Origin of the sequence: Amycolatopsis sp. 505 (assembly GCF_031625235.1) — a bacterium.
Classification (GTDB): domain Bacteria; phylum Actinomycetota; class Actinomycetes; order Mycobacteriales; family Pseudonocardiaceae; genus Amycolatopsis.
This window is the reverse complement of sequence record NZ_JACKQP010000020.1, coordinates 1-54,494: the sequence shown is the minus strand read 5'-3', so window position 1 is coordinate 54,494 and position 54,494 is coordinate 1. Positions and strand designations below refer to the sequence as shown.

General features: G+C 72.4%; 61 protein-coding genes and 1 pseudogene (1 of these 62 running past the window's edge). 25 read left to right on the top strand and 37 right to left on the bottom strand.

The window, feature by feature from the left end:
• Positions 1–528, bottom strand: the 5' portion of a protein-coding gene (locus tag H5965_RS44630) for a helix-turn-helix domain-containing protein (protein ID WP_310977375.1). Its footprint begins 138 nt before the window's first position; only the first 528 of its 666 coding nucleotides appear in the window; the start codon lies at positions 526–528; its stop codon lies beyond the left edge, outside the window.
• Positions 529–615: 87 nt separating this feature from the next.
• Positions 616–1,644 (bottom strand): L-glyceraldehyde 3-phosphate reductase, encoded by a 1,029-nt coding sequence (mgrA, locus tag H5965_RS44625; protein ID WP_310977374.1) that lies wholly within the window; start codon positions 1,642–1,644, stop codon positions 616–618.
• A 63-nt stretch (positions 1,645–1,707) separates the two neighbouring features.
• Here mgrA and H5965_RS44620 point away from each other — a divergent pair, with 63 nt between their 5' ends.
• Positions 1,708–2,589 carry a MoxR family ATPase gene (locus H5965_RS44620; RefSeq protein WP_310977373.1) on the top strand — a complete coding sequence of 294 codons (882 nt, stop codon included), beginning with the start codon at positions 1,708–1,710 and terminating at the stop codon, positions 2,587–2,589.
• Positions 2,586–3,953 carry a VWA domain-containing protein gene (locus tag H5965_RS44615; RefSeq protein WP_310977371.1) on the top strand — a complete coding sequence of 456 codons (1,368 nt, stop codon included), beginning with the start codon at positions 2,586–2,588 and terminating at the stop codon, positions 3,951–3,953. Before H5965_RS44620 ends, H5965_RS44615 begins: the two co-directional genes overlap by 4 nt.
• On the opposite strand, the gene add is transcribed toward H5965_RS44615, so the two are convergent.
• Positions 3,931–4,905 (bottom strand): adenosine deaminase, encoded by a 975-nt coding sequence (gene add, locus H5965_RS44610; RefSeq protein WP_310977370.1) that lies wholly within the window; start codon positions 4,903–4,905, stop codon positions 3,931–3,933. The genes H5965_RS44615 and add overlap by 23 nt on opposite strands.
• A 153-nt stretch (positions 4,906–5,058) precedes the next feature.
• On the opposite strand from add, the gene H5965_RS44605 reads away from it, so the two are divergent.
• Entirely contained in the window at positions 5,059–5,283 is a 225-nt protein-coding gene (locus H5965_RS44605) for an antitoxin (protein WP_310977369.1), read from the top strand.
• A 1-nt stretch (position 5,284) separates the two neighbouring features.
• On the opposite strand, the gene recQ is transcribed toward H5965_RS44605, so the two are convergent.
• Entirely contained in the window at positions 5,285–7,120 is a 1,836-nt protein-coding gene (gene recQ / locus H5965_RS44600) for a DNA helicase RecQ (protein ID WP_310977368.1), read from the bottom strand.
• Positions 7,121–7,188: 68 nt separating this feature from the next.
• Here recQ and H5965_RS44595 point away from each other — a divergent pair, with 68 nt between their 5' ends.
• Entirely contained in the window at positions 7,189–7,617 is a 429-nt protein-coding gene (locus H5965_RS44595; RefSeq protein ID WP_310977367.1) for a DUF6314 family protein, read from the top strand.
• Here H5965_RS44595 and H5965_RS44590 read toward each other — a convergent pair.
• Positions 7,614–8,357 carry an SDR family oxidoreductase gene (locus H5965_RS44590; protein WP_310977366.1) on the bottom strand — a complete coding sequence of 248 codons (744 nt, stop codon included), beginning with the start codon at positions 8,355–8,357 and terminating at the stop codon, positions 7,614–7,616. The genes H5965_RS44595 and H5965_RS44590 overlap by 4 nt on opposite strands.
• 243 nt (positions 8,358–8,600) lie before the next feature.
• On the opposite strand from H5965_RS44590, the gene H5965_RS44585 reads away from it, so the two are divergent.
• The 3 genes from H5965_RS44585 to H5965_RS44575 all read left to right on the top strand — a co-directional run bounded on the left by H5965_RS44585 (position 8,601) and on the right by H5965_RS44575 (position 10,473).
• Positions 8,601–9,305: a hypothetical protein gene (locus H5965_RS44585; protein ID WP_310977365.1), complete on the top strand. Its 705-nt coding sequence runs from the start codon at positions 8,601–8,603 to the stop codon at positions 9,303–9,305.
• 2 nt (positions 9,306–9,307) lie between these two features.
• Entirely contained in the window at positions 9,308–9,889 is a 582-nt protein-coding gene (locus tag H5965_RS44580) for a hypothetical protein (RefSeq protein ID WP_310977364.1), read from the top strand.
• Positions 9,890–9,963: 74 nt separating this feature from the next.
• Complete coding sequence (locus tag H5965_RS44575; protein ID WP_310977363.1) at positions 9,964–10,473, top strand: mycothiol transferase; 510 nt, start codon at positions 9,964–9,966, stop codon at positions 10,471–10,473.
• Between the two features lies 1 nt (position 10,474).
• On the opposite strand, the gene soxR is transcribed toward H5965_RS44575, so the two are convergent.
• Positions 10,475–10,957, bottom strand: coding sequence for a redox-sensitive transcriptional activator SoxR (gene soxR / locus H5965_RS44570; protein ID WP_310977362.1), 483 nt, complete (start codon positions 10,955–10,957; stop codon positions 10,475–10,477).
• 98 nt (positions 10,958–11,055) lie between these two features.
• On the opposite strand from soxR, the gene H5965_RS44565 reads away from it, so the two are divergent.
• Positions 11,056–11,646 carry an NAD(P)H-dependent oxidoreductase gene (locus tag H5965_RS44565; protein ID WP_310977361.1) on the top strand — a complete coding sequence of 197 codons (591 nt, stop codon included), beginning with the start codon at positions 11,056–11,058 and terminating at the stop codon, positions 11,644–11,646.
• Between the two features lie 30 nt (positions 11,647–11,676).
• On the opposite strand, the gene H5965_RS44560 is transcribed toward H5965_RS44565, so the two are convergent.
• The 3 genes from H5965_RS44560 to H5965_RS44550 are packed head-to-tail and all read right to left on the bottom strand — an operon-like array spanning position 11,677 to position 14,245.
• Positions 11,677–12,153 carry a hypothetical protein gene (locus tag H5965_RS44560; RefSeq protein ID WP_310977360.1) on the bottom strand — a complete coding sequence of 159 codons (477 nt, stop codon included), beginning with the start codon at positions 12,151–12,153 and terminating at the stop codon, positions 11,677–11,679.
• Entirely contained in the window at positions 12,150–13,559 is a 1,410-nt protein-coding gene (locus H5965_RS44555; RefSeq protein ID WP_310977359.1) for a HAMP domain-containing sensor histidine kinase, read from the bottom strand. Before H5965_RS44555 ends, H5965_RS44560 begins: the two co-directional genes overlap by 4 nt.
• Positions 13,556–14,245, bottom strand: a complete 690-nt coding sequence (locus H5965_RS44550; protein ID WP_310977358.1) for a response regulator transcription factor — start codon at positions 14,243–14,245, stop codon at positions 13,556–13,558. The genes H5965_RS44555 and H5965_RS44550 overlap by 4 nt, the downstream gene beginning before the upstream one ends.
• Positions 14,246–14,355: 110 nt before the next feature.
• On the opposite strand from H5965_RS44550, the gene H5965_RS44545 reads away from it, so the two are divergent.
• The 3 genes from H5965_RS44545 (at position 14,356) to H5965_RS44535 (ending at position 17,713) form a co-directional block, all read left to right on the top strand.
• Complete coding sequence (locus H5965_RS44545; RefSeq protein ID WP_310977357.1) at positions 14,356–15,258, top strand: phosphatase PAP2 family protein; 903 nt, start codon at positions 14,356–14,358, stop codon at positions 15,256–15,258.
• Between the two features lie 181 nt (positions 15,259–15,439).
• Positions 15,440–16,828, top strand: a complete 1,389-nt coding sequence (locus H5965_RS44540) for a pyridoxal-dependent decarboxylase (RefSeq protein WP_310977356.1) — start codon at positions 15,440–15,442, stop codon at positions 16,826–16,828.
• Positions 16,829–16,867: 39 nt separating this feature from the next.
• On the top strand, positions 16,868–17,713 hold the full coding sequence (locus tag H5965_RS44535; protein WP_310977355.1) for an alpha/beta hydrolase: 846 nt from the start codon (positions 16,868–16,870) through the stop codon (positions 17,711–17,713).
• Here the strand turns inward: H5965_RS44535 and H5965_RS44530 are convergent.
• Entirely contained in the window at positions 17,687–18,691 is a 1,005-nt protein-coding gene (locus H5965_RS44530) for a pirin family protein (protein WP_310977354.1), read from the bottom strand. The genes H5965_RS44535 and H5965_RS44530 overlap by 27 nt on opposite strands.
• Before the next feature lie 66 nt (positions 18,692–18,757).
• A complete protein-coding gene (locus tag H5965_RS44525; protein ID WP_310977353.1) occupies positions 18,758–19,369 on the bottom strand; it encodes a PhoU domain-containing protein in 612 nt (203 codons plus the stop codon).
• Positions 19,370–19,481: 112 nt separating this feature from the next.
• Here H5965_RS44525 and H5965_RS44520 point away from each other — a divergent pair, with 112 nt between their 5' ends.
• The 3 genes from H5965_RS44520 (at position 19,482) to H5965_RS44510 (ending at position 20,810) form a co-directional block, all read left to right on the top strand.
• Positions 19,482–19,916 (top strand): single-stranded DNA-binding protein, encoded by a 435-nt coding sequence (locus H5965_RS44520; RefSeq protein WP_310977352.1) that lies wholly within the window; start codon positions 19,482–19,484, stop codon positions 19,914–19,916.
• A 168-nt stretch (positions 19,917–20,084) separates the two neighbouring features.
• The gene (locus tag H5965_RS44515; RefSeq protein WP_310977351.1) at positions 20,085–20,375 is read left to right on the top strand and encodes a hypothetical protein; all 291 of its coding nucleotides are present in this window, start codon (positions 20,085–20,087) and stop codon (positions 20,373–20,375) included.
• 153 nt (positions 20,376–20,528) lie between these two features.
• Positions 20,529–20,810, top strand: a complete 282-nt coding sequence (locus H5965_RS44510) for a hypothetical protein (RefSeq protein WP_310977350.1) — start codon at positions 20,529–20,531, stop codon at positions 20,808–20,810.
• On the opposite strand, the gene H5965_RS44505 is transcribed toward H5965_RS44510, so the two are convergent.
• Positions 20,786–21,187: a zinc-ribbon domain-containing protein gene (locus H5965_RS44505; protein ID WP_310977349.1), complete on the bottom strand. Its 402-nt coding sequence runs from the start codon at positions 21,185–21,187 to the stop codon at positions 20,786–20,788. The genes H5965_RS44510 and H5965_RS44505 overlap by 25 nt on opposite strands.
• 157 nt (positions 21,188–21,344) lie before the next feature.
• Between H5965_RS44505 and H5965_RS44500 the strand changes: the two genes are divergently transcribed.
• Positions 21,345–21,770, top strand: coding sequence for a nitroreductase/quinone reductase family protein (locus tag H5965_RS44500; protein ID WP_310977348.1), 426 nt, complete (start codon positions 21,345–21,347; stop codon positions 21,768–21,770).
• A gap of 1 nt (position 21,771) precedes the next feature.
• Here the strand turns inward: H5965_RS44500 and H5965_RS44495 are convergent, their stop codons facing one another.
• Genes H5965_RS44495 through H5965_RS44480 form a run of 4 tightly spaced genes read right to left on the bottom strand, consistent with a single transcriptional unit; the run spans position 21,772 to position 25,947 of the window.
• Positions 21,772–23,886 (bottom strand): transglycosylase domain-containing protein, encoded by a 2,115-nt coding sequence (locus tag H5965_RS44495; protein WP_310977347.1) that lies wholly within the window; start codon positions 23,884–23,886, stop codon positions 21,772–21,774.
• A 36-nt stretch (positions 23,887–23,922) separates the two neighbouring features.
• The gene (locus H5965_RS44490; protein ID WP_310977346.1) at positions 23,923–24,744 is read right to left on the bottom strand and encodes an ABC transporter permease; all 822 of its coding nucleotides are present in this window, start codon (positions 24,742–24,744) and stop codon (positions 23,923–23,925) included.
• Complete coding sequence (locus H5965_RS44485) at positions 24,704–25,510, bottom strand: ATP-binding cassette domain-containing protein (RefSeq protein WP_310977345.1); 807 nt, start codon at positions 25,508–25,510, stop codon at positions 24,704–24,706. The genes H5965_RS44490 and H5965_RS44485 overlap by 41 nt, the downstream gene beginning before the upstream one ends.
• Positions 25,507–25,947 (bottom strand): MarR family transcriptional regulator, encoded by a 441-nt coding sequence (locus H5965_RS44480; protein WP_310977344.1) that lies wholly within the window; start codon positions 25,945–25,947, stop codon positions 25,507–25,509. The genes H5965_RS44485 and H5965_RS44480 overlap by 4 nt, the downstream gene beginning before the upstream one ends.
• A gap of 354 nt (positions 25,948–26,301) precedes the next feature.
• Here H5965_RS44480 and H5965_RS44475 point away from each other — a divergent pair, with 354 nt between their 5' ends.
• The 4 genes from H5965_RS44475 (at position 26,302) to H5965_RS44460 (ending at position 28,830) form a co-directional block, all read left to right on the top strand.
• On the top strand, positions 26,302–26,856 hold the full coding sequence (locus tag H5965_RS44475; RefSeq protein WP_310977343.1) for a PspA-associated protein PspAB: 555 nt from the start codon (positions 26,302–26,304) through the stop codon (positions 26,854–26,856).
• Between the two features lie 97 nt (positions 26,857–26,953).
• Positions 26,954–27,361 (top strand): VOC family protein, encoded by a 408-nt coding sequence (locus tag H5965_RS44470; protein WP_310977342.1) that lies wholly within the window; start codon positions 26,954–26,956, stop codon positions 27,359–27,361.
• Between the two features lie 81 nt (positions 27,362–27,442).
• Positions 27,443–28,066, top strand: coding sequence for a hypothetical protein (locus H5965_RS44465; protein ID WP_310977341.1), 624 nt, complete (start codon positions 27,443–27,445; stop codon positions 28,064–28,066).
• 74 nt (positions 28,067–28,140) lie between these two features.
• Complete coding sequence (locus H5965_RS44460; RefSeq protein ID WP_310977340.1) at positions 28,141–28,830, top strand: GNAT family N-acetyltransferase; 690 nt, start codon at positions 28,141–28,143, stop codon at positions 28,828–28,830.
• On the opposite strand, the gene H5965_RS44455 is transcribed toward H5965_RS44460, so the two are convergent.
• Entirely contained in the window at positions 28,827–29,252 is a 426-nt protein-coding gene (locus H5965_RS44455; RefSeq protein ID WP_310977339.1) for a hypothetical protein, read from the bottom strand. The genes H5965_RS44460 and H5965_RS44455 overlap by 4 nt on opposite strands.
• A 147-nt stretch (positions 29,253–29,399) precedes the next feature.
• Here H5965_RS44455 and H5965_RS44450 point away from each other — a divergent pair, with 147 nt between their 5' ends.
• On the top strand, positions 29,400–29,747 hold the full coding sequence (locus H5965_RS44450; RefSeq protein WP_310977338.1) for a hypothetical protein: 348 nt from the start codon (positions 29,400–29,402) through the stop codon (positions 29,745–29,747).
• Positions 29,748–29,755: 8 nt separating this feature from the next.
• On the opposite strand, the gene H5965_RS44445 is transcribed toward H5965_RS44450, so the two are convergent.
• The 5 genes from H5965_RS44445 to H5965_RS44425 all read right to left on the bottom strand — a co-directional run bounded on the left by H5965_RS44445 (position 29,756) and on the right by H5965_RS44425 (position 36,410).
• Positions 29,756–31,033: an ATP-binding protein gene (locus tag H5965_RS44445; RefSeq protein ID WP_310977337.1), complete on the bottom strand. Its 1,278-nt coding sequence runs from the start codon at positions 31,031–31,033 to the stop codon at positions 29,756–29,758.
• 174 nt (positions 31,034–31,207) lie between these two features.
• Positions 31,208–32,638 (bottom strand): carboxylesterase family protein, encoded by a 1,431-nt coding sequence (locus H5965_RS44440; protein ID WP_310977336.1) that lies wholly within the window; start codon positions 32,636–32,638, stop codon positions 31,208–31,210.
• A 199-nt stretch (positions 32,639–32,837) separates the two neighbouring features.
• Positions 32,838–35,012 carry a xanthine dehydrogenase family protein molybdopterin-binding subunit gene (locus H5965_RS44435; protein ID WP_310977335.1) on the bottom strand — a complete coding sequence of 725 codons (2,175 nt, stop codon included), beginning with the start codon at positions 35,010–35,012 and terminating at the stop codon, positions 32,838–32,840.
• A complete protein-coding gene (locus H5965_RS44430) occupies positions 35,009–35,971 on the bottom strand; it encodes a xanthine dehydrogenase family protein subunit M (RefSeq protein ID WP_310977334.1) in 963 nt (320 codons plus the stop codon). Before H5965_RS44430 ends, H5965_RS44435 begins: the two co-directional genes overlap by 4 nt.
• A complete protein-coding gene (locus H5965_RS44425) occupies positions 35,958–36,410 on the bottom strand; it encodes a 2Fe-2S iron-sulfur cluster-binding protein (protein WP_310977333.1) in 453 nt (150 codons plus the stop codon). Before H5965_RS44425 ends, H5965_RS44430 begins: the two co-directional genes overlap by 14 nt.
• Before the next feature lie 192 nt (positions 36,411–36,602).
• On the opposite strand from H5965_RS44425, the gene H5965_RS44420 reads away from it, so the two are divergent.
• Positions 36,603–37,178 carry a TetR/AcrR family transcriptional regulator gene (locus H5965_RS44420; protein ID WP_310977332.1) on the top strand — a complete coding sequence of 192 codons (576 nt, stop codon included), beginning with the start codon at positions 36,603–36,605 and terminating at the stop codon, positions 37,176–37,178.
• On the opposite strand, the gene H5965_RS44415 is transcribed toward H5965_RS44420, so the two are convergent.
• The 3 genes from H5965_RS44415 to H5965_RS44405 form a co-directional block, all read right to left on the bottom strand.
• Positions 37,175–37,534 carry a hypothetical protein gene (locus H5965_RS44415; protein ID WP_310977331.1) on the bottom strand — a complete coding sequence of 120 codons (360 nt, stop codon included), beginning with the start codon at positions 37,532–37,534 and terminating at the stop codon, positions 37,175–37,177. The genes H5965_RS44420 and H5965_RS44415 overlap by 4 nt on opposite strands.
• 393 nt (positions 37,535–37,927) lie before the next feature.
• Positions 37,928–39,412 (bottom strand): CoA-acylating methylmalonate-semialdehyde dehydrogenase, encoded by a 1,485-nt coding sequence (locus tag H5965_RS44410; RefSeq protein ID WP_310977330.1) that lies wholly within the window; start codon positions 39,410–39,412, stop codon positions 37,928–37,930.
• 32 nt (positions 39,413–39,444) lie between these two features.
• Complete coding sequence (locus H5965_RS44405) at positions 39,445–40,314, bottom strand: aldolase (protein WP_310977329.1); 870 nt, start codon at positions 40,312–40,314, stop codon at positions 39,445–39,447.
• A 137-nt stretch (positions 40,315–40,451) separates the two neighbouring features.
• On the opposite strand from H5965_RS44405, the gene H5965_RS44400 reads away from it, so the two are divergent.
• On the top strand, positions 40,452–41,228 hold the full coding sequence (locus tag H5965_RS44400) for a GntR family transcriptional regulator (protein ID WP_310977328.1): 777 nt from the start codon (positions 40,452–40,454) through the stop codon (positions 41,226–41,228).
• 36 nt (positions 41,229–41,264) lie between these two features.
• On the opposite strand, the gene H5965_RS44395 is transcribed toward H5965_RS44400, so the two are convergent.
• The 6 genes from H5965_RS44395 to H5965_RS44370 all read right to left on the bottom strand — a co-directional run bounded on the left by H5965_RS44395 (position 41,265) and on the right by H5965_RS44370 (position 45,605).
• Complete coding sequence (locus H5965_RS44395; RefSeq protein WP_310977327.1) at positions 41,265–42,461, bottom strand: PP2C family protein-serine/threonine phosphatase; 1,197 nt, start codon at positions 42,459–42,461, stop codon at positions 41,265–41,267.
• Positions 42,461–43,453, bottom strand: a complete 993-nt coding sequence (locus H5965_RS44390) for an ATP-binding protein (RefSeq protein WP_310977326.1) — start codon at positions 43,451–43,453, stop codon at positions 42,461–42,463. The genes H5965_RS44395 and H5965_RS44390 overlap by 1 nt, the downstream gene beginning before the upstream one ends.
• Positions 43,450–43,872, bottom strand: coding sequence for an ATP-binding protein (locus tag H5965_RS44385; protein WP_310977325.1), 423 nt, complete (start codon positions 43,870–43,872; stop codon positions 43,450–43,452). Before H5965_RS44385 ends, H5965_RS44390 begins: the two co-directional genes overlap by 4 nt.
• On the bottom strand, positions 43,862–44,245 hold the full coding sequence (locus H5965_RS44380; protein WP_310977324.1) for an STAS domain-containing protein: 384 nt from the start codon (positions 44,243–44,245) through the stop codon (positions 43,862–43,864). Before H5965_RS44380 ends, H5965_RS44385 begins: the two co-directional genes overlap by 11 nt.
• On the bottom strand, positions 44,242–45,105 hold the full coding sequence (locus H5965_RS44375; protein ID WP_310977323.1) for an STAS domain-containing protein: 864 nt from the start codon (positions 45,103–45,105) through the stop codon (positions 44,242–44,244). The genes H5965_RS44380 and H5965_RS44375 overlap by 4 nt, the downstream gene beginning before the upstream one ends.
• Positions 45,106–45,179: 74 nt before the next feature.
• Complete coding sequence (locus H5965_RS44370) at positions 45,180–45,605, bottom strand: MarR family transcriptional regulator (RefSeq protein ID WP_310977428.1); 426 nt, start codon at positions 45,603–45,605, stop codon at positions 45,180–45,182.
• Positions 45,606–45,780: 175 nt separating this feature from the next.
• Here H5965_RS44370 and H5965_RS44365 point away from each other — a divergent pair, with 175 nt between their 5' ends.
• Positions 45,781–46,995 (top strand): PP2C family protein-serine/threonine phosphatase, encoded by a 1,215-nt coding sequence (locus H5965_RS44365; RefSeq protein ID WP_310977322.1) that lies wholly within the window; start codon positions 45,781–45,783, stop codon positions 46,993–46,995.
• A 550-nt stretch (positions 46,996–47,545) separates the two neighbouring features.
• Here the strand turns inward: H5965_RS44365 and H5965_RS44360 are convergent.
• Both H5965_RS44360 and H5965_RS44355 read right to left on the bottom strand, forming a co-directional pair.
• On the bottom strand, positions 47,546–47,836 hold the full coding sequence (locus tag H5965_RS44360) for a hypothetical protein (RefSeq protein WP_310977321.1): 291 nt from the start codon (positions 47,834–47,836) through the stop codon (positions 47,546–47,548).
• Complete coding sequence (locus tag H5965_RS44355) at positions 47,836–48,273, bottom strand: Hsp20/alpha crystallin family protein (RefSeq protein WP_310977320.1); 438 nt, start codon at positions 48,271–48,273, stop codon at positions 47,836–47,838. Before H5965_RS44355 ends, H5965_RS44360 begins: the two co-directional genes overlap by 1 nt.
• 166 nt (positions 48,274–48,439) lie before the next feature.
• Between H5965_RS44355 and H5965_RS44350 the strand changes: the two genes are divergently transcribed.
• Positions 48,440–49,282, top strand: a complete 843-nt coding sequence (locus H5965_RS44350) for an SDR family oxidoreductase (RefSeq protein WP_310977319.1) — start codon at positions 48,440–48,442, stop codon at positions 49,280–49,282.
• A 7-nt stretch (positions 49,283–49,289) separates the two neighbouring features.
• Here H5965_RS44350 and H5965_RS44345 read toward each other — a convergent pair whose 3' ends face one another.
• The gene (locus H5965_RS44345; RefSeq protein ID WP_310977318.1) at positions 49,290–49,526 is read right to left on the bottom strand and encodes a hypothetical protein; all 237 of its coding nucleotides are present in this window, start codon (positions 49,524–49,526) and stop codon (positions 49,290–49,292) included.
• On the bottom strand, positions 49,504–51,276 hold the full coding sequence (gene ctaD, locus H5965_RS44340) for a cytochrome c oxidase subunit I (protein ID WP_310977317.1): 1,773 nt from the start codon (positions 51,274–51,276) through the stop codon (positions 49,504–49,506). The genes H5965_RS44345 and ctaD overlap by 23 nt, the downstream gene beginning before the upstream one ends.
• Before the next feature lie 192 nt (positions 51,277–51,468).
• Here ctaD and H5965_RS44335 point away from each other — a divergent pair, with 192 nt between their 5' ends.
• Positions 51,469–51,945, top strand: coding sequence for a DUF4383 domain-containing protein (locus tag H5965_RS44335; protein WP_310977316.1), 477 nt, complete (start codon positions 51,469–51,471; stop codon positions 51,943–51,945).
• A gap of 45 nt (positions 51,946–51,990) precedes the next feature.
• Here H5965_RS44335 and glgX read toward each other — a convergent pair whose 3' ends face one another.
• Positions 51,991–54,168, bottom strand: a complete 2,178-nt coding sequence (gene glgX / locus H5965_RS44330; RefSeq protein WP_310977315.1) for a glycogen debranching protein GlgX — start codon at positions 54,166–54,168, stop codon at positions 51,991–51,993.
• Positions 54,169–54,294: 126 nt separating this feature from the next.
• Positions 54,295–54,494, bottom strand: a pseudogene (locus tag H5965_RS44325) (catalase); the annotation flags it as partial.

The window sequence follows — 54,494 nt, the reverse complement described above, 5'->3', positions numbered from 1 at the left end:
CAGCGCCGGCTCGGGTGGCGGGGAGGCGCCGAGGAACCCGTTCAGCACGGCCTGGAAAGCGACGACGAGCTCGCGCACCGGCCGGTCCGTGCGGAGCAGGTCGTTGGCGGCCAGCAGGTCCAGGTACTCGACGAAGGCTTCCGCGTGCCGCGGGTCGAGCTTTCCGTGCAGCTTGGGCAGCAGCTTGCCGAGCGTCTCGGCGTCGTCGGCGTACCCGGCCCGCAGCAGCGGGCGCTTCAGCACGTTGGCGTACTGGATCTCGGTCAGCCGCGAAAGCCGCACGCTGAGCGGGTCGGCCGCGATCGTCGCCACGAGCTCTTCGAGCACCCCGACCGACTCGCGGAGCAGGACCGCCAGGAACAGCTCTTCGCGGTTCTTCCAGTGCAGGTAGACGGTGCCCTTGCCGACGTCCGCCCGCTCGGCGACGTCCTCGATGGTCGTGCGCCGGTAGCCGACCCGCAGGAGCAGGTCGGCGGCGGCGTCGAGGATGCGCTCGGCCCGTTCGGCCCGGTCTTCGGCAGGAGGCACGCCGAAATCATATGACCAAATTTCTCATTTGGTCAAACGCCGAGCGAGCACGACCCGGGTTCGGGGCCGTGCTCGCGTCGCGCCGGGTCAGGAGTCGGACGAACGCTTCCAGAGGTTGATGTCCGCGTCCGTCGCGTGGCCGTCGATCTCCGTCAGCTCCTCGGACGAGAACTCGAGATTGCCGAGCGCGCCGACGTTGTCCTCGAGCTGTTTCACGCTGCTCGCGCCGATCAGCACCGACGTCACCCGGCTGTCGCGCAACGCCCAGGCCAGCGCGAGCTGCGCCAGCGACTGCCCGCGGCGGCCGGCGATGTCGTTCAGCGCGCGGACCCGGCCGAGCCGGTTCTCGTCGAGGGTGTCGGGGTCGAGCGACTTGCCCTGCGCCGCGCGCGAATCCTCCGGGACACCCTTCAGGTACCGGTCGGTCAGCAGGCCCTGCGCCAGCGGGGAGAACGCGATGCACCCGGCGCCCGCTTCTTCGAGGGTGTCGAGGAGCCCGTCCGCTTCGATCCAGCGGTTGAGCATCGAATACGACGGCTGGTGGATCAGCAGCGGCGTGCCGAGCTCGCGCAGCAGCCGCGCGGCCTCGGCCGTCCGCTCCGAGCTGTAGGACGAGATCCCGACATACAGCGCTTTCCCGGCGCGGACGGCCGCGTCGAGCGCTCCGACCGTCTCCTCCAGGGGTGTCTCGGGGTCGAACCGGTGCGAGTAGAAGATGTCGACGTAGTCCAGGCCCATCCGGCCCAGCGACTGGTCCAGGGAGGACAGCAGGTACTTGCGGGAGCCCCACTCGCCGTACGGGCCGGGCCACATGTCGTAGCCCGCCTTCGTGGAGATCACCAGCTCGTCGCGGTACGGCCGGAAGTCGGTGGCCAGCAGCCGCCCGAAGTTCTCCTCCGCCGAGCCGTACGGCGGGCCGTAGTTGTTGGCCAGGTCGAAGTGGGTGATGCCCAGGTCGAACGCGCGGCGGGTGATCGCGCGCTGGGTCTCCAGGGGTTTGTCGTGGCCGAAGTTGTGCCACAGCCCGAGGGAGATCGCGGGCAGCTTGAGCCCGGAGCGCCCGCAGCGCCGGTAGGGGATCGAGTCGTAGCGGCCGGAAGCGGCGAGGTAGGTCACGCGGCCGATGCTAGCCCGCTCTTCGGGTACGCTCCTGGTGAGCGACCGCTTAGGAGGCACGTGGTGGGCACCGGATTCTTCACCTCCGTCGACGACGTGTCGGCCAAGCTGGCCGAAGCCGGCTACCTGGCCTCGACGGCGGTGGCGACCACGGTGTTCCTCGCCGACCGGCTCGGCAAGCCGCTGCTGGTCGAGGGCCCGGCCGGGGTCGGCAAGACCGAGCTCGCCAAGGCCGTCGCCCAGGTCAGCGGCTCGCGGCTGGTACGCCTGCAGTGCTACGAGGGCATCGACGAGGCCCGCGCGCTGTACGAGTGGAACCACGCGAAGCAGCTGCTGCGGATCACCGCCGGCCGCGACGAGACGTGGGAGCAGGCCCGCACCGACATCTTCGGCGAGGAGTTCCTGCTGCGCCGCCCGCTGCTCACCGCGATCTCCTCGGACGAGCCGACCGTGCTGCTGATCGACGAGACCGACAAGGCCGACATGGAGGTCGAGGGCCTCCTGCTCGAGGTGCTCGGCGACTTCCAGGTCACCGTGCCCGAGCTCGGCACGATCACCGCCACGCGCGCGCCGTTCGCCGTGCTGACGTCCAACGCCACCCGCGAGCTGTCCGAGGCGCTGCGCCGCCGGTGCCTGTTTCTGCACATCGACTTCCCCGAAGAGGACCTCGAGCGCGACATCGTCCGGCTCAAGGTCCCCGGGATCGACGCCGCTCTCGCCGATTCCGTCGTCCGGGTGATCGCCGCGCTGCGCGCGATGGACCTGCGCAAGCTGCCGTCGGTCGCGGAGACCATCGACTGGGCGCGCACCCTGCTCGCGCTCGGGGCGTCGACGCTGGACGAGCGGGTCGTGCGCGAGAGCCTCGGCGTCGTGCTCAAGCACCAGGACGACATCGCCAAGGCGGGCGCCGGCCTGCGGCTCGAACAGGTCCTGGACGCGTCGTGACCGGCGGCGTGCCGGAGCGGCTCGCGGCGTTCGTCAAGGCACTGCGCGCCCAGGGCATCCCGGCCGGGCCCGCCGAGACCGTCGACGCCGCCGCCGCGCTGGAGGTCCTCGGGATGGACGACCGTGCGCTCGTCCGCGAAGGCCTGGCCGCGGCCCTGGTCCGCCGCGGCGGGCAGCGGGCGGTCTTCGACGCCGCGTTCGACCTCTACTTCCCGGCGGGCATCGGCGCGCCCGAGCGGGCCCGCGAAGACCAGCCGACGACGCTGGAGGAGCTGCGCGAAGAGCTGGCCGCCGCGCTCGCCGACGGTGACCAGCAGGCGCTGGCGCAGCTCGCCGGGCTCGCCGTCGACATGCTGGGCCAGTACGGCTCGGCGTCCGGGCCGGGCGGCGGCTTCTCCGCCCACCAGACCCTGGAACGGCTGCAGCCGCAGACGCTGATCGCGCGGGTGCTGGCCGCGGTCCGCGGCGGCGGCGCCCGCGGCGAGTTCACCGACCGGCTCGACCGCGACGAGATCCGCCGCCGCGTCGAGGGCTTCCGCGGGCAGGTCCGCACCGAGGCGCGCCGCCGGGCGGCCGAAGTCCGCGGCCGCGAGCGCGTCGCCAAGCACGCGATCGCCCCGTCGCCCGATCGGGTCGACTTCCTCATCGCGAGCCGCAACCAGCTCGCCGAGCTCCGGCGGACGATCCAGCCGCTGTCCCGCAAGCTGGCGACGCGCCTGGCCGCGCGCCGCCGCCGGCGGACGCGGGGCCAGATCGACCTGCGCCGCACGCTGCGCCGGTCCCTTTCGACCGGCGGGGTGCCGCTGCGCCCGGCGTACCGCCACCGGCGGCCCGGACGGCCGGAAATCGTGCTGCTGTGCGACCTTTCCGGGTCGGTGGCCGGGTTCGCGAACTTCACCATGCTGCTGGTGCAGGCGCTGCGCGACCAGTTCAGCAAGATCCGCGTGTTCGCGTTCGTCGACAGCGCCGACGAGGTCACCCACCTGGTCACCACGGGCGCGGCCGACCCCGAGCACCTGGGCGCGCGCATGCTGTCCGAAGCGGCGCTGGTGCGCTGGGACGGCCACAGCGACTACGGCGGCTCGCTGCGCCAGTTCACCGAGAACTGGCTGGACGCGGTCGGCCCCCGGACGTCGGTGCTGATCCTCGGCGACGCCCGCACCAACGGCGGCGACCCGAACCTCGACGCGGTCCGCGAGATCAAGGCCCGCGCCCGGCACGTCTACTGGCTCAACCCGGAACGGCGGTCGCTGTGGTCCACGGGGGACTCGGCGGCGCTGGAGTACGCCGACGTCGTGGAGATGCACGAGTGCCGCACGGTGCACCAGCTCGGCACGCTGGTCACCCGCCTGCTGCCGGTGTGAGCCAGGCGTCGATGTCACGCAGCATGGCCTTCTTGGTCGCTTCGGGCGCGAAGGACGCCTTGACGCTCGCGCGGGCGAACTTCGCCATCGTCGTGTCGTCGTAGCCGAAAGCCTGCTGCACCCGGGCGTACTCCCCGGCCAGCGCGGCGCCGGTGACCGATGGGACGTCGGTGTTGAGCGTGACCGTCAGGCCCGCCTCGAGCAGGCGGGGGAGCGGGTGCTCGGGCAGCGACGGCACCAGGCCCAGCGTCACGTTCGACGACGGGCACACCTCCAAGGCGAGCCCCCGGTCGCGCACCTCGGCGACCAGCGACGGGTCGTCGAGGACGCGGATGCCGTGGCCGAGCCGTTCCGTGCGGCCGACGTCGAGGGCTTCGCGGATGCTGTCGGGCTCGGCGTCTTCGCCGGTGTGGTGGAGCAGGTGGAGCCCGGCCGCGCGGGCCTTCTCGAAGAGCGTCGCGAACGGCTGCAGTGAGTGGTTTTCCTCGCCCGCCATGCCGATCGCGAAGACTTCGTCGTACTTCAGCGCCAGTTCGAGGGTGCGTTCGGCCCGCTCGACCGACCGGCGCCGGGAGTGGTCGAGCAGCAGCCGCCACTCCAGATCATCGCTCTGCGACAGTCCTTTGAGGACGGATTGCAGCGGCATTTCGAGGTCGCCCAGGCGTTCCCCGTGCGAGGCCGCGGTGAAGGTGACTTCGGCGTAGCGCGTGCCTTGGGCGGCTTCGTCCTCGCAGTACTCGCGCGCGATGCGTTCGAAGTCTTCGGGACGCCGCAGGCACGACCGGATGAGCGCGTTGTAGTCGGCGAAGGCGCGGAAGCCGTCGAACACCGGAGGTTCGCCCGGGACGTCGACGCCGTTCGCCTCGCCGAGCTCACGCAGCGTGGCCGGGCGGATCGTGCTCTCCAGGTGGACGTGCAGGTGGGCCTTCGGCAGGGCGGCCAGGTCGCGCATGATCGCGAGCCTAGGCCCGGCCGGCGGCCTTCCGCGCGGCATTTTCCGGGGCCGGGCGCGGCGGGCTCAGGTTTTGGGCCTCGTCACACGGGGAACCTCCGGGTGGTTCGTCCGCGTTGTCAGGATGACCGCAACCGACGAGGGAGGGCCACCGTGCCTCTGATGAAGAAGCTGACCATGCTGGCCGGCGCCGCCGGTGCGGCCCGTGCGTACGCCAAGAAGAACCCCGAAAAGGTGAACCAGGCCGTCGGGAAGGCCGCGAAGTTCGTCGACGACAAGACCAAGGGCAAGTACCACCAGCAGATCGCCGGCGCGGTCCGCAAGGTCAACTCGGTGACCGGCCAGCCGGGCCACCCGGGCCAGGCCACCGGCCGGTAGGTCACTCTCCGGTCAGGACCTCCAGGAGCCCCTCGCCGTACTTGGCGAGCTTGTTCTCGCCGACGCCGCTGACCGTGCCCAGATCCGCCAGCGACGCCGGCCGTTGCGTGGCGATCTGGCGCAGGGTCGCGTCGTGGAAGACGACGTAGGCGGGCACGCCCTGTTCCTTCGCGACACCGGCGCGCCAGGCCCGCAGGCGTTCGAACAGCGGAGCCGCCTCCGCGGGCATCTCGACCGCGGCGGCGGCCTTCCGCGTGTTGCGCACCTTCGCGGCGGCGACGCGCTCGGGTTCGCGGCGCAGCAGCACCTGGCGATCGCCGCCGAGCACCTCCGCGCTCGTTTCGGTGAGCACGAGCGAGCCGTAGTCGCCTTCGACGGCGAGCAGGCCCTGCGCGAGCAGCTGCCGCACCACCGCCCGCCACTCCGGCTCGCGCAGCTCGGTGCCGATGCCGAACGTCTTCAGGGTGTCGTGCTGGAACTGCGTGACCTTCGGCGTGGACTTGCCGAGCAGGATGTCGATGATCTGGCCGGCGCCGAACTTCTGGCGCCGCTCGTTGCGCAACCGCACGACCGTCGACAGCAGCTTCTGCGCCGGGATCGTGCCGTCCCACTTCTCCGGCGGGTTCAGGCACGTGTCGCAGTTGCCGCACGGCCCGGCCGCCTGCCCGAAGTAGTTCAGGATCTGCACGCGGCGGCACTCGACCGTTTCGCACAGCGCGAGCATCGCGTTCAGGTGCGCGGCCAGCCGCCGCCGGTGCGCTTCGTCGCCTTCGGACGTGTCGATCATCTTGCGCTGCTGGACGACGTCCTGCAGCCCGTACGCGAGCCAGGCCGTCGACGGCAGGCCGTCGCGGCCCGCGCGGCCGGTTTCCTGGTAATAGCCCTCCACCGACTTCGGCAGGTCGAGGTGCGCGACGAACCGGACGTCCGGTTTGTCGATGCCCATCCCGAACGCGATCGTCGCGACCACGATCAGCCCGTCCTCGCGCAGGAACCGGGACTGGTGCTTCGCGCGGGTGCGCGCGTCGAGCCCCGCGTGGTAGGGCACCGCCGGAATCCCGTTCTGCACCAGGAACTCCGCGGTCTTCTCGACGGAGTTGCGGGACAGGCAATAGACGATCCCCGCGTCACCCTGGTGCTCGGTCCGCAGCAGTTCGAGCAGCTGCCGCTGCGGCGAGTTCTTGCCGACGATCCGGTACTGGATGTTCGGCCGGTCGAAGCTCGCGACGAAGTGCCGGGCCTCGTCGAGGTTCAGCCGGGCCGCGATCTCCTTGTGCGTGGCCTCGGTCGCGGTCGCCGTCAGCGCGATCCGCGGCACGTCCGGCCACCGCTCGTGCAGCGCGGAGAGCTGGAGGTAGTCGGGCCGGAAGTCGTGGCCCCACTGGGCGACGCAGTGCGCTTCGTCGATCGCGAACAGCGAGATCTTGCCGCGGTCGAGCAGTCGCACGGTGGATTCCACCGAAAGCCGTTCCGGCGCCAGGTAGAGCAGGTCGAGCTCGCCGTTGAGGAACGCCGACTCCACCTCCTGCCGCGCCAGGTAGTCCTGGGTGGAGTTGAGGAAACCGGCGCGGACGCCGGCGTTCCGCAGCGCGTCCACCTGGTCCTGCATCAGCGCGATCAGCGGCGAGACGACCACGCCCACGCCGGGCCGCACGAGCGCGGGAATCTGGTAGCACAACGACTTCCCGCCGCCGGTGGGCATCAGCACGAGCGCGTCGCCGCCGGCGATCACGTGCTCGACGATCGCCGCCTGGTCGCCGCGGAAGCTGTCGTAGCCGAACACGCGCCGGAGGGTCTCCAGCGCGTCGGACGCGGGTGCGAGGTCGGTCTCTGCCACCCGCCCGACTATAGAGCGGGGGTCCGACAGTTCCGGCCCGGCCCGCCGCGGGGTGCCAGAATGGGCGGGTGCAGCACTGGCCCGTTCCCGACCTCACCGCGTATTTCACCGGCGTCTGGCGCCTGGAGCGGGAAATCCGCACCGCGGACGGCGACCCGGCGGGCGAGGTGACCGGGACGGCCACCTTCAGCGAAACCGAAGGCGTCCTCGTCTACCGCGAGGAGGGCGAGCTGCGGCTCGGCGGCCACGTCGGGCCGGTCACCCGGACCCTGCACTACCGCCTCGGGGAACCCGGCCGGGCGGCGGTCCACTTCGACCACGGCGGCTTCTTCCACGACCTCGACCTGCGCGAAGGCCACTGGACGGCCGACCACCCGTGCCGCGCCGACCTGTACCGCGGCGAGTACCGCGTGACCGGCGCCGCGCGGTGGCGGCAGGAGTGGGCGGTGCGCGGGCCGGCGAAGGACCACGTGATCGTCAGCCGGTTCACCCGCTAGACGATGCCGCCGTTGGCGCGCAGCACCTGGCCGTTCACCCAGCGCGCCGGGCCGGCGAGGAACGCGACGACCTCGGCGATGTCCTCCGGTTGCCCGAGCCGCTCCAGCGGCGGCTGCTGGGCCATCCGGGCGATGGTCTCCTCGTCCTTGCCGTCGAGGAACAGCGCGGTCGCGGTCGGGCCGGGCGCCACGGTGTTCACGGTGATGTCGCGGCCGCGCAGCTCCCGCGCCAGGATCATGGTGATCGCCTCGACCGCGCCCTTCGTGGCGTTGTAGACGCCGTAGCCGGGCAGGTTCAGGCCCAGCACCGACGTCGAGGTGGTGATCACCGCGCCGCCGTCGCGGACCCGCCGCGCGGCCTGCTGGGCCACCGCGAACGTGCCGCGGATGTTGGTGCGGTGCACCCGGTCCAGGACGTCGAAATCGGTGTCGGCGATCGGAGTCGGCGGGTTCATCACGCCGGCCAGGTGCGCGACGACGTCCACGCCGCCGTAGGTGCGTTCCGCGGTGTCGAACAGCTCCGCGACCGCGGCCGGGTCGGCCACGTCGGCGCGGACGGCGATCGCCCGGCCACCGGCCGTCGTGATGGCGTCGACCGCGGCCTGCGCCTCCTTCTCGTTGCCGGCGTAGTTGACGACGACCGCCATGCCGTCGGCGGCCAGGCGCTCGGCGACCTGGCGGCCGATGCCGCGGGAGCCGCCGGTGACGATCGCGACGCGGGAGTCAGCAGGGGTGCTCATCGATTCCTTCTTCCGGTTCGTTCCACTCGGTCTGTTATCGATGATACTACTTCGTCGGTAACGATGCTAGCCACGCGGTGTCACCGCCGTCACCTCCCCGCGGCGGGGCGGGGGCATCCGGCCGTATCGACAGGGCCGGACGGCCGAATCCCGAGGTCAGGCGGGCCCTGCCCGTTTTCGGCCGCGCTAATCCGGGAACACCGGTCGCATCGGGGGCTTGACATCCTTGAAGGAGTTTGAGCGATGCCCACATGGCTGATCGTCTTGATCGTCGTCGTGGCCGTCGCGGTGCTCGGCGCCGTGATCTGGCTGGTGACGCAGGAAATGCAACGAAAACGGCTGCAGCAGCGGTTCGGTCCCGAGTACGACCGCACGGTCGCGGAGAAGGACAGCCCCCGTGCCGCGCAGCGCGAACTCGCCGAGCGGGAACGCCGGCACAAGGAGCTCGACATCCGGCCGCTTTCGGCGTCGGCGCGCGAGCGCTACGCCCGGGAATGGGCGCAGGTGCAGGAAAAGTTCGTCGACCAGCCGTCCGCCGCGGTCGCCGAGGCCGAGCAGCTGCTGAACGCGCTGATGGCCGAACGCGGGTACCCGACCGAGGGCTACGAGCAGCAGGTGGCCGACCTTTCCGTGCGGCACGCCAAGACCCTCGAGCACTACCGCGCCGCGCACACCACGCAGCAGAAGCGCGACGGAGCGTCCACTGAGGACCTGCGCGACGCGATGGTGCGCTACCGCACCGTGTTCGAGGACCTGCTCACCGACGGCGCCGACGACGAGCAGCACCACGACCGCCACGAGCACCACGAGCGCCGCAACGGACACGACCACAGCGGCCGCGAACACGGTGACCACGACCGCGACACCGAGCGACGGGACACCGACCGTCACGAGACCGAGCGCCAGGCGTCCGCGACCCCGCGGACCGAGTCGAATGGAGGACGCTGACCATGACCGATCACCTGACGCGGCACGACGCCGAGGACGACCGCGACCTGACCGGCCGCGAGGACGACCGCGAGGCCTACACCGGTGACAGCACCACCGGCGTCCCCGGCCAGGACCGGGCCGACTTCCGCGAGCCGGGCGACGACCAGAACCTGAGCACCGCCGACCTGGCCTCGGCCGGCCACCACGACGCCACCACCGCCGAGGAATCGGGCGGGGACGTGGAAGCGCCCGCCGGATCCGGCGGCGATGTCGAGACGCCCGCTGCCTCGGGCGGCGACGTCGAAACCCCGGCCGCTTCGGGCGGCGACGTCGAGACGCCGGCGCTGATCGACGAGGAGAAGGTCACCGGCTTCCGCGACCGCTGGCAGAACGTCCAGACCGGCTTCGTCGACGACCCGAAGCAGGCCGTCCAGCAGGCCGACGAGCTCGTCGCCGCCGTGATCAGCGCGCTGGCCACCACGTTCGCCGAGCACAAGAGCGAGCTGGAAGCCCAGTGGCAGCAGGGCGAACCGGCCACCGAGGAGCTGCGGATCGCGCTGCGCCGCTACCGCTCGTTCTTCGACCAGCTGCTGCCGCGGTAGCGGACGCCGTTTGCCGGCGGGCATGATCGGGTAGGTCTGCGCAGGGAAGAAGTCGGCAAACGGGAGGCAGCCGGATGAACGTGGCCGATCTGCTCGTCGAAGGGTTCAGCCGGGTCCAGGGCACGGTGCGCTCCGCGGTGGACGGACTCACCGCGGAGCAGCTCGGGACCCGGCCGGACGGCGAGGGCAACTCGATCGCCTGGCTGGTGTGGCACCTGACCCGGGTCCAGGACGACCACGTCGCCGACGTGGCCGGCACCGAGCAGGTCTGGACCGGCCAGGACTGGTTGTCGCGGTTCGGCCTCCCGTTCCCGGCCGGGGACACCGGGTACGGCCACCGCCCGGCCGACGTCGAAGCGGTCCGCGTCGACGACCCGGGCCTGCTCACCGGCTACTACGACGCCGTGCACGAGCAGACCGTCCGGTACCTGGAAGGGCTCGGCGAGCCGGACCTCGACCGGATCGTCGACGAGGCCTGGGACCCGCCGGTGACCCTGGGCGTGCGCCTGATCAGCGTCCTCGACGACGACGTCCAGCACGCCGGGCAGGCGATGTACGTGCGCGGCCTGCTGAAGCGCGGCTAGCTCAGCAAGCTTCGTAGCCGTCCTCGCGGTGATCGGCGAGGCGCTGCGGCCCCGGGCCGTCGGCGCCGAGCCGGTCGCCGGGGTTGGCGAGCCGGCACTTGGCCAGGGACATGCAGCCGCAGCCGATGCAGTCGTCGAGCTGGTCGCGCAGCTGTTCCAGCTGCCGGATCCGCGCGTTCAGGTCGTCCTGCCAGCAGCGCGAGATCCGGGCCCAGTCGGCGCGGGTGGGGGTGCGGTCGTCGGAGAGCAGGCCGAGCACTTCCCGGATCTTCGACAGCGGCATCCCGACCCGCTGGGACATCCGGATGAACGTCACCCGCCGCAGCGTGTCCCGGCGGTAGCGCCGCTGGTTGCCCGCGGTGCGGCGGCTGTGGATGAGGCCTTCGTCCTCGTAGAAGCGCAGGGCCGACGCGGGTACTCCGCTGCGCCGGGAGAGTTCGCCGACCGTCAGGTCCGGCAGCGACGGGGCCGGGGCGTCCACCATGGCGCACAGCCAACCACAGCGGCACGCTTGACTTCAAGCCAACTTGAAGTTCCATCCTCGTGCGGAAGGCAACAACGCCTGCGTGTCGAGGAGGAAGTGTGTCGGAAGCGCCGATCCGGGTCGCGGTGATCGTGGGAAGTGTCCGGGAAGGACGGTTCGGGCCGGTGGTGGCGAACTGGCTCGCGGGTGTCGCGGACGCGCACGGCGGCTTCGAAGCCGACGTCGTCGACCTCGCCGAGCCCGACCTCCCGCTCGTGATGCCGGCCTTCGGGGCCACGCCGTCCGCGGAGGTCGTCGCCGAGGTCGCGAAGGTGGCTCCGCGGCTCGAAGCCGCCGATGCCTTCGTCGTCGTCACCCCGGAGTACAACCACAGCTACCCGGCTTCGCTCAAGAACGCCATCGACTGGCACCGGCCCGAATGGCGGGCCAAGCCGGTCGCTTTCGTGTCCTACGGCGGGATTTCCGGTGGGTTGCGCGCGGTCGAGCACCTGCGGGCGGTCTTCGCGGAGCTGCACGCGGTGACCATCCGCGAGACCGTCAGCTTCCACGGCGCCCAGACGCGGTTCGGCGACGACGGCCTGCCGAACGACGACGCGGCGGGCGTCGCGGCGAAGGCGATGCTCGACCAGCTGGGCTGGTGGGCGCGGTCGCTGGCCGAGGCCCGGGCGGCGCGGCCGTACCCCGGCTGAGGCGCCAAGACGTCATGTCGACATCGGCTGTCACGCCTGGCAGGTCTGGTACGGCAGCCGGATGTCGGGGCCGGACAGGCCGATGGTGACGTACCCGCCTTGGGTGGCCAGCGCCGCGAAGGCGGTGCAGACCAGCTGGTTGATCCCGGCGGCGGAGATCGGCTGCAGCGGGAACGGGACGGTGATCGTCGGCGGCGAGCCGGGGGTGAAGGTGATCGCGCCGGACCGGCGGGGCAGCTCGGTCGTGTACCCGCCGGCCAGCTCGTCGGCCGACGGCCCGTCCAGCAGCATCGTCAGGGTGGCCTCGACGCCGACGGGCCCGCTGCCCGGCCGGGATATCGGCGACAGCCGGTCGTCGAGGACGAAGTAGAGGATCACGTCGGTGCCGCGGCCGTCGTCCGCCGGGCTCCGCAGGGTCGGCGCCGGCCCCGCCCCGAGCACCGGCGTCGGCTTGATCCCGCACGCGCTCACCAGCAGCAGCACCGCGAAGACGGCGAGTTTCTTCACCACGCCTCCCGGGGCACGCGAAGCTCGAACCGGGCGCCGGTGCCGGTGTTGGCGGCGACGATGTCCCCGCCGTGCAGCCGCGCGTTCTCCCGCGCGATCGACAGCCCGAGGCCGCTGCCCTCGGACCGGGCACGGGCGGTGTCGGCCTTGGTGAAGCGGTCGAAGACCCGCGGGAGGACGTCGGCCGGGATCCCGGGCCCGTGGTCGGTGACGGTGAGCACGACGTCGCCGCCTTCCTGCCGCAGCACCACTTCGACCGGCGGGGCGCCGTGCCGCAGCGCGTTGCCGACCAGGTTCGCCACGACGATGTCGAGCCGCCGCCGGTCGAGCCGCGCGGTGATCCCGGACGGCAGGTCGGCGGTCAGCTCGGCGCCGGGCTCCCAGCCGCGCGCGGCGAGGGTGTCACCGATCGCCGCGGCGACGTCCAGCTCCTCCCGGCGTAGTTCGGCCCGGCCGGCGTCGAAGCGGGAGATCTCGATCAGGTCCTGCACCAGCCGGGTCAGCCGCCGCGTTTCCGCCGACACCAGCCGCGCCGCGACCGCGGTGTCGGGCGGCAGCTGCTCGGCGTCCTCGTCGAGGACGTCGGTGACCGCGTTCATCGCCGCCAGCGGCGTGCGCAGTTCGTGGGAGACGTCGGCGACGAACCGCCGCGCGTCGGCCTCCATCGCGCGCAGGGTGCCGACCGTGCGCTCCAGCTCCGCGGCGGTGTGGTTGAACGTCGTGACCAGCTGGGCGAGCTCGTCGGACCCCTTCGCGCGCAGCCGCACGTCGAGCCGTCCGCGGCCGAGCTGGCTGGCCGCGGTGTTCAGCGCGCGGACCGGCCGCAGCACCTGCCGCGCGGCGAGCAGCGCGACCCCGACCGCGACCGGCAGGGCGAGTGCGGAGAACAGGAAGGCGGAGCGGGCCAGCGCGTCGATCGCCTCCTGCTGGTCGGTCAGCCGCGTCATCGCGTAGACCTCGAGGCCGCTCGGCTTGCCGGTGCCGGTCTGCACCGGGACGCCGACGAAGAACAGCGGGAAGCCCTGGACGTCGACGCGCTGGAACTGGATGTTGGTGGTGGTGGCCACGGCACGGCGCAGGTCGGCCGGCACGTCGTCGATCGACAGGCCCGAGGTCGCGTGCAGGTCCTGGTAGACGATCAGCGCGTTGCTGGACTTGAGCGCCGTCGCGAAGGCGTCGAGCGTGGCCTGCGACGGCGGCAGCGACACGGTCGGCAGGTACGCGGCGATCTGGTCGCGCAGCTTCAGCATGGTCTGGTCCTGGACGCCTTCGAGGATGGCCCGGCGCGCGAAGACGTAGCTCGCGCCGGCCGCGGTGGTGGCGCCGAGGATCATGATGACGGCGAAGGCGGCGACCAGCCGGGGCCGCAGCCCGGCGAGCCACGACCGGATCCGCGGTGCGGTCACGACCGGCCGAACCGGTAACCGAAGCCCCGGACCGTCTGCACGTACTCCGGTTTCGCCGGCACGTCCTCGATCTTCGCGCGCAGCCGCTGCACGCAGGCGTCGACGAGCCGGGAGTCCCCGAGGTAGTCGTGGTCCCACACGGCGGAGAGGATCTGCTGGCGGCTGTACACCTGCCCGGGCGTGCGCGAGAGCTCGAGCAGCAGCTTGAGCTCGGTCGGGGTCAGCGACACCGGCGCGCCGCGCTTGGTCACCTCGAGCCCGGACCGGTCGATGACGAGGTCGCCGTGCCGCTCCTCGGCCGCCGCCGGCCCGCCCGGCCGTTCGGCGGCCGAGCGGCGCAGGACGGCCCGGATCCGCGCGTCCAGCACCCGCGGCTCGACCGGCTTGGCGACGTAGTCGTCCGCGCCCGCTTCGAGCCCGGCCACGACGTCGAAGTCGTCGCTGCGCGCGGTGAGCATGATGATCGGGACCGGGCCGGACGCCCGCATCCGGCGGCAGGTCTCGAAGCCGTCCATGCCGGGCAGCATCAGGTCGAGCACGACGATGTCGGGCCGGTGGTGCACGAGCACCTCGATGCCGAGCTCGCCGGATTCCGCGGTGCGCACCACGTGTCCCTGCCGGCGCAGGGCCAGCTGCAGGCCCTCCCGCACCGCCGCGTCGTCCTCTACCACCAGTACCTCGGCCACGGCGCCATTATTCGGAAAAGCGCACGTCATGGCGACCCGGGCGGATCTTGTAGCAAAATCATGACATCGCGCTGACGGGATCCCGAAGACCGCGTTCCAGACTCGGGGACATGGCAGTGATCCTCACCGACGCACCTTCCGCGACCCGCCCGGCCGGCCCCGCACCCGTGACCCGGGCCGCGTCCCGCACGGCCGTCCTCCTCGCGGGCGCGGCCGGGTTCGCCCTCGCGTTCGTCGCGGCCTACCTGCTCTTCGTTCGCACGGAGGCCGGCCGCGGCGTCGAGAACGGCGTCGTCCGCAGCGCCCAGTCCGCGGGGACCACAGTGGACTGGGCGGACCCGCTGCGGCAGACCGACCTGGTGGTGGTGCTCGGCGGGGTGGCGGTGCTGATCGTGGCGATCGCCGTGGTCCGGCGGCGGCTGGCCCTCGGCGTGATGGCGCTGGTGCTGCTGGCCGCGCCCCTCGTGGTGGCGCAGCTGCTCAAGCTGTACGTCCTGGAGCGCCCGAGCACCGGCGACCGCTTCGGCGTGGCGAGCCACAACAGCTTCCCGAGCGGGCACGTCAGCGCGGCGATGGCCGTGCTCGTGGCGCTCGCGATCGTCCTGCCCCGCCGGTTCCGGCTGACGGCCCTGGTGACGGGCAGCGCCGGCGTCGCCTGGGTCTCGGCGGCGGCGGTGGCACTGGGCTGGCACCGGTTGAGCGACACCGTCGGCGGCTGCTTGCTGGTCGCGGCGGTCACCTGCGCCGGGGCGGCGGTGGTGTCCGCCCGCCGCCCCGACGGTGACCGCGTGCCGCTGATCCCGGTGCTGACGGGTTTCCTGGCCCCGTCGGCGCTGGTGCTGGCGGGGTACGCGGTGCTTTCGACGGCGACCTCGGGAGCGGCCCAGTTCGTGGCGGCGCTGGTGCTGGCGGCGCTGGCGTCGATGGCGGTGGTGCTGCTGCTGACGGGACCGTTGCGCCGGGTGGCGTTCGACCCGGCCGAGACCCGCGTCCGCCGGCTCCGGCGGTTCTGACTCGGGCTACCGCTTGCCGAGCTGGGCGAACGAGAGGTTGCTCGGCGGCCTTCCAGGACAGCCACGACCGCGACACCGGCGCAAAAGATCGAGACCGAGCACCCCCGGCCGTTCGTTCACCGGGCCAGTTTCCCGGGATTGGCCCGCGACAGAGGACGGCACCGCGCCTAGCGTCGGTGGGATGGACCCGAGGCTCGCCGATGACCTGCACTCCCTGCCCGATCTCCTCGACACCGCAAGCAAACTCGCGGCCGAGGCGCTCGCCGGGCTGGACCACCGGGCGGCCGCCGTCCCGCCCGTGGCCGCCGTCCCGGCGCCGCTGCCGCTCGACGGCGCCGGCGCACGCGGGGCCCTGGACGAGTTCACGCGACGCTGGGAGCCCGGCTTCGCCGCGAGCGCGGGTCCCCGGTACCTCGGTTTCGTGACCGGCGGCGCGACGCCCGCCGCGCTCGCCGGGGACTGGCTGACCGCCGCCTACGACCAGAATCCCGCCAGCGGCATGGATTCCTCGGCGCAAGACCTCGAGCGCGAGACCGTCGGCTGGCTGGCCGAGCTGTTCGGACTGGGCCCGGAGTTCTCCGGTGCGTTCGTCACCGGCGCCACGATGTCCACGGTCACCGGCCTGGCCATCGCCCGCGAATGGCTCGGCGAACGGGCCGGCGTGACCGTCTCCGACGCAGGCGCCGCCGCGCTCGGTCCCGTCACCGTGCTGTCCGGTTCGCCGCATTCGAGCGTGCTGAAGGCGTTGTCGTTCCTCGGGATGGGCCGGTCCGCGCTGCGGAGGGTGCCGGTGCTCCCGGGCCGTGAAGCCGTCGACGTCGCGAAACTCGCCGAAGCGCTCGAGACGCTCGACGGGCCCGCCGTCGTCGTCGCGAACGCCGGAACGGTCAACACCGTCGACTTCGACGACCTGCGGGCGATCGCCGACCTCAAGCGGCGGTACGACTTCTGGCTGCACGTCGACGCCGCGTTCGGCGGGTTCGCCGCGCTGGCCCCGGAACACGCGGCCCTCACCGCGGGCCTCGACCAGGCCGACTCGGTGGTCGTCGACCTGCACAAGTGGCTCAACGTGCCCTACGACTCGGCCGTCCAGTTCACCCGCCGCCGCGACCTGCAGCTGCGCGTGTTCAGCAACAACGCGGCCTACCTCGGCGAAATCGGGGAGACGCCGGACTTCCTGCACCTCACGCCGGAGAACTCGAGGCGGCTGCGCGCGCTCCCGGCCTGGTTCTCGCTCGTGGCGTACGGCCGCGCCGGGCACCGCGAGATCGTCGAGCGCTGCGTCGCGCTGGCCCGGGACCTGGGCGCGCGGATCGACGGCTCACCACACTGGCGGTTGCTGGCGCCGGTGCGGCTCAACGTCGTCTGCTTCACCCCGGCCGGAGACGTCACGCAGGACCGGATCGACGCGCTCGTGCAGGCCATCGCCGAGGACGGGACCACCTTCCTGACGCCGACGGTGTACGACGGCCGCCCGGCGTTGCGTGCCGCCTTCAGCAACTGGCGGACGACCGAGGCCGACGTCGAGCGGGTCTTCGCGGTGCTGGAACGCCTGGTCACGTCTTCGTGAGGGCTTGTTCCCGCGGCCCGGACCTGCCAGGGTCGGGCCGTGCCGATCTTCTCCGCGCCGGACGGAACCGCCCTCGCCGTCCACCTCGCCGGAGCCGGAGCCGAACTACCGGTGGTGTGCCTGCCCGGCGGCCCGATGCGAGCCGGCGCCTACCTCGGTGACCTCGGCGGCCTCACCACTCGCCGCCGCACCGCCGTGCTGGACCTGCGCGGCACCGGCGCCTCCGAACCGCCCGCCGATCCCGCCACCTACCGTTGCGACCGCCAGATCGAGGACGTCGAGGCCCTGCGCAAGCACCTCGGCCTCGACCGCTTCGACCTCCTGGGGCACTCGGCCGGGGCGAGCCTGGCCGTCCGGTACGCGGCCCGGTACCCCCAGCGCCTGAGCCGGCTCGCCCTGATCGCGCCGAGCCCGCGGGCCGTCGGCTTCGACGTCCCGGCCGACGAACGCCGGCGCATCATGGCCCGGCGCGCCGGCGAGCCCTGGTTCGCCGCGGCGGCCGCCGCCTACGAATCGATCGCCGCGAAGACGGCGACCCGCGCCGACTGGGCCACCTTCGCCCCGTTCTACTACGGCCGCTGGGACGAAGCGGCCCGCCGGCACCAGTCCGGCGAAGCCGGCCAGCGCAACGGGGCGGCCGCCCGGATCTACAACTCCACCGGCGCCTTCGAGCCCGGGACGACCCGCGCCGCGCTTGCGGCGGTCACCGCTCCGGTGCTCGTGCTGGCCGGTGAACTGGACTGGATCGCCAGCCCGGCTGTGGCGGATCGCTTCGCTGCCCTTTTCCCGGACGGCCGCGCCACCGTGCTGGCCGGGGCCGCGCACTACCCGTGGCTGGACGACGCGCCGGCCTTCCGGTCAGCCGTGGGCGGTTTCCTGGCCTGAGGCCGGGTTCCGGCGGGGCTTGATGCGCACGGCCGGCAACGCGGGCGCCGGCAGCCGCTCGCCCGCATAGCCCGTCACTTCGCCGAACTGGTCCGACCCGGCCTGCCAGGCTTCGCGGAACGCGACGATCTCCTCGTGGGTGCGGCCGACGAAGTTCCACCACATCAGGATCTCTTCGTCGAACGGCGTACCGCCCAGCAGCAGGAACCGGGCCGATTCGGTGCCGCGGTTGCTCAACGTCAGGGAGCGCACCCCGGTGCCGACGTAACCCAGCTCCGCCGCCCGGACGCGGGTGCCGGCCACGACGACGTCGCCGGTGTCGACGAGCACGCCGTGCTCGAAGCCGGGGTCCACGCCGAGCGACATGTGGGCGTCCGGTCCCAGCACGACTTCCGCGCCCAGCAGCGGCGTGAACGTCGGGATCGGCGACGTCCGGCCGGCCAGGGAGCCGAGGAACACGCGGATCTCGGCGCCTTCGATGCGGTTCACCGATGGGGCGTAGTGGTCGAACGCCCGCGCGGTGTGCCGGTGCCGTTCGGGCAGGGCCACCCAGAGCTGCACGCCGTGCAGCGTCTTGGTGGCGGCGGTCGAGACCTCGGAGTGGCAGATGCCGTTCCCGCCGGTCATCAGGTTCAGCTCGCCGGGCCGGACCAGCGCGTGCGTGCCGAGGCTGTCCCGGTGTTCGATCTCGCCGGAGAACAGCCAGCTGACGGTCTGCAACCCGGTGTGCGGGTGCGGGGCGACGTCCATCGCCCCGGGCCCGGCGACGTCGTCCGGGCCGTAGTGGTCGGCGAAGCACCACGCGCCGATCAGCGACCGCGACCGCTGGGGGAGGGTGCGCCGGACCCGCATCGCGCGGGGCCCGCCGAGGGGCACCTCCCGCGGCGTGAGGACCTCGACGGCCGGCCGGTCGGGATCGGCGGCCGCGGGCCGATCGCCGCAGGCGAGTTCGGCGGGGGCGGCCTCGGTGTTGCTCATACCGGCCACGGTAGTCGCGATGACGCCGGTGGCGCGGGTGGGCGGCGTCACGGCCCGCGGCAGCCACTAAGCCCCCATCGGCGCGAACCGGGCGGCCCGGCGTCCCACCCGGACCGCCGTCCCGGCGAACCGCCCGTAGACCGCGGCCAGCAACCCCAGATCGACCGCCACACCCACCCCGAGCGGCCACCCGCGGCCGTCCACCCACGCCCGCACCTCCCGCTCGGCCGTCCCCACCAGCGCGACCGCGTCACCGAGCGGAGCACCGTCCCCGCCGACCAGCACCTCGCGCAGCGCCCGCGCCGCGGCCACCGCATGCCCACCCAGCCGTCCCACCGCGGGCCGCACGTCCGACGGCACCGGCCCCCGCGCCTCGGCGACCTCCCGCGCAAGTCCACCCATCCGAGTGAGATCCGCGGCGGTGTGCACGGCCGCGAAAACCGCCTTCACCCCCGTCTCCGGCGGCGCGTGCAGGGCCAGCAGCGCGCACGCCTGGTCCTCGCACGCGGCCCCCAGCACAGTCACCGCGACGGCCTGTTCCCGCGCACGTCCGCCCAGCGTGTGGTCACTTTCCAGGACCGAGCGCGTGGCCTCCTCGAGCGCGATCGCGACGAGGTCGCCCAGATCCGCCAGCCGGTGGGCGAGCGTCACGAGCTCCTTCTCAAACGCCGTCGGCATGGCGGCAGGAAACCACCCCGCCCGGGTGTCGGCATCCGGAATTGTCGGACCCCCGTGCTGTCCTCATCGGCAAGAGCGGTGCACCCCGCACCCGGAGGACAAGGAGAGACCGATGGCAGGCGAAACGATGGTCACCGTGGTCGGCAACCTCACGAGCGACCCCGATCTGCGCTTCACCCCGGGCGGCTCGGCGGTCGCGAACTTCACGGTCGCGAGCACCCCACGCGTGTTCGACCGCGGGTCCGGTTCCTGGCGCGACGGTGACGCGCTGTTCCTGCGCTGCAGTTTGTGGCGGGAGTACGCGGAAAACGTCGCCGAGTCGCTCGTGCGCGGCGCCCGCGTGATCGCCCACGGCCGGCTGAGACAGCGGTCGTACGACACGAAGGAGGGCGAGAAGCGCACCGTCGTGGAGCTGGAGGTCGAGGAAATCGGGCCGTCCCTGCGGTACGCCACGGCCAAGGTGACCAAGGCCGTCCGCGCCACGGGCAGCGAAGGGAGCGGTTCCTGGACCCCGGAACCGGTGGGGGCGGGGAAGCCGCCCTTCTGACCCCCATCCGTTCGCGACCGGCCTCCGAACGCTCGTCGACGGGGCTTCGACCCGTGCTGGATTGCCTGCGGTGACGATGAGGGGACGCTCCGGCCGAGCCTGATGTCGAGATCCCGCGTGCCGATTCGACGCAGGAGCAGAGGCCGACCACGAGCGGGAGGGACCGACATGGACGGGAACGAGAACACCGGCTCACCGGCCGCGCACCCGGAGGTCAACCACCGGATGCGGGCGATGCTCCGAGCGGTCGGCGCCGGCCGCGCCCGGGTGTCGTGCAGCAGCGAACCGGACCTGTTCATCGACGGCCTCTCGTGCGGCGACCAGTTCGCGGCCCACGCGCTGGCCCACCAGGGCCTGGTCCGCGCGGCCCGCCGCGGCCGCCCGGGCGAGCTGGTGCCGGCGGTCCTGACCCCCGCGGGCCAGGCCCTCATCGCCCCCGAGCAGGAATCGGCCGCCTGAACCGGCGACCGGTGGATGTTTGACAACTCAACAGAGAAGGCCCCATCCCGCCGGCAGGCGAGGGCCGCACGAACCAGCCGGCGGCCCCGGACCACCGGCGACGGCCCGCGCCTACCGGCCCCGCTGCGGGAACTGGCCCGGCGCTTGCCGGCCGTGCTGTGGGAAACCAGGTCCGGCGGCGGCCTGCGCCTGCTGGCCCTGCTGTGGAAGCAGGGCCGGGCGACGGCCCCCGCTTACCGGCTCTGCTGCGGGAATCGGCCCCGGCGATGGCCCGCGCCTGCTGGCCCTGCCGCGGGAGTCGGGTCGGGCGGCGGCCTGCGCCTGCTGGCCCTGCTGCGGGAGTCGGGTCGGGCGCTGGCCGGTGCCTACCGGTCCTCGCTGCGGAAACCGGCCCCGGCGGCGGCCCGCGCCTACCGGCCCTGCTGCGGGAACTGACCCGGCTGCTGCCCCTGCGGGAACTGGCCCGGCTGCGGGAAGCCCTGCGGCTGGGACGGGTGCGGCGGAAACCCTTGCGGCGCAACGCCCTGCGAGGGGTGCGGCGGGTAGCCCGAGGCGGCCTGCTGCTGGGCCTGGCCCTGCTCTTCCTGGGCCTGCAGCCGGACCGCGTCCTCCTTCGGGATGCGGTTCTCGATCCCGCAGAACGTGCACTGCGCCGTGTACTTGACGCTGATCGGGAACAGCGGGATGAAGAACAGCGTGAACTTCGTGACCGCCTTGCGCACCGCGTGCGAAGCCGGATTGCCGCACCGGCCGCACAGGAACGTCGTCATCGCCAGCACGTAGATGCGGGTACGCCAGCCCCAGATCAGCATCGTTCTTCTCTCTTTCGGTTCTTCCTTCGCCGCGCAGCCTCGCACACCGTTGCCCCTTGCCGGGGCGGTTTCGCCGATCCCACGCGCACCGGCATCCGGCGAACCGGACATTCGGCCCGAACCCAACGCCGTGGCCGAGGACAACTAGATTGGGATCATGCCGAGCGACTTCGCCCTGAAGACCATGAACGCCGTCCACCGCGGCCTGATCAAGCTCACCGGTGGGCGGGTGGGCTGGCAGGTCGCCATGCCGGTCCTGGAGCTCACCACCGTCGGCCGCAAGAGCGGGCAGCCGCGGTCGGTGCTGCTGACCTCGCCCCACCAGGACGGCGACACGTGGGTCGTCGTGGCGTCGCGGGGCGGCGACGACACGCACCCCGCGTGGTTCCTCAACCTGCGTGACCACCCCGACGTCGAGGTCTCGCTGAAGGGCGGCCCGAAGCAGCCGATGCGTGCCCGCGTCGCCGACGCCGAAGAGCGGGCGCGGCTGTGGCCCAAGATCACCGCCGACTTCAAGAACTACGCGCAGTACCAGACGAAGACCGAGCGCGAGATCCCGCTCGTCTTCCTCGAACCGCGGTAGCTCACGACCGCGCCGTCAAGTAGGCCGGGTCGGCGGCGGGGATCGGCCGGTCCGGCACCCCGGCCAGCAGCCGGCTCATGGCGTGGAAGTACGGCGGCGCGGCCACCGTGCCGCCGAACGCCCCGTGGCCGCAGTCGCCGAGGTGCACCGGGGTACCCGGGCAGATCTCCCGCGGGTGCGGCCCGTCGGCGAACACCATCGACGACACCGCGTAGTCGTCGACACCCCCCACGAAGGCGACCGATTCGCTCAGCTGCGTCGTACCCGTCTTGCCGATGTCGGGCCGCGTCCAGCCGGCCGCGCGGGCCGCTTCGGCGGACGTGCCGCTCGTGGTGTCCTTGCTCAGCCCCGCTTCCAGGGTGTCCGCCACGCCCTGGGGGACGACCCGCTCGCACGCCTGCTGCGCGACCGGCACGGCGTTGCCGTTCCGGTCGGTCACCGACAGGATCGGGTTCGGCGGGCACCAGACGCCGCCGCTCATCAGCGTCGCCGAGACGTTCGCCATCTCCAGCGGGCTGACCGGGCTGTTGCCGAGGGTGAACGACAGCAGGTTCTGGAAGTACTGCGACTGCGGCTCGCTGAATTGCGGGTTGCCCGACTTCGGGTCCGGCGTGCGGCCGGCGTCGTTGGTCGCGAGGGTGTTCCGCAAGCCGAGCTTGTAGGCCATGTCCAGCACGGCGGGCATCCCGACCTGGCTCTCGAGCCCGACGAACGCGACGTTCGGCGACGTCGCCAGGCCGTCGGCCAGGCTGATCGGGTCCGCGTAGTGACCGTCGTTGTGGACGGTGTAGCAGGACGCGTGCGCATCCGGCACCGGGAAGCACTGGCTGTCCGGGTTGGGCAGCGGGGTGTCGAGGCCCGCCTTGCCGGAGACGAGGGCCGCGGCCGAGGTGAAGATCTTGAACGACGAGCCCGCGCCGAACTCGTTGCTCGCGTCGGCGACGATGTCGGTCGACGTCTCGCCCTGCGCCGGATCGGTGCCGTAGTTGCGGTTGGCGACCATGGCGAGCACCTGGTGCCCGTCCTGGCCGGGCTGGACGACGGCGAAGGTGTTGGCCACGCCGTCCTGGGTGGTCGGCACGTTCGCTTCGACGGCGTCCTTGGTCACCTGCGAGACACGCGGGTCGAGGGTGGTCTTGATCGTGTACCCGCCGGTGGCCAGCCGGTCGGCGGTGAACCCGGCGTGCACCAGGTAGCTCTCCGCGTAGGCGCAGAAGAAGCCCGCGTCCGGGGCCGCGCCCAGGCAGGTGCCGGACGGGGTGACCGGGCCGTTCGGCACCAGCCCGAGCGGGGCCGCCTTCGCCGTCGTCGCGTACGAGGCCGGGATGGAGCCGTTGGTGACCATGTCGTCGATCACCAGGTTGCGGCGCTGCAGCGCCTTGTCCGGGTGCGTGTACGGGTTGTAGATGCTGGGGTTGTTCACCATTCCGGCGAGCAGCGCCGCCTGCGGAACGGTCAGTTTGTCCGGGCTCGTCCCGAAATACGCCTTGGCCGCCGCGCCGACCCCGTACACGGTTCCGCTGAATTCGACCACATTGAGGTAATTCGCCAGAATGTCGTCCTTGCTCATGGTCGCGTTGAGCTGGACGGCCATTTTCGCCTCGCGCAGCTTGCGGGCGAGCGAGTCCTCGCGGTCGGCCTGCTGGGCGGCCGGGTCGTTCCGGTCGACGACGTTGATCAGGTAGTTCTTGACTTCCTGCTGTGTGATCGTCGAGGCACCCTGCAGCGCTCCGCCGGTGCTGTCGTTGACCGCCGCGCGGAGCATCCCCTGCATGTCGACGCCGCCTTCGGTGTAGAACCGGCGATCCTCGACCGCGATGATCGCGGCCTTCATCGTGGTCGCGATCCCGGCCGCGGTGACGGGCAGGCGGTCCTGGGCGTACAGCGTCGCGATCGGGGTGCCGTCGCGGTCGGTGACCGTGGTCACCAGCGGCGGATCGGCGGCGGCGAGCTGAGCGGAAATGGCGTCCACCGAATCGCTGACCTGATTCGACAACAAGCCCGCGCCGATGGCGGCGGGCGCCACCGTTCCGGCCACCAGAATTCCGGCGAGCAGACACAAACCGACAAAAGGGACCACGCCCCCGCGACGTTTCACGAATTCGAGATTAGGCATCGGGCGATAAAGCTTCCGTTCGGTGAGACATGTGCCTCACCGGGCCAACCTGCCCAGCAGTGCCGACGCGACCGAAACGGCCACCGCCGTCGCCACCGCCAGCACGGCGAAATCGGTCCCCAGGTGGGCGGGCGTCCCGATGAGCAGCCCGCGCAGCGCGTCGACCTGGTAGCTCAGCGGGTTGACGTGGCTGAGCACCTGCAGCCACGACGGCATCAGGTCCACCGGGTACAGCGCGTTCGAGCCGAAGAACAGCGGCATCGTGATCGCCTGCCCGATGCCCATCAGCCGTTCCCGCGAGAGGACGATCCCGGCGATCACGATGGACAGGCAGCAGAAGAACGCCGAACCGAGCACGAGGACAACGGCCATCGCGAGGAGCTTCAGCGGGTTCGCGGTCAGCCCGACACCGAGCACCGCGGCCAGGATCAGGACCATCAGCGCCTGCACGAGCGCGCGGACCCCGGCCGCGAAGGCCTTCCCCGCGACGAGCGCCGCGCGCGGGGTCGGGGTCACCAGGAGCTTGGCGAGCACACCCGCGTCGCGCTCCCAGATGATCTGGATGCCGTAGAAGATCGCGATGAACAGCGCCGACTGGGCCAGGATGCCCGGCGCCAGGAAATCGAGGTACGGCGTCGAGCCGGTCGGGATCGCGCGCAGCCGGGTGAACGTCTCGCCGAAGATCAGCAGCCACAGCGCGGGCTGGATCGCCCTGGTGAGCAGCTCGGTCTGGTCGCGCCGCAGCTTCTGCAGCTCCACCAGGCACATCGCGCCGACGCGGGCGCCGAGCACGCGCAGCCGGCGCAGCGGGCCCTCGTCAGCCGAGACGGCGGGCGGTACGGCGAGTGGCACGGACACCGCGGATCCCTCCTTCTTCGTGGTCGATCCGGTCCCCGGTCACCGCGCGGAACACATCGTCCAGAGTGGACTCCGGCCCGAGACCGGCCTCCAGTTCGGCGGGGGTGCCCAGCGCGCGGATCCGGCCGGCGTGCATCAGGGCGACGCGGTCGCAGTACTGCTCGGCCTCGTCCATGTAGTGCGTGGTGACGAGCACGGTCATGCCGGTCGCCTCGCGGATCGAGGCGATCCGGTCCCACACCGACGAGCGCGCGACCGGGTCGAGCCCGATCGTCGGCTCGTCGAGGATGAGCAGCCGGGGCGAGCTGACCAGGGCCTGGGCGAGCTCGAGCCGGCGGATCATGCCCCCGGAGTACGTCTTGGCCGTGCGGTCGGCGTCGGCGGCCAGCCCGACCAGCTCCAGGGCCAGCCGCACCTGGTCGGCCCGCTCCCGGCGCGGCACGTCGAAGAGCCGCGCGAACAGGGCGACGTTCTCGCGGCCGGTCAGCGCGCTGTCGGCGGACAGCTGCTGCGGGACGTACCCGATCAGCCGGCGCACGGCCATCCGGCGGCGCGCGACGTCGACGCCGAAGACGGTGATGCGGTCCGGGCCGGCCGGCAGCAGTGTGGTGATCATCCGGAGGGTGGTCGTCTTGCCGGCGCCGTTCGGGCCCAGCAGGCCGAACACCTCGCCCGGGTGGATTTCGAGGTCGACACCGTCCACCGCGCGGGTCGCGCCGAACGAGTGGCTCAGGCCGGTGCAGCGCACCGCCGCGGGTTCGGTCATGGCTGCTCCTTCAGGATGCCCACGAGTTTTTCCAGTACCGGCAACGCATGCCCGATCGCGCCGATGTCCTCTTCGGACAGTTTGGCGAGGGCATCGGCGACGAGCCCGGTGCGGGCGCGGCGCCAGGCGGCCATCCGCTCGGCGGCCGCGGCGGTGATCTCCAGCCGCGCCGCGCGCCGGTCGGCGGGGTCGGCCTCGCGGCGCAGCAGGCCCGCATCGGCGAGCTGGTTCACCAACGTGCTGACCGAGTTGTTGGCCAGGTGCAGTTCGCGAGCGGCCGCGGCGACGCCGATGCCGGGGCGGTCGGCCACCACGCGCAGCAGCTCGACTTGGGCGCCGGGCAGTGGGCTGCCGGGCACGTCGGCCCGCACCCGCCGGCGCACCACGCGCCGGATGCCCTGAACGGCCCCCAGCAGCCGGTCGGCGAGTTCGGTCATGCTCGCGAAGGTAGCTCTGGGTCAGATCTATTAGCAATGCTAAATGTCTGGTTGGCGAGGAAAGGGCGAAAGTGCCTCCGACACTTCCGGAGTCGGGCCGACCTCCGCAGGGCCGTGATCACGATCGCCCGAGGCCGAAAGGGACACCGCTGATCGGTGGAACCTGACCGGGCGTGACCGTTCGGCGGCGAAGTGCTGCCGTTCGCCGCGTGCCCGGCCGGTTCGGGACCGGAACTCCCGGCGCGGGCGCATGCTGTCCTTTCCGGCCCCGCGTCCCCGCGCCTGACGTCCACAGTGGACACTGCCAGAGCGCCCGGTCCGGCGGCCTCCGAGATGAGGATAGGAACGTTCGTCGTGACCCTGCTGGACAGCAAGCTCGTCCGGTGCTGGACCTCCCGCCCGCACCTGCAGTCCCTCTACACCCTCGCCGCGGCCGCCCCGCGGGTGCGCGCCGCCCTCGGCCTCGCGCCCACCGGCGGCGGTACGGTCGACTTCAAGGTGGCGGGGGACGCGCTGGCCCGCACCGAGGCGGAGCTGATCGCCGCGACGTCGGCGCGGCTGCCGGTGCACCCGCTGGTGACGCAGGACCTGCAGGGCCGGTCCACGGTCCGGTGCTGGCGGCGCAACCGCGACCTGCGCGTGCTGACCGGCGACCTGGTGGACGTCGCGGACCGGCTGGCCAGGGCGGGGTACGGCGGCTCCCTGCGGTTCGCGACCGTCGAGTTCGGTGAGCCGGCCGGGCGCCGCGAAGGGAAGCTCGCCCTGGTGTACCTGTTCGACCGCGGCACGTTCCACACCGCGGCCCCCGGAGCCCGTCAGCTGGACCGGGCCCTGGAACTGCGGGCCCGGGCGGCCTTGCACGGCGCGCTGCCGCTCGAACCGGTCGCGCAGCGGCGGTTCGTGCTCTGAGCCGCTTTCGAAGAGCCGTGACGCTGAAAATCCGCCGATTGGCGCAGCCCCGGTGGTCTGCGAGGATGCTGCTCTCGTCCGATCGAAGGAGATGGCCGTGGCTTCTCGTCTGAACCCGTACCTGCGCTTCCGCGACGACGCGCGGCACGCCATGGAGTTCTACAAGGGTGTCTTCGGCGGCACGCTCACCCTGAACACGTTCGGGGAATCCGGTTCACCCGAAGGAGCGGACGCGGACAAGGTCATGCACGCCCAGTTGGAGGCCGAAAACGGCTTCACGCTGATGGCGTCGGACACCCCGGCCGGGATGGAGCACAACCGGGGCACCAACATCTCGGTCAGCCTCAGCGGGGACGACGCCGACGACCTGCGTGGCTACTGGGACAAGCTGAGCGAGGGCGGCACCGTCACGGTTCCGTTCGAAAAGCAGATGTGGGGCGACGAATTCGGTGCCTGCGTCGACAAGTTCGGCATCCCCTGGATGGTCAACGTCGTGCACGGCTAGCCACGAGCCGTTGCAGCCGGTGCTCCCGTCGGTGACGATGGAGGAGCCGGCGTGGCGTGGCGCCGGGCCGAAGGAGGCCCGATGGCGGGTTTTCCCTGGACGTGTGCGCAGTGCGGCGCGGTCAACGACCCCGCGGCGCGGCGTTGCGCCCGGTGCGCGGGCCTGGCGCCGGGCCGGGCTCGTGCCCGGGCGCTGTGGGTGCTGCTGACCCTGATGGTGGTGGCCGGCGTCGCGGTGGGCGGGGTCCTGCTGTTCACCGGGCGCTCGCGGCCGCCGCCGTCCGCGACGGGGCCGTTCCCGGAGTACACGACACCCGCGCTGCCGACCACCAAGACCGTGGTCACGACCGCGAACAGCGTGACGCCGCCCGTCACGCCGTCCACGAGCACGGCAACGGACAAGCCCTGCCCGCAGGACGCCGCGCGGTACCTGCCCGGCGGCACGGGCACCGCGCTGCTCGTGGCGCAGACCGCGAAGTCCCTCGTGACGATCTGCCGGACCCCCGACGGCCGGATCTTCTACGACGGCCAGGCCCGCGGGCAGCCGGCCTCCGACGACACCCACATCATGCTGCCGGCCCAGGCCGAGGGCGACGGCTTCGTCGCGGTCAACGGCGACTACCGCTATCAGGTCGGCGGCGGCAGGCTGGTGGTGTCGGCCGGGTCCGGCGTGCTCTCGGACGAGGAGCTGACCACCGTCGGCTGAGCGCCGATCGTGCGCCCCTACCCAGGATGTGGGAGTGTCGGCGGTCACCGGGCCCCGATCAGCATGCTGGACCCATGGCTTTTCCGCTGGACAACCCGACCTGGGCGTCGCTGGCCGGACCGCACGCCCACTTCGCGGAACGGCAGGGGCGCGTGCTGCGCTACCCCGAGGACATCGCGCCCTTCCTGGCCCTGCCCGACGACCCGGGCGAGCAGGACTGGCTGGACGTCGCCGAGCTGGCCGGGCCGGGTGCGGTCGTCGTGCTGGCCGCGACCGTCGCCCGGCCGCCGTCCGGCTGGGAGGTGCTCGACGAGGTCCGCGGCGTGCAGCTGGTCGACGAGGGGGTCGCGGCCGCGCCCGAGCCCGAAGCCGTCCGGCTCGGCCCCGCGGACGTGCCGGAGATGCTGGACCTCGTCGAACGGACGCGGCCGGGGCCGTTCCGGAAGCGGACCGTCGAGCTCGGCACCTACCTCGGCATCCGGCGCGGCGGCGCGCTCGTCGCGATGGCCGGCGAGCGCCTGCACCCGCCGGGCCACACGGAGATCAGCGCGGTCTGCACGGACCCGGCCCACCGCGGGCAGGGCCTCGCGACGCGCCTGGTGCTCGCGGTGGCCGCGGGCATCCGCGAGCGCGGCGAGATCCCGATGATGCACGCGGCCGCGAGCAACACCTCGGCGATCCGCCTCTACCTCTCGCTGGGGTTCGCCCTGCGGCGCCGGCCGGACTTCGTGGCGGTGCGCGTGCCGCTCGCGGTCGCGGTCTAGGCACCGGTCGACGACCCGGGCCGGACGATCATCAGCACCGTCACCACCGCCCACAGCAGGTTGAACACGCCGGTCAGCATGGCCAGCCGGCCGAGCGTGTCCGATGTGGACTCCGCGGCCAGCAGCCGCTTCTGGCGCGGCAGGATCAGCAGCGCGAGCACCGCGGCCGCGACCGCCGTCAGGCCGATCGACACGAGCAGCCACGGGTCGCCCATGACGTGCATCGTGCCCGCGACGCCGAAGCCGAACACGGGCACCGCGATGGCCGCGTAGGCGTACACGCGGCAGATGCGGTGCAGGAGGGTCGCCGCCTTGACGTCGTCGCGGCGGACGGCGGCGGGGAACATGCTGGCCGCGACCGCGACCGGGCCCACGGCGAGGATCGCCGCCAGGACGTGGACCGAAAGCAGGATTTTCGACACGCGCCCGAAGTTAGCGATCTTCACGGCTCCGGGGGAGTGGCTGGATCGCCAGGAACCGCCGGGATCCGGCCACCTCCCGGCGCGATGTCGATCCCAGGCCTCCCGGATCGACGCTTCGGTGACGGGAAGGGGAGCACGATGACCGCCATGACCAGTACCTCGAACCGAGTCCGGAGCCTGCCGGTCCTGCTCGCCACCGAGGACGACGCCGAGGACATGGGCCTGCTGGCGCCCGACGACCGGCTGACCTGCCACGTGCACGGCCGGTGGATCCACCAGTGCGTCGCCTCGCCGGCGCACGTCAGCCCGGTCACCCGGCACCGCTGGTGCCGCGGCTGCCGGACCGAGCTGGCCGTCGCGGTGGACGAGCTGGCCCTGGCCGTGACGATGTCCTGCCCGCGTTGCGGTGATGGCGGCAGTGCCGCCACCGCCCGGCTGACCGCGGCCTGCCGTGCGAGCCTCGCCGCCGAGCGCGCGGCCCGCCACGCGGCCTGAGAGCTTGGCTAGCCCGGCACCCACATGGTGACGCGGGTGCCGCGGCCCGGCTGGGAGTCCACCGTGCCGTGCCCGCCGACCTCGGCCAGCCGGGCCATGATGGACTGGCTGATGCCGAAGCCCGGGGGCCGGTCGCGGACGTCGAAGCCCTGGCCCTGATCGCGGGCCACCACCGCGATCCCGCCGTCGCGTTCCTCCACGCGCAGCACGACCTGCTTCGTCCCCGAGTGCTTCACCGTGTTGCGCAACGCTTCCCGGACGGCTTCGCACAACGCGGTGCGCCGGTCCTGCGACACCTTGTGGTCGTCGGCGAAGTCCGCGGCGACGAGCTGCGTGCGCAGGCCGTCGCGCGCCAGATCGGTGGCGACGTCGGCGAGCTCGACGGCGAAGCTCCGGGTCGGCCCGGTCGGTACGGGCTCGGTGATCCGGCGGCGCAGCTCGGCCGCCTCCGCTTTGGCGACCGAACGCAGCTCCGAAAGCCGCGTGACGGCCTGGGCGTCGTCGCCTGGGGCCGAAATGGCGAGGGCTTCGAGGGTTTGCAGCACGCTGTCGTGCATGATGCGGCGCGTCCGGCGGCGCTCGGCCTCGCGCCCGCGCCGCAGTCCGATGTCCACCGCGAACCGCGTCCCGACGCCGAGCAGGATGAGGATCGCCACGGCGAGCACGATCGCCACCGCGAGCGCCACCATGCAGCCGATCGATCGCGTCATGGCGAGCTCGTCGCTCAGCGGCAGCCCGCCGGCCAGGGTCAGCAGCGCCCGGAACGGAACGGCCGCGGCGAACAGCCACAGCGCGGCGGGCAGCCCGGACGTGCCGGCCCACATGGCGACCGAGCCGACCAGCCAGGTCCACGAGACGTCGACGGCGAACGGCTGGATCGCGGCCGGCGCCGTCATCGCGACGACGAGGTTGAGGACCACCCCGAGGGAAAGGTCCAGACCGAGGGCGCGCCCGGTGAGCCGGGCCCGCAGGCCACCCGAGCGCAGCACCCAGACGACGGCCGCGGTGTTGGCGGCGACGGCGAAGAGGGTGGCCCCGAGCACCGGCCCGAGCCCCAGCACGCCGTTCGATGCGGTGAACCCGATGAACACCTTGACGAAGGCAGCGGCCCGGTAGGCCAGCGGAACGGCCACCCAGTAGCGCGAGGCACGGGCGAGCGTCGCGTCCCCGACGGCGGTCAGGTCGCCGCTGTCGCCCACGGGGTCGGCGGGTTCCGCGGGTGTGCCGCTGCGTAGAAGCGTGCGGACGAAGGTGCGCGGCGGTGCGGCAGAGCCCGCCTCGGGCATCGGTGGTCCCCATTCATCCGGCCGTCCGGGCGGCCTGAGCCTGGCAGCGGGGCAGGGGAGTCGTCAACCGTTCCGGCCCGGAGCCAGCCCGCTGGAGCAGAGCCCTCGACCGCTTCGTGATCTCCCGGTCGCCCACGGGAGGGGAGTGGCCGGCGCACCGCACCCGCGCCGCGGTCAGTACGCGTGGAACATCGTGTCCTCGCCCGTGTACCCCGCCCAGCCCGGCGAGCCCGTCGTCGCGAAGCGGAGCCACGCGCCGTTCAGCTCGGCCGCCAGCTCGTGCGGCGGGTTCTCGCCCAGCAGACCGCGCGGCCCCGAAAGCGCGTCCAACGCCCCGAACACGAACGGCAGCTCCAGCCCGTGGCACGCCCCCAGCCGGCCTTCGAGGAGGGGCGAGCCCCACTCGAACTCGTACCGGAACGTGCGGCCGGTGTGGTTCTCCGCCAGGTCGCGCACGCCGTCGCGGAAGACCAGGTCCGTCAGGGCCTCGACCAGGACCTCGCCCGCCGTGCGGCCCGAACCGAGGCCGTAGGCGTACAGCACGCCCGCCGGGTCCGGGTGCGAGACCGCCAGGGAGGCCACCGCCTGGTCGTCGGTGACCGCTTCCAGCGCGCCCGTCGGGACCAGGTAGAGCCGCATCTCTTCGCTGCAGCTGCCCGCGATCAGGTCGACGTCGCGGCCGGCGCCCGCCTTGATCGCCTTGGCCGGGTGGTGCGGCAGGACGTCGTCGCCGATCACCGGGAGGAAGGGGCTTAGGCCGTAGCCGCGGTCGTACCCCAGCGCGTCGCGGAGGTCGGGGGCGCCGCCCGGGCGGAGGACCGCGTCCTGGGCGTCGAGCAGCTGCTCGGTCGACACCTTGCGGAACGCCTCCGCCGTCGGTTCCGCCTTCAGTTCGTCCGCGACGACCTTGGCCAGGCGCCGGGCCTGGACGCCGTCGCGGACCATGTCCGGGTGTCCGCTTTGGACGATCGCGCGGCGGAACAGGCCCGTCGAGAGGGGCGAGCCGAGCAGGCAGGCGACGCTGACCGCGCCCGAGGCCGCGCCGAAGAGGGTGACGTTGGCCGGGTCGCCACCGAAGGCCGCGATGTTCTCCCGCACCCAGTGCAGGGCCGCGAGCTGGTCGCGGAGGCCGAGGTTGGTCGCGCCGCCGTCCAGGGGGAGGAAGCCGTCGATGCCGAGCCGGTACTGGACCGTCACCAGCACCGCGCCGGCGCGGGCGAACGCCGTGCCGTCGTGGACCGCGGCGGACGCGGCACCGCCGAGGAACGCCCCGCCGTGCACGAACACCAGCACCGGCAGGGAAGCGGCGCCCGGCTGCGGGGTCCAGACGTCGACCGTCAGGTACTCCGGTCCCGGCCGCCAGCCGGTGCCGGTGAGCGGGGTCAGGTCGAGGCCGGGCACGTCGTGACGGCGCTGCGGCGCCGTCGGCCCCGGTCTCCGCGTCTCGCGGACGCCCTCCCACGGTGGAGCGGGGACGGGCTCGGCGAAGCGCAGCTCGCCGTCGGGCGCGGCGGCGTACGGAATGCCGCGGAAGAGCACCACGCCGGCGGGGGTGACCTGACCGCGGACCGCGCCGGACGTGGTGGGGACGACGGGGTCGGTCATGCGGGGGTCCCTTCGTGGACTGTCGGGGGAAGCGCCCGTCAGCCTAGGACCGCGGACGGGCCGCCGTCATGGGCGTTCCGTCTCTCGCGTTGTCGCGGATGGATAACGGCGCCGGGCCCGGATTGGCCGGATGCGCGGCGGCACCGTGAATTCCTGGTGCGGTGCGGGCAGGGCGTCCGGGAACGCCCTGCCCGCACGGTCAGCCTTCGAGGAGGTCCTCGATGGTGATCGGGATGTGCCGGACGCGGATGCCGGTGGCGTTGTAGACGGCGTTGGCGACCGCCGCCGCCATGCCGACGGTGCCGATTTCGCCGAGGCCGCGGGCGCCCACCGCGTTGTGCAGGGTGTCGGGGTACTCGACGAACTGGACGCCGACTTCCGGGATGTCGGCGTTGACCGGCAGCAGGTAGCTCGCGAAGTCGCCGTTGGCGAGCCGGCCGTTCGCCTCGATCTCCAGGCCCTCGTGCAGCGCGGCCGAGACACCCCAGATCATGCCGCCCATGATCTGGCTGCGGGCCGCCTTGTCGTTGATGATCCGGCCGGCGTCGAACACGCCGAGCATCCGGGACACCCGCGCCTCGCGCGTCCACTTGTGCACCCGGACCTCGCAGAACTGGGCGCCCCACGAGGCGAAGGAGTGCTTGGTCAGCTCCTCGCCCGGCGCCGACGTCCCGGTCACGTCGAGCGTTTCGCGGCCGACGGCCCGCAGCAGGTCGCCGAAGGTCATCGACTCGCCGTCGGCGAAGACGCGGCCGTCGGCGTAGGTGACCTGGCGCCCGGCGAACGGCGCGCCGGGGTCGGACGCGAGCGCGGTGAGTTCGTCGATCGCCTTGGTGGCGGCGAGCATGATCGCCGTGCCCGCGCTCGCCGTCGCCGTCGAGCCGCCCGACATGCCGCCCGGGGGGAGGGCCGAGTCGCCGAGGCGCGGGGTGATCCGGTCGGCCGGGATGTCCAGCGATTCGGCGCCCACCAGGGAAAGCACGGTGAGCAGGCCGGTGCCGGGGTCCGCGCCGCTGGTCGCGACGACGGCGGTGTCGTCCGCCCGCAGCGTGATGCCGACGGTGGCCGGGAAGCGCAGGGCGGGGAACACCGCGGTGGCGACGCCCATGCCGACGAGCCAGTCGCCGTCGGTGCGGGTGCCCGCCGGGCGGTGTGCCCAGCCGAAGCGGTCCGCGCCGACGCGGAAGCACTCGTCGAGGTGCTTGCTCGACCACTGCAGGTCGTGGCCGGGCGGGGCGGTCGAGTTGTTGCGGACGCGCAGCTCGATCGGGTCCATGCCGAGCTTCACGGCGAGCTCGTCGATCGCGCTTTCCAGCGCGAACGAGCCGGGTGCCTCGCCGGGCGCCCGCATGAACGTCGTCGGCGGCACGTTCAGCGGCACGATCTTCTGGCTGATCGAGAGGTTCCGCGTCGCGTACCACTCGCGCGAGGTGCCGTGCGACGTCGGTTCGACGAACGACCGCGCGGTGTCGGTGTGGCACCACGAGTCGTGGCGGAGGGCGATCAGCGTGCCGTCCGGCTCGGCGCCGATCGCGAGCTTCTGGACCGTCGCGGCCCGGCCGGCGGTGGCGGTGAAGACCTGCTCGCGGGTGAGCGCGGCCTTCACCGGCCGGCCGAGGGCGCGGGCCGCCGCCGCGGCCAGGAAGGCCGGTGTGGAGGTGCGTCCCTTGCCGCCGAACGCTCCGCCGACGAACGGGTTGACCGCGTGGACGGCCTCCGGCGCCAGGCCGAGCGCGATGGCCAGTTCGGCCGCCTGCATGTGGGACGCCTGGTTCCCGCTGTAGACGGTCAGCTCGCCGTCGTCCCACACCGCGACCGCGGAGTGCGGTTCCATCGCGGCGTGGTTCTGCGTCGCGGTCGAGTAGGTCGCCTCGACGACCACCGGGCTCGCGGCCAGGGCGGCTTCGAAGGACTCGACGCCGTCTTCGAGCACCTCGATCTCCGGGGGAGCGCCGTCCATGGCCGGCGGCGCGGGTTCGGCCGTGTCGAGGTGCTCGGCGAGCGAGGTCCGGGCGGGCCGCTCGCGGTAGGTGACCGCGACGAGCGCCGCGGCGTCCCTGGCCTGCTCGAACGTCTCCGCGACCACGAAGCCGACGGGCTGGCCGTAGTAGGTGACTTCCTTGTCCTGCAGCGGAACCCAGGTGTCACCGAAGATCGGCAGGCTCGGGGTGTTCAGCGCCAGCGGATCGAACGGCGTGTACACCTCGAGCACGCCGGGCGCGCTCTTCGCCGCGGTGACGTCCATGGCCTCGATCTCGCCGTGGGCGATCGTGCTGAGCAGGACGTAGCCGTAGACCATGCCGGGGAAGGTGTGGTCGGCGCCGTACTTGGCGCCGCCGGTGACCTTCAGCGGCGCGTCCAGCCGGGTGATCATCGGGAGCTCCCGTCGGTCAGTTCGAGCAGGGCCCGGACGATGGTCCGCTGCAGCAGCGGCACCTTGAACCCGTTTTCGGACAACGGCCGCGCGCCGTCGGCGGCCACCGCCGCGGCCGCTTCGAAGGCGGCTTCGGTCGCCGGGCCGCCCCGCAGGGCCGCTTCGACGGACGGCAGCCGCCACGGCACCGTCCCGACCCCGCCGGCCGCGACCCGGGCGTCGGCGACGATCCCGTCCCGGACGTCCAGCGCGACCGCGGCGGAGCACAGCGCGAACTCGTAGGACTGCCGGTCGCGCACCTTGACGTAGGTGGAGTTCGCGGCCCAGTCCAGCCGCGGCACGATCACCTCGGTGATCAGTTCGCCGGGGCGCAGGTCGTTCTCCACGGCCGGGGTGTCGCCGGGCAGCTGGTAGAAGTCGCCGAGCGCGACCTCACGGGTGCCGGACTCGCCGGCCAGCCGCAGGCGGGCGTCGAGCGCGACCAGGGCGACGGCGACGTCGCTGGCGTGCGTGGCCGCGCACGAGTCGCTCGTGCCGAGGATCGCATGCATCCGGTTCGCGCCGGTGAGCGCGGGGCAGCCGCTGCCGGGAACGCGCTTGTTGCAGGGCATGGCGACGTCGCGGAAGTACGAGCAGCGCGTGCGCTGCAGCAGGTTTCCGCCGATGCTGGCCATGTTCCGCAGCTGCTGGGACGCGCTCAGCAGCAGGGCGCGCGAGATCGCCGGGTAGACACCGGGGTGCGCGGCGATGGCGCTCATCCGCTCGAGCGCGCCGAAGCGCAGCCCGTCGTCGGTGTCGATGCCGCGCAACGGCACGTCGTTGATGTCCAGGACGTGCTGCGGCGTCAGGACGTCCAGCTTCATGAGGTCGACCAGGGTCGTCCCGCCGGCGAGGTAGGTGCCGGGCGTGGCGACCGCCGCTTCGACGGTGGTGGGTGCGGTCAGCTCAAAGGGACGCATCGGCCCGCCTCGCCTGCTCGACGGCCTTCACGATGTTCGGGTAGGCCGCGCACCGGCAGAGGTTGCCGGACATGAACTCCCGCACGTCTTCGACGTCCTGCTCGACGGCGGCGACCGCCGACATGATCTGCCCGGAGGTGCAGAACCCGCACTGCAGGGCGTCCTGGTCGACGAACGCCTGCTGCACCGGGTGCAGCCTGTCCTCTGTGGACAGTCCTTCGACGGTCGTCACCGGCTGCTTGACGGTGGCGGCGAGGGTCAGGCACGACAGCACGGGCCGGCCACCGACGTGCACGGTGCAGGCGCCGCACTGCCCGCGGTCGCAGCCCTTCTTCGGGCCGGTGACGGCGAGGCGCTCGCGCAGCGCGTCCAGGAGCGTGACGCCGGGATCGACGTCCAGGTGTTCGGTCGTGCCGTTGACTTCGAGTGAGATGTCCACTGGTCTCTTTCCGCGGAGCCGGGCGGTTGCCCGACGGTGTGGTGGGGCGGTGAAGGCGGGAGCGGATAGTCATCCGCTTCACTCGGTCGCGAGGCTAGCGGATTACAATCCGCTTGGCAACGAACGGGCAGGCTGGAGCAGCTCCAGGACTCGGCTAGATTCAGCGGGACGGCACGACCACCGGGAGGGACGATGACGACCGGATCGGTCAGCCCGCGCCGAGCGGACACGCGGCGCAACCACGAGCGCATCCTCATCGCGGCGGCGGCGTCGCTGGCCGACACGGGCGAGGTCTCGTTCAACGCGATCGCCAAGCAGGCCGAGGTGGGCGTCGGCACGGTCTACCGGCACTTCCCGACCCCGGAGGCGCTGATCCTGGCGGTCTACCGGCGGGAGGTCCGGCACATCGTCGAGGTGGTGCCGGTGCTGCTGGAGAAGCACGCCCCGGAGGAAGCGCTCCGGGTGTGGGTGACCGACCACGTGGCCCACTACATGATGACGAAGAAGGGCTTGGCCGACGCGCTGCGCACGGCAACGGCGGCCCGCGGCGAGCTGCCGGGCGACGCGTACGAGGACATGCTCGGCGCGGTCGCGGCGATGCTCGAAGCCAACGTGGCGGCCGGGACGGTCCGCCCGGGCCTGACCCCGGAGCTGGTCATGAGAGGCATGGGTGGCCTCCTGTGGCTCGACCCGAACGGCGACTGGCGCCGCGACGCGGCCGACCTCGCCGACCTGTTGTGGCACGGACTGGCCGCACAACGCGACTAGGCCTCGCTGTCCAGCCGGACGGTGACGGTGACGCGGCCCTTCGGGTCGCGGCGGGCGACCGCGTGCCCGGTGCGCGCGGTGTCATCGAGTTCGAGGGTGAGCGGAGCACCGTCGCCGGTGAAGTTGCGCCACCACGACTTGGCATCGGGCAACCGCACGCCGATGGTGACGACATCGCCCGCCCGCCGATAGCCGACGGGCGTGCTGAAGGTCCGCCCCGACCGCTGGCCGGTGTAGGTGACCTGCGTGAGATGCCGCCGGACGAGCGACCCCCAGCGAGGGGAAGTCCGGAGCGCGCCAACGCAGGTGTTGACGCGCTCGACGGCGTTCTTCGGCAGCGGGCCTCGGTACCCCACGGCGGCCTCCTTCGGGTGGGCTGCTGCCACGGTACCGGAAAACGGAGAAGAGTGTTCCGGTTGCGGGGATGGCCGGTGGCTCGCTGGGGCGAGCGCTGCTGCGGCGGGGCGGCGAGGGGAAACGCTGGCCGGTGGGGCGGGCTGCCGGGGTGGTGCGGTGAGGACGAGCGGCGGCTGGTGGGTTGCGTTGATGCGTTGCTGCGGTGGTGCAGAGGGGCAGCGAAGATTGCAAACCGATGGGAGTGCGCTGCCGCGGCGGTGCGGTGGGCGGGCGGCGAGGGCGAACGCCGGGCCGCGGTGGGGCCTTGCGTTGATCGGCGGGGCCGCCGCTGCTCGGGCGGCGCTGCCGAGCGGGTGCGGGGCCGAGCGTCCAAGCGCTCCGCCCCCGCCGCGTCAGTTGGAGGTGGGGAAGGTGAAGGCCGCCTGTGAGTGGGGCCAGCGGGTGGTCACCACCTTGGCGCGGGTGTAGAAGCGGACTCCTGCCGGGCCGTGGATGGGGCTGTCGCCGATGAGGGAGTCCTTCCAGCCGCCGAAGGAGTAGTACGACATCGGGACCGGGATCGGGACGTTGACGCCGATCATGCCGACCTTGACCTCGCGCTGGAACTTGCGGGCCGCTTCGCCGCCGGCGGTGAAGATGGCCGTGCCGTTGCCGTACGGGTTGGCGTTGATCACCGCGATTGCCTCGTCGAGCGTCCGGGCGCGGACGATGGCGAGCACCGGGCCGAAGATCTCCTGCTGGTAGGCGTCCATTTCCGGGGTGACGTCGTCCAGCAGGGACGGGCCGACGAAGAAGCCCTCCTCGTGGCCTTCGACCTTCAGGCCGCGGCCGTCGACCACCACCTTCGCGCCTTGCTCGGCGCCGCGGGCGACCGAGTGCTCCACGCGCTCGCGGGCCGCCTCCGTGACGACCGGGCCCATGTCGCTGGCCGGGTCGGTGCCCGGGCCGACCTTCACTTCGCGGGCCTTGCGCTCGAGGATCTCCACCAGCTTGTCGCCGGCCGGGCCGACCGCGACGCCGATGGAGATCGCCATGCAGCGCTGGCCCGCCGAGCCGAAGGCGGCGGCCGTGAGGTGGTCGGCGGCGAATTCGAGGTCCGCGTCGGGCAGGACGACCGCGTGGTTCTTCGCGCCGCCGAGGGCCTGGACCCGCTTGCCCGCCGCCGTTCCGCGTTCGTGGACGTACTGGGCGATCGGGGTGGAGCCGACGAACGACACCGCCGCGACGTCCGGGTGGTCGAGGATGGCGTCGACGGCCGTCTTGTCGCCGTGCACCACGTTGAAGACGCCGTCGGGCAGACCGGCTTCGGCGTAGAGCCGCGCGACGAAGTTCGAGGCCGACGGGTCGCGTTCGCTGGGCTTGAGGACGAACGTGTTGCCGGTGGCGATGGCGATCGGGTGCATCCACAGCGGCACCATGATCGGGAAGTTGAACGGCGTGATCCCGGCGACCACGCCCAGGGGCTGGCGGAAGTCGTGCACGTCGACGTCGCGGGACACCTGGTCGGAGAAGCTGCCCTTGAGCGCGTCGGCGATGCCGCAGGCGTACTCGACGACCTCGCGGCCGCGGACGATCTCGCCGCGGGCGTCCTCGATCGCCTTGCCGTGCTCGGCCGAGATGATCCGGGCCAGCTCGTCTTCGTGCTGCACGAGCAGCTCGCGGAAGGCGAACATCACCTTGGTGCGCTGGGACAGCGACGAATTGCCCCACGACTCGAAAGCCTTGGCCGCGGCCGTGACCGCGGTGTCCACATCGGACGCTTCGCCGAGGAGGACCGACGCCTGCCGACGCCCGGTGGCCGGGTCGTAGACCGGCGCCGTGCGGGTCGAGCCCGCCGGGGTGGCCGTGCCGTTGATCCAGTGCTCGATGGTGTTCACGGGATTCCTCCGGTCGGTGCGGGGGAGCGGGTTCACAACAGGCTCACCGCGGTGTCGACGGCCTTGGCGACGTCGCCGTCGTGGGGGTAGAGCAGCGAGCGGCCGACCACCAGGCCCTGCACCGTCGGCTGGGTCAGGGCCCGCTGCCAGGCGGCGAAGGCCGCGTCCGGATCCTTGACCTCGCCGCCGAGCAGGACGGCCGGCAGGGTCGAGGACGCCAGCACGCGCTCCATGTCGTCGACCACCGGCAGCTTGAGCCAGGTGTAGGCCGACGAGCGGCCGAGGCCGGCGGCGATCGTGATCGACTTGATGACGGCGCCGGGGGAGAGGTCGTTCTGCACGCGCCCGTCGACCCACCTCGACAGGAACGGCTCGACCAGCGCGATCAGCTTCCGGTCGGCCAGCTCGTTGATCGCCTTGGCGGTGTTCTCCAGGACGCTCGGGGTGGCCGGGTCGTCGAGGCAGATCCGGGTCAGGGCTTTGCCGCCGTCGAAGCGCATCCGCTCGATCGTTTCCGCGTCGTAGCAGGCGAAGCGGTCGTCGATCTCGAAACTCGACCCGGCCAGGCCGGTGCGGTTCATCGACCCGAGCACGGTCTTGCCGTCGAGCACGCCGAGCAGCAGCAGGTCGTCGATGACGTCCGCGGTGGCCAGGACGCCGGTGACCCCTGGTCGCTCCAGCGCCAGGCACAGCCGCTCCAACAACTCGCCGCGGTCGGCCATCGCCGTGGGGTTCCCGCCGACGGCGTTCGCGCCGCGGGCGGGGTGGTCCGCGGCGATGATCATCGTGCGGCCCTTGTCGTTGAAGGGCGATTCGGCCCGGACGCGGTTCGCGGCCGCCTCGGCGATCGCTCCCGGATCGTGCACGCGTCGGGCGACGATGCGGCGCAGCACGTCGGTCACGGTTCGCTCCCAGCCGGTCTGAAGGGGCACGGCCTTCGTGCTCCCGGAGGCGACGATTCCAGCGGGGCGAGGATTTGTCAAGACATATGGACAACAGGTCATCCCAACAGGTGGCCGCGAGGCGGTACGCTCCGCGGATGAGCAAGCTGGACGCCGCCTTCCCGGCCTGGGACGCGGGGCGCGAGATCGTCCTGGACCCGGGCAGCCCGGAACCGCTGTACTTCCAGGTGTCCCGGCAACTGCACGCCGCGATCGAGGACGGCAGGCTGCCGGCGGGCGCGCGGCTGGGCAACGAGGTCGACCTCGCCGCGAGCCTGCGCCTGTCGCGGCCGACGATCCGCCAGGCGATCCAGACGCTGGTCAACCAGGGCCTGCTCGTGCGGCGGCGCGGGGTCGGCACGCAGGTCGTCCGCACGAAGGTCGCCCGGCCGCTGCGGCTGAGCAGCCTGTTCGACGACCTCGCCGGGCTGGGCGGCAAGCCGGCGTCGGCGGTGCTGGTCAACGAGGTCGAAGAAGCCGGCCCGGACGTGGCCGAGCTGCTGGAGGCGCCCGGGCTGACGCACGTCCGGCGGCTGAAGCGGCTGCGCTCGACCGACGGCGAGCCGCTCGCCCTGATGAACAACTACCTGCCCGACGGCGTCATCGACCCCGGCGACGACGAGCTGCGCGAGCGCGGGCTCTACCAGCTCCTGCGGTCGGCGGGGGTGCGGCTGCACGCGGCCGAGCAGAACATCGGCGCCCGGCTCGCGACCGAGGAGGACGCGGAACTGCTCGGGGAGGAACCCGGGGCCGCACTACTCACGATGCAGCGCACGACGTACGACGACTCGGGTCGGGTGGTCGAGTACGGGTGGCACGTGTACCGGGCGTCCCGGTACACGTTCAACCTTTCGCTGACCAACGGGCCGCAGTAGGCGCAGCAGCGTCGGCAGCCCCGGCGGCCGGTGCCGCTAACCGTCGGCGAACGGTGTCCGGCGCAGCGCCAGCACCACCGTGTCGTCCGCGTGCAGGACGACGTCGTGCATCCGGGTCACCAGCTCGCGCGGCAGGTCCGCCGCCGGGTGGGCGCACAGTCGCCCGGCCAGTGCCAGCAGCCGGGCCTGGCCCTCGTCGATGTCCTTGCGGCTCTCCACCAGGCCGTCGGTGTACAGGAGCACCGTGTCGCCCGGGTCGAGGACCACGTCGACCAGCTCGGGGCTGCCCGGATCGGGGAAGCCGACTCCACGCCCCGGCGCCGGCGGGGGCAGCAGGCGTGCGTCACCGGCCGCGGTGACGAGCACCGGTTCCGGGTGGCCGCCGCTCGCGAAGCGGGTGTGCCCCGTGGCCGGGTCGATGCGGGCCAGGAGGACCGTGGCCATCAGGGCCGACTCGATCGCCGCCAGGGTGTGGGAGGCGTGGGCGATCAGGTCGCGGAACGGGTGGCCCTCCAGGGCCAGCGTGCGGATCGCGTGCGTCACGGTCAGCGCGTGGCGGGTCGAGGTGACGCCGTGGCCCACCGCGTCGACCAGGGTCACGTGCACCTCTCCGCCGGGCAGGACGAACCAGTCGTACAGGTCGCCGCCGGTGGGGGAATCCTGGTCGGTCGGCGAATAGTGGACGGCCAGCTCCAGGCCCGGCACCACCGGCGGCCGCGGGCGCAGCGCGTCCTCCAGCTCGCGGAAGATCGCCGCGTGCGCGCGGCGGAGCTGCTCGTCCCGCTGCTCCAGCTCGACGTACATCGCCAGTACGCCGCTGTTGGTCTCCGCCAGCTCGTGCTTGAGGTCCCGCTGTTCGTTGACGAGCGTGTCGGTGCGGGCCACCAGCGCCAGCATCTCTTCGCGGGTCGCCCGGTCGTCGTCGGGGGCAGCCGCGGCCGCGGGCCTGCCGCCGGCGAGGTGCCAGGTCAGCGTCGGGTCGTCGCCGCGCTCGGGCAGCAGCGGCAGGGCGTCGCGGCTGCCCTGGCTGACGGGGTGCTCGAGCCGCACCGTGACCGCCAGCCGCCGGTCCGAGGCCGCCGTGGCCACGTCCACCGTTTCGCCCGCGGTGAGCGCCGGTTCGGCGAGCAGCGTGACGGCGAGGACCAGCCGCCCGCGCTCGTCGGCGGGCACGCCCGCTTCGGTGCACGCCTTGCGGAGGCGCCGCCGGATCCGGGCCAGGTCGGGGCGCATCAGGCGGACCGGTCCGCGCTCAGGGCGAGCATCGCCGCGTCGTCGCGGGCGTTGCGGTGCCGGTGGGCGAGGTCCGCGGCGAGCAGCAGCAGGTCCGGGGCCCGGCCGGGGACGCGCCAGCCGGTGCCGACGCCGTCGGTGTGCAGGACCACGACGTCGTCGTCGGCCAATGTCAGGTGCCGGACCGGCGCCGACGGCAGCGTGAACCCGACGATGCCGGGCGTGCTGAGCAGCAGCCGGGACGGGCCGTCGCCGAGGCTCGCCCCGCTGACGTTGCCGACGCCGCAGAACTCGAGCCGCCGCGGCGCGATCCGCACCAGCGCGACCGCCGCGCCGCGGGTCGTGCGCAGCGCGCGGTGCATGTTCGTGAGCTGGTGCGGCAGCGGGCGGTCCGGGTTCTCGGTGAACACGCGCAGTGCGGTGTCCGCGGCTTCGGCGGCGTCGGGTCCGTGGCCGAGCCCGTCGGCGACGACGGCCGTCCGGCTGCCCGTGACGTCGGCCAGCGCGACGGCGTCCCCGCAGTACTCCTCGCCGTCGCGGGGCAGGCGGAAGTGCCCGATCGCGCGACGGCCCGGTGGCGCGGCGGGGTCGAGCAGGCGGGCGGCGGCCAGCGTGCCGGCCGTGGGCGAGGACGTGATCCGGAACTCGGCCGCCATCCGCTTCACCGCGCCGAGGCCGGTGCCGAGGGTGGCCGTCGTCGTGTTGCCGTCGAGCAGCCAGTGGTCGAGGTCGGCCATGCCGGGACCGTCGTCGGCGGCCAGCACGTCGACGCCGCGGCCGGTGAGGGCCCGCTGCACGAACACGGCGCCGCCGCCGGTGTGCTTGTCGATGTTGCCCGCGAGCTCGGCCGCCACCACCGCGGCCCGGTCGGCGCGGACACCGGTGAGCCCGGCCTCGTGCGCGACTTCGCGGGCGACGCGGGCGGCGGCGTACCCCGCGCTGGGGTGGTCGACGCGGATCTGGCGCGTCAGTCCGGCGACGGTCGCGGTCATGGCTTCCAGCGCACGACCGTGACGGTCGTGCCGCGGCCGGGCGCGGTGTCGAGGTCGAACTCGTCGACCAGCCGCCGCGTGCCGCCGAGGCCGTGCCCGAGCCCCGCGCCGGTGCTGAACCCGTCGGTCATCGCCTGGGCGACGTCGGCGATCCCGGGCCCTTCGTCGCGCACCCGCAGCCGGAGCCCGAGGCGCCCGGCCGGGTCCCGCACGGTCTCGACGGTCATCGTGCCGCCCCCGCCGTGGATGTAGGCGTTGCGGACCAGCTCGCTGGCCGCGGTCACGATCTTCGTCTGGTCGACGATGGTGAACCCGGCGGCGACCGCGGCCGCCCGCACGGCGTGCCGGGCCGCGAGGAGGTCCTCCTCCACCCGGACCGGGTGCTCGCCGGAGGCGACGGTCCGTTCGTCAGGAAGCATGGGGCGCTTCTTCGGCGGGACGGCGCCAGCCCAGCAGCTCCATCGCCTGCTCCGCGTTGAGGGCGGTCCGGACGCCGGTGAGCTGCAGCCCGAGCTCGGTCAGGGTCAGCGCGACGGCGGGGCGCATCCCCGCCACGATCATCCGCGTCCCGAGCAGCCGCCCGGTGCCGGCCAGCTCCATGAGCACGCGCGCGACGAACGAGTCGATGATCTCCAGCCGGGAGATGTCGATGATGACCCCGCGGATGCCCTCGTTCGCGATCCGCGTGGTCAGCTCGTCGGTGAAGGCGAGGGCCGTCTTGTCGTCCAGGTCGCTCAGCAGCCCGCTGAGCAGGATGTCCCCCAGCCGCAGGATCGGCAGCCCGGCGTTCACCCGGTCACCGCGCCCGGGCGGGCGCTGTCGCCGAGCAGCTGCATCGCGGTCGCCAGCGCGTCGGCCAGCGAGCCGCGCGTGACGATGTGCGAGAGGTCGATGCCCAGCTGGGTGATGGTCTGCGCGATCGACGGCCGGATGCCGCTGATCACGCACTCCGCGCCCATCAGCCGGACGGCGCTGACCGTCTGCAGCAGGTGGTGGGCGACCGCGGTGTCGACGGTTGGGACGCCGGTGATGTCGATGATCGCCACCCGCGCCTCGTTCGCCTGGATCGCCTCCAGGAGGCTGTTCATCACGACCTGCGTGCGGGCGCTGTCGAGCGTGCCGATCAGCGGCACCGCGAGGACGTGGCGCCACAGCCGCACCACGGGCGTGGACAGCTCGAGCATCTGGTCGTGCTGCTCGCGGATGATCCGCTCCCGGCCGGCGGAGTAGACCTCGAACGTCAGCACACCCGCGCTGTCGAGCAGCTCGTTGACCAGCAGCGCGGCCCGGTAGCGCAGGGCGGAATCGTCGGTGTGCCGCTCGATCGCGCTCAGCATCGTGCGCTTGAGCGCCAGGATCGCCATGGCGGTGGCCGACGGCTGGGCGCCCGCGCGGGCCCGCCGCTCCGACAGCGACGTCAGCGCGTCCCGGACGGCGGGGTCCTGGTCGACGATCCGGGACACCGGGAGCGTGCCGCCGAGCGCGGTGCGGAGGGCGTCCAGCAGCTCGACGGCCTCGCGGCGCAGGTCCTGCCCGTTCCGGTCGCCGTCGTGCGGCTCCTGACCGGCCCAGTCGCGGGCCAGCGAGGACCGGTCTTCCTCCAGCATCCGCGCCAGGACCGAGCGGACCTGGCTGTCGTCCGTGCCCAGCACCGACGCCCTCCTCCGTGTTCGAGGCGCGCTCTGCTGTACGCCGACCGAGTGATTGTCATATAACAACAGTTGTTTCAGGAACGCAAATCCGGCAGGTCGCCGGCCGCCTCGGCCAGCGCCCGGTATTCCCGCAGCCCGGCGGCCAGGGCGAGCCGGCCCGCGGGGCTCATCTTCGCCAGCAGCGCCTGGACGCGGTCCCGGCGCCGGGCCCGCAGGTCCTGCAGGTAGGCCCGCCCGCGGTCGGACAGCCGCAACGTCAGCTCCCGCCGGCTGCGCGCGCTGGGCAGCCGTTCGAGGAACCCGACCGCCTCCAGCCGGTCGCACAGCCTGCTGACCAGCGGCGGCGTCGAGCCCAGCTGCTCGGCCAGCTGCCGCAGGTTGACCCCGTCGTGGCGGTCCAGCGCGACGACCGCGCGCAGCTGCGAGATCGACAGCGGGCGCGGCGAGACGTCCCGCTCTCCCTCGACCACCGACTCGAAGAGGCGGGCGAGGTCCGACACGGCGGCCGGCCCGTCCGGGGCCGCCTGCTCGCGGGATCGATCCACGGCGTCCACTCTGGCATCCCTATGCTGAACCGGCAGCACAGCCAACGCGACTCGCCGTGGACCGGCGCGCCGGAGCGGCGCAGACTCGACAGAACCATCCCGGCACGGGCGCGTGAGCAGGAGGCAGGCGTTGGACAGATCCCTGGCGGTGGAGCGTCTCCTCCGTGACGTACCACCGCACGACCTGCCCGGCGCGCTGCGCTCGGGTCTCGGCGAGCACTTCGGCGCCGAAGCGGTCGAACTGCTGATGGCCGACTACGCCCTCACGGAGCTGTGCCAGGTGGGCGAGCAGCCCTACTCGACGGAGCCGATCCCGGTCGACGGCACGATCCCCGGGTCGGCGTTCCTCACGCAGGCGGCGACGTTTTCCCGCGACGGCGACCGCGTCACCGGCTACCTGCCGGTCAGCGTCCGCGGTGACCGGCTCGGCGTCCTGGCCGTCACCTTGCCGTGCGAACCGGAGCCGCCGGTGTGGGCGGAGCTCCAGCGGTTCGCCGAAGCGGTGGCCCACGAGCTGTTCGTCGCCGACCGGGACACCGACCTCTACATCCAGGCCCGGCGCTCGTCACGGCTGACGCTGGCCGCGGAGATGCAGTGGCAGCTGCTGCCCGGACGGGCCTGCACCCGCGCCGAGTTCGCGCTCGGCGGTCAGCTGGAGCCGGCCTACGCCATCTACGGGGACTGCTTCGACTGGTCCGCGTCCGCGCGGAAGCTCGCGGTCACGCTGATCAACGGCATGGGGGAGGGCAGCGAAGCGGCGCTGCTGACGAACCTCGCGGTGAACGCGCTGCGCAACGCCCGGCGCGCCGGGATCGCGCTCGACGCGCAGGCCGAACTCGCCGACCAGGCGCTGTACGCGCACTACCGCGGCGCCGAGCACGTGGCCGCGCTGCTGCTGGAGTTCGACCTCGGCACCGGCGCGGTGCAGGTGGTCGACGCGGGCTCGCCGCGGCTGTGGCGGCTGCGGGACGGCAAGGCCGAGCGGATCCTCTTCGACGAGCAGCTCCCGCTCGGCACGTTCGACGGCACGATCTACACGCTCGAAAGCTTCCAGGCCGCCGACGGCGACCGGTTCGTGTTCGTCAGCGACGGCGTGTACAACGCGCTCGGCCCGCACGGCGAGCGGTACGGCGACCGCGAACTCGCCGAGGCGGTGTCGGCGACGGCGGACCTGCCGGCGGCGCACGTGCCGGGCGCGATGCTGCGGGAGCTGTCGACCCGCCGGCACGGCAGCCAGGCCGAGGACGACGCGATGGTGGTGTGCCTGGACTGGTTCGGGTCGACGCCGTTGTCCGGGACGGGGGACGGGCCTGCGGTGACGGTGCGGCGGGCTGACGGGGGCTAGGTAGCGGCCGGTTCGCTCGGGGTGCTGCTGCGTGGTGGACCGGGTCTGGTTTCTGCCTCGAGGTTCCGATGGGTTGGCGTCGGGCGGTGCCCACCACCCCGAAGCCGGATTGTGACTACGGCCGGTGGTACCGCGTCAAGGCGGGAAAGCGTGCCTTGACCCGGCACCACCGGCCGTGTTTGGGCTTCGGATCGGGGTGGCGGGGGAGGGCTGGGTGGGGTGCAGGCGCGGGGGCCGCATGCGGTTCGGGGCGGTGAGGCGGTTCAAAGGGCGCTCCGGCTTCGCCGGAGCCCTGCCAGGCCGCGGAAGGCCGCCGGGGTGGGGTTGGTGGCTTGCCGAGGCGGGGAAGGCCGCGGGGGCGCCCCCCGGTTTCACTCTACCGGCGACCGCCGACAATTTCGGGCCGCTCAGGCGGCACCGGGCACCGGTGGCCGGCCGCCCGGGCGACCGCGGCCAAGCCATCGCCGCGGGGGTCCCCCCGTTTTCCACTCTACCGGCGACCACCGACAGTTTCGGCCACCCCAGCCAGCCGCCGCCTGCTCGCTCGGAGTCAGGCGGCCGCCGACGGTTGTCGTTCCCTCGGGGCCGTGCGGCCCACGCTGACTACGGCCGCGAGGATCTCGTCCGGGTCGATGCCCGGTTCCCACAGCTCCGTGCCGACCACGTGGGCCAGCCTGCGGCGGCGGTGTTGCGGGGTGTCCGTCAAGGCGACCTCGGTCGGGCGGCCCTTCTTGACCGCGTGGACCGCCCGGGTCACGAGGATCGCCTCTTGACGAGTGGTGCCCAGTTCCGCCGCCGCGGCGAAGATCCTCTCCGCCGCGGCGTGACACCGTTCGTCCATCAGGCCTGGATCTCGCGGCGGCCGGACCGGTCACCGCCGATCTCGATGCGGCGGGGCTTGGCCTTCTCGGCTACCGGGATGCGCAGGGTCAGCACGCCCGCCTCGTAGTCGGCGGCGATGTGGTCGGTGTCGAGGCTGTCGCCGAGGAACAGCTGGCGGGAGAACACGCCCAGCGGCCGCTCGGAAACCTGCATCTCCACGTTGTCGCCACCGGGGAGCGGGCGGCGCTCGGCCTTGACCGTCAGCACGTTGCGCTCGATGTCGAGCTCGATGGCGTCCGGAGCGACGCCCGGCAGGTCGAAGCAGACCACGAACTCGTCGCCGGCGCGGTAGGCGTCCATCGGCATCGCGGTGGGCTTCGACCAGGTTCCGGTGGTGCCGAAGACCTGCTGGGTCAGGCGGTCCAGCTCACGGAACGGGTCGGTGCGCATCAACATCGTTGTCCTCCTTCTGGGCTTCGACGGGCGTTGTCAACACGCACTACTGTTCTAGCATGTCGTCCAAACGATGACAAGTAGGAAGTCGTCATCAAGATGACAGTGTGAGCCCGGCGCCACCGGGAACACGGGGCGGGAGATCCAGTCCCGTCCCGAAGGAGCCACCGTGCCCGAGCAGCCCGCCCAGCAGCAGACCCCGCCCGGCACCACCGCCGCCATGACGCCGCGGCCCGACCACGGCGAGCACAGCTACCGCGGCTCCGGCAAGCTGACCGGCAAGGCGGCGCTCATCACCGGCGCGGACAGCGGGATCGGCCGCGCGGTGGCGATCGCCTACGCCCGGGAAGGCGCCGACGTGCTGATCTCCTACCTCGACGAGCACGAGGACGCCGAAGAGACGCGGCGCTGGGTGGAGGAGGCCGGGCGCAAGGCCGTCGTCGTGCCCGGGGACGTCGCCGATCCCGCGCACTGCCGGGCCCTGGTCGCCCGCACCGTCGAGGAGTTCGGCCGGATCGACGTCCTGGTCAACAACGCCGCCTTCCAGATGACCCACGAGACCCTGGAGGAGATCCCGGACGAGGAGTGGGACCACACCCTCGCCACCAACCTGAGCGCGTTCTTCCACCTCGCCAAGGCCGCCGTGCCGCACATGAAGCCCGGGGCGTCGATCATCGGCAGCTCGTCGGTGAACTCCGACAACCCGACGCCGCAGCTGCTGCCCTACGACGTGACGAAGGCGGGCATCGCGAACATGTGCGCGGCCCTCGCGCAGCTGCTGGGACCGAAGGGGATCCGGGCCAACAGCGTCGCGCCGGGGCCGATCTGGACGCCGCTGATCCCGTCCACCATGCCGGAGGAGCAGGTGAAGTCCTTCGGCGAGCAGGTGCCGCTGGGCCGCGCCGGGCAGCCGGCCGAGCTGGCGCCGGTGTACGTGCTGCTGGCCTCCGACGACGGCAGCTACGTCTCCGGCGCCCGCGTCGCGGTGACGGGTGGCGCGCCGATCCTGTGACCGGCGCTCAGCTCCGCTGAAGGTGCGCGCAGACGGCGAGGTTCCCGGCGACGCACGCCGGGAACAGCCACGGCAGCGCCAGGAAGATCCCGGCCGCCACCAACGCCAGTGCGACGGCGTCCAAGCACAGGCACCACCGGAGCCGCCGGGCGCCCGTCTCCAAGCCTCGCTCGATCCCGCGCAGCCGCCGCCGCTCCCACGCCCGCAGCGGCGGGCCCGGGTCAGCGGCCGCGGGGGTCGTCACTGTCGCCCTGGTCGCTGGGCTGGATGGCGCCCGCGGCCACCTCGGCCGGCGACGGCTTGTCGCCGGGGTGGCCGCGGGTGACGTGCCCTTCGGCGCGCATCCGCTCGACCATGTGCGGGTAGTGCAGCTCGAAGGCGGGGCGCTCCGAGCGGATGCGGGGCAGTTCGAGGAAGTTGTGCCGGGGCGGCGGGCTCGTCGTGGCCCATTCGAGCGAGTTGCCGAAGCCCCACGGGTCGTCGACGCCGACGGGGGCGCCGTAGCGGTAGCTCTTGAAGACGTTCCAGATGAACGGCAGCACCGACAGGCCCAGCAGGAACGCGCCGATGGTCGACACCATGTGCATCCAGGTGAAGTTGTCGCTCGAGAGGTAGTCGGCGTAGCGGCGCGGCATGCCCGCGTCGCCGAGCCAGTGCTGGATGAGGAACGTCGTGTGGAAGCCGATGAACGTCGTCCAGAAGTGCCACTTCGCCAGTCCCTCGTCGAGCATCCGGCCGGTGATCTTCGGGAACCAGAAGTAGATGCCGGCGAAGGTGGCGAAGACGATCGTGCCGAAGAGCACGTAGTGGAAGTGGGCGACGACGAAGTAGCTGTCGTGGACGTGGAAGTCCAGCGGCGGGGACGCGAGGATGACCCCGGTCAGGCCGCCGAGCAGGAACGTCACCATGAAGCCGACCGACCACAGCATCGGCGACTCGAAGGTCAGCTGTCCCCGCCACATCGTGCCGATCCAGTTGAAGAACTTGATCCCGGTCGGCACCGCGATGAGGAACGTCATGATCGAGAAGAAGGGCAGCAGCACGGCACCGGTGGCGAACATGTGGTGCGCCCACACCACCGCCGACAGCCCGGTGATCCCGATCGTCGCGAACACCATGAGCTTGTAGCCGAACAGCGGTTTCCGGCTGAACACCGGCACGATCTCGGTGACGATCCCGAAGTAGGGCAACGCGACCACGTAGACCTCGGGGTGGCCGAAGAACCAGAACAGGTGCTGCCACAGGATCGCGCCGCCGTTCTCCGGGTCGAACACGTGCGCGCCGAGGTGCCGGTCGGCCAGGAGCGCGAACAGCGCCGCGGTGAGGATCGGGAACGCCAGCAGGATCAGCACCGACGTGAACAGGATGTTCCAGGTGAAGATCGGCATCCGCCACATGAGCATCCCGGGACACCGCAGGCACACCACGGTCGTGATCATGTTGACCGCGCCGAGGATCGTGCCGAGCCCGGTGACGATCAGGCCGGCGATCCACAGGTCGCCGCCGACGCCGGGGGAGTGGATGGCGTTGGACAGCGGCGTGTACGCGGTCCAGCCGAAATCGGGCGGACCACCCGGGGTGAGGTATCCCGACAGGACGACCAGCCCCCCGAACAGGTACAGCCAGTAGGAGAACGCGTTCAGCCGCGGGAACGCCACGTCCGGTGAGCCGATCTGCAGCGGCAGGACGAAGTTGGCGAAGCCGAACAGGTTCGGGGTGGCGTAGAGCAGCAGCATGATCGTGCCGTGCATGGTGAAGAGCTGGTTGTACTGCTCCGGCGAGAGGAACTGCAGGCCGGGCCGGGCCAGCTCACCCCGCATGAGCAACGCGGTCAGGCCGCCGATCAGGAAGAACCCGAACGACGTCGTCAGGTACAGCACGCCGATCGTCTTGTGGTCGGTGGTGCGGATCGTCTTCAGGAGCGTGGCACCGCGGGGACCCCGCCACACCGGGCGGTGGGGGATCGGAGCCGGGCGTGTCACCGTGTCGGTCATCGGACTTCTCACCTGTCGCCGCCGGGGAACGAGCTCTTCCCGCGCGCGTACCCGGGGCCGGGGGAGGCTACACACCCGAATCCCGGGATCAGCCGAACGAGCCGGCTTTGCAACCGGAGCGAGATCCGGGCCGGGGATTGGTGCCGGTCCGGCCGGGTAAGCCTCGGGCTTCACCTGCCGAAAGGAATTGCCATGTCCACCGCCACACCCGCCCGCACCCGGACACCCGTGCAGGTCGCCGCCATGGTCGTCGCGGTCGTCTTCCTGCTGGTCGGCGTGCTCGGCTTCGTGCCGGGCATCACGACGGACTACGACCAGCTGAGCTTCGCCGGCCACGACTCGATGGCCATGCTGCTGGGCGTGTTCATGGTCTCCGTGCTGCACAACATCGTCCACCTGCTCTTCGGCGTCGTCGGCCTCGCGTCGGCCCGCACCGCGCGCGGCGCCCGGACGTACCTCATCGCCGGCGGGGTCGTCTACCTGGTGCTCTGGCTCTACGGGCTGCTCATCGACCACGGCAGCGACGCGAACTTCGTGCCCGTCAACACCGCCGACAACTGGCTGCACCTGGGCCTGGGCGTCGGCATGATCGCCCTCGGCCTGCTGACGGCCCGCGCGGGCCGCACCGGTCCGGGGCCGCACGCGGCCCGGGGTCCCGGCCTCGGCTGACGACCGCGCAGCCGGGCCGCCGCGGGGCGGCCCGGCTGCGGTGGATCAATCCTCCTTGGTGCGCATCAGCACGGTCAGCGATCGGCCGCCGACGACCAGCGTTCCGCCGCCCGGCACCGTCCGCGGGGTGGCCAGCTGGTCGCCGGCCACGCCGCCGACCAGGACGCCGCCGACCGATCGGTGGAACACCTCGCCGGAGGCCGAATCCAGGACGATTGCCCACTCCTCGCCGTAACCGCCGTCGGGGACGGTCATCGTCATGTCGTCGTCGTGGGCGTTGAAGCAGAGCAGGAACGAGTCGTCCACCACGCGCTCGCCGCGCGCGTCGAGGTCCGGGATCGCCGTTCCGTTGAGGAACACCGTGATGGTGCGGCCGAACCCGGACTCCCAGTCCTGGTCGGTCATCTCCTCGCCGGACGGGGTGAACCAGGCGATGTCGCGCAGTTCGTCGCCGCGGCGGATGGGGCGGCCGGCGAAGAAGCGGCGCCGGCGGAACACCGGGTGCTGGTGGCGCAGGTCCACCACCGCCGAGGTGAACTCGAACAGCTCGCGGTTGTGGTCCAGCTGCGACCAGTCGACCCAGGACAGCTCGTTGTCCTGGCAGTAGGCGTTGTTGTTGCCCTGCTGGGTGCGGCCGAACTCGTCGCCGTGCAGCAGCATCGGTACGCCCTGGGACAGCAGCAGCGTGGCGATCAGGTTCCGCCGCTGCCGCGCCCGGAGGTCGAGGATCTTCTCGTCCTCGGTCGGGCCCTCCGCGCCGCAGTTCCACGACCGGTTGTCGTCGGCGCCGTCGCGGCCGTCCTCGCCGTTGGCCTCGTTGTGCTTTTCGTTGTAAGACACCAGGTCGTTCAGCGTGAAGCCGTCGTGCGCGGTGACGAAGTTGATCGACGCGAACGGGCGGCGGCCGTCGCTCTGGTAGAGGTCCGACGACCCGGTGATCCGGCTCGCGAACTCGCCGAGCGTGGCGGGCTCGCCCCGCCAGAAGTCGCGGACGGTGTCACGGTACGCGCCGTTCCACTCGGTCCACAGCGGCGGGAAGTTGCCGACCTGGTAGCCGCCCGGGCCGACGTCCCAGGGCTCGGCGATCAGCTTCACCTGGCTCACCACGGGGTCCTGCTGCACCAGGTCGAAGAAGGTGGCCAGCCGGTCGACGTCGTAGAACTCGCGGGCGAGCGTGGCGGCGAGGTCGAACCGGAACCCGTCGACGTGCATCTCGGTGACCCAGTAGCGCAGCGAGTCCATGATCAGCTGCAGGGTGTGCGGCTGGCGCACGTTCAGCGAGTTCCCGGTGCCGGTGTAGTCCATGTAGTACTGCGGATCGTCTTCGACCAGCCGGTAGTAGGCCTGGTTGTCGATGCCGCGCATGGACAGCGTCGGCCCGAGGTGGTTGCCCTCGGCCGTGTGGTTGTAGACGACGTCGAGGATGACCTCGATCCCGGCTTCGTGCAGCGTCCGCACCATCGCCTTGAACTCGTGCACCTCGCTGCCCGGGGTCGCCGGCATGATCGAGGCGGCGTACTCGTTGTGCGGCGCGAAGTAGGCGATCGTGTTGTAGCCCCAGTAGTTGGCCAGGCCGCGCTCGGTGAGGGCGTGGTCGTGCAGGAACTGGTGGACCGGCATCAGCTCGACGGCGGTGACGCCGAGGGTCTTGAGGTACTCGATCATCACCGGGTGCGCCAGCCCGGAGTACGTCCCCCGCAGCTCCTCCGGGATGTCCGGGTGGAGCTTCGTCAGCCCGCGGACGTGCGCTTCGTAGACGACGGTCTCGTTGTACGGCACCTTCGGCGGCCGGTCGTTGGCCCAGTCGAAGTACGGGTTGACGACGACCGCGCGGACGGTGTGCGCCGCCGAGTCGTCGTCGTTGCGCTCCTCGGGCCGGCCGAACCGGTAGCCGAACACGGATTCGTCCCAGTCCACCCGGCCGGTGACGGCCTTGGCGTACGGGTCGAGCAGCAGCTTGGCGGGGTTGCACCGCAGCCCGCGGGCGGGGTCGTGCGGCCCGTGGACGCGGAAGCCGTACTCCTGGCCGGGGCCGATGCCGGTCAGGTAGCCGTGGTGGACGAAGCCGTCGACCTCCGGCAGCCGGATCCGGGTCTCGGTTCCGTCCGGGGCGAACAGGCAGAGGTCGACGCGGTCGGCGACCTCGGAGAAGAGTGCGAAGTTGGTGCCGACACCGTCGTAGTCGGCGCCGAGCGGGTAGGGGGAACCGGGCCAAGGCTGCACTGGGCCTCCACAGGGGCGCGAGGGAACTCCGCCCGGATACCCGGCCGGGCGGCGTCCGAATCCGTGACGCGCGCCTCTCACCCGGACGCCCGGCCGGGGCCGCCGGCGGCGGCCCCGGCGACGGCGTCAGGTGAGCTTGTTCTTGACCTCCTTGGCCTTGCCCTTGGCGGTGCCCTTCGCGTCCTGCAGCGGCGAGTAGGTGCCGTAGAGGGCGGGGTCGGGTTTCGGGGCGGTGCCCGGGCCGCCGAGGGGTTCGGGGTCCATGAGGTATTCGATGCCGGCGTCGGTGGTCCAGCTGGTGCCTTTGGCGCCGTCGGGGCCGTCGG

Excerpts from the sequence above, each read along its gene's own strand:
- H5965_RS44580 (WP_310977364.1), top strand. The coding sequence starts at position 9,308 with ATGACCGATCACCTGACGCGGCACGACGCCGAGGACGACCGCGACCTG.
- H5965_RS44515 (WP_310977351.1), top strand. The coding sequence starts at position 20,085 with ATGGACGGGAACGAGAACACCGGCTCACCGGCCGCGCACCCGGAGGTC.
- H5965_RS44585 (WP_310977365.1), top strand. The coding sequence starts at position 8,601 with ATGCCCACATGGCTGATCGTCTTGATCGTCGTCGTGGCCGTCGCGGTG.
- H5965_RS44540 (WP_310977356.1), top strand. The coding sequence starts at position 15,440 with ATGGACCCGAGGCTCGCCGATGACCTGCACTCCCTGCCCGATCTCCTC.
- H5965_RS44360 (WP_310977321.1), bottom strand. The coding sequence starts at position 47,836 with ATGGACGAACGGTGTCACGCCGCGGCGGAGAGGATCTTCGCCGCGGCG.
- H5965_RS44465 (WP_310977341.1), top strand. The coding sequence starts at position 27,443 with ATGGCGGGTTTTCCCTGGACGTGTGCGCAGTGCGGCGCGGTCAACGAC.
- H5965_RS44525 (WP_310977353.1), bottom strand. The coding sequence starts at position 19,369 with ATGCCGACGGCGTTTGAGAAGGAGCTCGTGACGCTCGCCCACCGGCTG.
- H5965_RS44445 (WP_310977337.1), bottom strand. The coding sequence starts at position 31,033 with ATGCCCGAGGCGGGCTCTGCCGCACCGCCGCGCACCTTCGTCCGCACG.
- H5965_RS44480 (WP_310977344.1), bottom strand. The coding sequence starts at position 25,947 with ATGACCGAACTCGCCGACCGGCTGCTGGGGGCCGTTCAGGGCATCCGG.
- H5965_RS44500 (WP_310977348.1), top strand. The coding sequence starts at position 21,345 with ATGCCGAGCGACTTCGCCCTGAAGACCATGAACGCCGTCCACCGCGGC.
- H5965_RS44450 (WP_310977338.1), top strand. The coding sequence starts at position 29,400 with ATGACCAGTACCTCGAACCGAGTCCGGAGCCTGCCGGTCCTGCTCGCC.
- H5965_RS44460 (WP_310977340.1), top strand. The coding sequence starts at position 28,141 with ATGGCTTTTCCGCTGGACAACCCGACCTGGGCGTCGCTGGCCGGACCG.
- H5965_RS44395 (WP_310977327.1), bottom strand. The coding sequence starts at position 42,461 with ATGCGCCCCGACCTGGCCCGGATCCGGCGGCGCCTCCGCAAGGCGTGC.
- H5965_RS44355 (WP_310977320.1), bottom strand. The coding sequence starts at position 48,273 with ATGTTGATGCGCACCGACCCGTTCCGTGAGCTGGACCGCCTGACCCAG.
- H5965_RS44385 (WP_310977325.1), bottom strand. The coding sequence starts at position 43,872 with ATGCTTCCTGACGAACGGACCGTCGCCTCCGGCGAGCACCCGGTCCGG.
- H5965_RS44505 (WP_310977349.1), bottom strand. The coding sequence starts at position 21,187 with ATGCTGATCTGGGGCTGGCGTACCCGCATCTACGTGCTGGCGATGACG.
- H5965_RS44430 (WP_310977334.1), bottom strand. The coding sequence starts at position 35,971 with ATGCGTCCCTTTGAGCTGACCGCACCCACCACCGTCGAAGCGGCGGTC.
- soxR (WP_310977362.1), bottom strand. The coding sequence starts at position 10,957 with ATGGTGGACGCCCCGGCCCCGTCGCTGCCGGACCTGACGGTCGGCGAA.
- H5965_RS44545 (WP_310977357.1), top strand. The coding sequence starts at position 14,356 with ATGGCAGTGATCCTCACCGACGCACCTTCCGCGACCCGCCCGGCCGGC.
- ctaD (WP_310977317.1), bottom strand. The coding sequence starts at position 51,276 with ATGACCGACACGGTGACACGCCCGGCTCCGATCCCCCACCGCCCGGTG.
- H5965_RS44530 (WP_310977354.1), bottom strand. The coding sequence starts at position 18,691 with ATGAGCAACACCGAGGCCGCCCCCGCCGAACTCGCCTGCGGCGATCGG.
- H5965_RS44590 (WP_310977366.1), bottom strand. The coding sequence starts at position 8,357 with ATGAGCACCCCTGCTGACTCCCGCGTCGCGATCGTCACCGGCGGCTCC.
- H5965_RS44400 (WP_310977328.1), top strand. The coding sequence starts at position 40,452 with ATGAGCAAGCTGGACGCCGCCTTCCCGGCCTGGGACGCGGGGCGCGAG.
- H5965_RS44485 (WP_310977345.1), bottom strand. The coding sequence starts at position 25,510 with ATGACCGAACCCGCGGCGGTGCGCTGCACCGGCCTGAGCCACTCGTTC.
- H5965_RS44440 (WP_310977336.1), bottom strand. The coding sequence starts at position 32,638 with ATGACCGACCCCGTCGTCCCCACCACGTCCGGCGCGGTCCGCGGTCAG.
- H5965_RS44335 (WP_310977316.1), top strand. The coding sequence starts at position 51,469 with ATGTCCACCGCCACACCCGCCCGCACCCGGACACCCGTGCAGGTCGCC.
- H5965_RS44495 (WP_310977347.1), bottom strand. The coding sequence starts at position 23,886 with ATGCCTAATCTCGAATTCGTGAAACGTCGCGGGGGCGTGGTCCCTTTT.
- H5965_RS44435 (WP_310977335.1), bottom strand. The coding sequence starts at position 35,012 with ATGATCACCCGGCTGGACGCGCCGCTGAAGGTCACCGGCGGCGCCAAG.
- H5965_RS44575 (WP_310977363.1), top strand. The coding sequence starts at position 9,964 with ATGAACGTGGCCGATCTGCTCGTCGAAGGGTTCAGCCGGGTCCAGGGC.
- add (WP_310977370.1), bottom strand. The coding sequence starts at position 4,905 with ATGCGCGACCTGGCCGCCCTGCCGAAGGCCCACCTGCACGTCCACCTG.
- H5965_RS44420 (WP_310977332.1), top strand. The coding sequence starts at position 36,603 with ATGACGACCGGATCGGTCAGCCCGCGCCGAGCGGACACGCGGCGCAAC.
- H5965_RS44390 (WP_310977326.1), bottom strand. The coding sequence starts at position 43,453 with ATGACCGCGACCGTCGCCGGACTGACGCGCCAGATCCGCGTCGACCAC.
- H5965_RS44520 (WP_310977352.1), top strand. The coding sequence starts at position 19,482 with ATGGCAGGCGAAACGATGGTCACCGTGGTCGGCAACCTCACGAGCGAC.